General features: G+C 26.8%; 46 protein-coding genes and 2 riboswitches (1 of these 48 running past the window's edge). Of the genes, 35 read left to right on the top strand and 11 right to left on the bottom strand.

Annotated elements, in window-relative coordinates; all coding sequences use genetic code 11:
• The 7 genes from feoB to LPC13_RS07610 form a co-directional block, all read left to right on the top strand.
• Nucleotides 1–1,059, top strand: the 3' portion of a protein-coding gene (gene feoB, locus LPC13_RS07640) for a ferrous iron transport protein B (RefSeq protein ID WP_005211209.1). 1,089 nt of this gene lie to the left of the window's left edge; only the last 1,059 of its 2,148 coding nucleotides appear in the window; its start codon lies off the left edge, out of view; its stop codon occupies nt 1,057–1,059.
• Between the two features lie 37 nt (nt 1,060–1,096).
• A complete protein-coding gene (locus tag LPC13_RS07635; RefSeq protein ID WP_005211211.1) occupies nt 1,097–1,258 on the top strand; it encodes a FeoB-associated Cys-rich membrane protein in 162 nt (53 codons plus the stop codon).
• Between the two features lie 469 nt (nt 1,259–1,727).
• On the top strand, nt 1,728–6,296 hold the full coding sequence (gene gltB / locus LPC13_RS07630; protein WP_234088729.1) for a glutamate synthase large subunit: 4,569 nt from the start codon (nt 1,728–1,730) through the stop codon (nt 6,294–6,296).
• A 12-nt stretch (nt 6,297–6,308) separates the two neighbouring features.
• Nucleotides 6,309–7,778 carry a glutamate synthase subunit beta gene (locus LPC13_RS07625; RefSeq protein ID WP_005211218.1) on the top strand — a complete coding sequence of 490 codons (1,470 nt, stop codon included), beginning with the start codon at nt 6,309–6,311 and terminating at the stop codon, nt 7,776–7,778.
• 237 nt (nt 7,779–8,015) lie between these two features.
• Entirely contained in the window at nt 8,016–8,399 is a 384-nt protein-coding gene (locus LPC13_RS07620; protein WP_005211219.1) for a MerR family transcriptional regulator, read from the top strand.
• A 66-nt stretch (nt 8,400–8,465) separates the two neighbouring features.
• Entirely contained in the window at nt 8,466–9,323 is an 858-nt protein-coding gene (locus LPC13_RS07615; RefSeq protein WP_005211221.1) for a peptidoglycan recognition protein family protein, read from the top strand.
• Between the two features lie 495 nt (nt 9,324–9,818).
• Nucleotides 9,819–13,739: a beta-N-acetylglucosaminidase domain-containing protein gene (locus LPC13_RS07610; RefSeq protein WP_005211224.1), complete on the top strand. Its 3,921-nt coding sequence runs from the start codon at nt 9,819–9,821 to the stop codon at nt 13,737–13,739.
• 158 nt (nt 13,740–13,897) lie between these two features.
• Here the strand turns inward: LPC13_RS07610 and LPC13_RS07605 are convergent, their stop codons facing one another.
• A complete protein-coding gene (locus tag LPC13_RS07605; RefSeq protein WP_005211226.1) occupies nt 13,898–14,476 on the bottom strand; it encodes a hypothetical protein in 579 nt (192 codons plus the stop codon).
• 170 nt (nt 14,477–14,646) lie between these two features.
• A riboswitch (FMN riboswitch) is annotated at nt 14,647–14,763 on the top strand.
• Between the two features lie 305 nt (nt 14,764–15,068).
• On the opposite strand from LPC13_RS07605, the gene ribD reads away from it, so the two are divergent.
• The 6 genes from ribD (at nt 15,069) to LPC13_RS07575 (ending at nt 20,882) form a co-directional block, all read left to right on the top strand.
• Nucleotides 15,069–16,193, top strand: coding sequence for a bifunctional diaminohydroxyphosphoribosylaminopyrimidine deaminase/5-amino-6-(5-phosphoribosylamino)uracil reductase RibD (gene ribD / locus LPC13_RS07600; protein WP_040418751.1), 1,125 nt, complete (start codon nt 15,069–15,071; stop codon nt 16,191–16,193).
• Nucleotides 16,194–16,847, top strand: coding sequence for a riboflavin synthase (locus tag LPC13_RS07595; protein WP_005211230.1), 654 nt, complete (start codon nt 16,194–16,196; stop codon nt 16,845–16,847).
• Between the two features lie 82 nt (nt 16,848–16,929).
• A complete protein-coding gene (locus LPC13_RS07590; RefSeq protein ID WP_234088728.1) occupies nt 16,930–18,126 on the top strand; it encodes a bifunctional 3,4-dihydroxy-2-butanone-4-phosphate synthase/GTP cyclohydrolase II in 1,197 nt (398 codons plus the stop codon).
• A gap of 140 nt (nt 18,127–18,266) precedes the next feature.
• Nucleotides 18,267–18,728 (top strand): 6,7-dimethyl-8-ribityllumazine synthase, encoded by a 462-nt coding sequence (ribH, locus tag LPC13_RS07585; protein ID WP_005211239.1) that lies wholly within the window; start codon nt 18,267–18,269, stop codon nt 18,726–18,728.
• A gap of 23 nt (nt 18,729–18,751) precedes the next feature.
• Entirely contained in the window at nt 18,752–19,435 is a 684-nt protein-coding gene (locus LPC13_RS07580) for an HAD family hydrolase (RefSeq protein WP_005211241.1), read from the top strand.
• A gap of 223 nt (nt 19,436–19,658) precedes the next feature.
• On the top strand, nt 19,659–20,882 hold the full coding sequence (locus LPC13_RS07575; RefSeq protein WP_005211242.1) for a chloride channel protein: 1,224 nt from the start codon (nt 19,659–19,661) through the stop codon (nt 20,880–20,882).
• A gap of 88 nt (nt 20,883–20,970) precedes the next feature.
• Here LPC13_RS07575 and LPC13_RS07570 read toward each other — a convergent pair whose 3' ends face one another.
• A complete protein-coding gene (locus tag LPC13_RS07570) occupies nt 20,971–21,186 on the bottom strand; it encodes a hypothetical protein (protein ID WP_005211244.1) in 216 nt (71 codons plus the stop codon).
• A 282-nt stretch (nt 21,187–21,468) separates the two neighbouring features.
• On the opposite strand from LPC13_RS07570, the gene LPC13_RS07565 reads away from it, so the two are divergent.
• The 6 genes from LPC13_RS07565 to LPC13_RS07540 all read left to right on the top strand — a co-directional run bounded on the left by LPC13_RS07565 (nt 21,469) and on the right by LPC13_RS07540 (nt 30,528).
• The gene (locus LPC13_RS07565; protein ID WP_005211246.1) at nt 21,469–22,926 is read left to right on the top strand and encodes a hypothetical protein; all 1,458 of its coding nucleotides are present in this window, start codon (nt 21,469–21,471) and stop codon (nt 22,924–22,926) included.
• A gap of 280 nt (nt 22,927–23,206) precedes the next feature.
• Complete coding sequence (locus LPC13_RS07560) at nt 23,207–23,695, top strand: hypothetical protein (protein ID WP_005211248.1); 489 nt, start codon at nt 23,207–23,209, stop codon at nt 23,693–23,695.
• Nucleotides 23,696–23,829: 134 nt separating this feature from the next.
• Nucleotides 23,830–24,447: a hypothetical protein gene (locus tag LPC13_RS07555; RefSeq protein WP_005211258.1), complete on the top strand. Its 618-nt coding sequence runs from the start codon at nt 23,830–23,832 to the stop codon at nt 24,445–24,447.
• A gap of 286 nt (nt 24,448–24,733) precedes the next feature.
• A complete protein-coding gene (locus LPC13_RS07550) occupies nt 24,734–29,017 on the top strand; it encodes a DUF445 family protein (protein ID WP_005211261.1) in 4,284 nt (1,427 codons plus the stop codon).
• Between the two features lie 203 nt (nt 29,018–29,220).
• Nucleotides 29,221–29,739, top strand: coding sequence for a GNAT family N-acetyltransferase (locus tag LPC13_RS07545; RefSeq protein WP_005211263.1), 519 nt, complete (start codon nt 29,221–29,223; stop codon nt 29,737–29,739).
• A gap of 216 nt (nt 29,740–29,955) precedes the next feature.
• Nucleotides 29,956–30,528, top strand: a complete 573-nt coding sequence (locus tag LPC13_RS07540; protein ID WP_005211266.1) for a hypothetical protein — start codon at nt 29,956–29,958, stop codon at nt 30,526–30,528.
• A gap of 25 nt (nt 30,529–30,553) precedes the next feature.
• Here LPC13_RS07540 and LPC13_RS07535 read toward each other — a convergent pair whose 3' ends face one another.
• Nucleotides 30,554–31,909, bottom strand: a complete 1,356-nt coding sequence (locus LPC13_RS07535; protein ID WP_005211269.1) for an MATE family efflux transporter — start codon at nt 31,907–31,909, stop codon at nt 30,554–30,556.
• A gap of 192 nt (nt 31,910–32,101) precedes the next feature.
• Complete coding sequence (locus tag LPC13_RS16970) at nt 32,102–32,236, bottom strand: hypothetical protein (protein WP_005211271.1); 135 nt, start codon at nt 32,234–32,236, stop codon at nt 32,102–32,104.
• A 167-nt stretch (nt 32,237–32,403) separates the two neighbouring features.
• Here LPC13_RS16970 and LPC13_RS07530 point away from each other — a divergent pair, with 167 nt between their 5' ends.
• The 3 genes from LPC13_RS07530 (at nt 32,404) to LPC13_RS07520 (ending at nt 36,955) form a co-directional block, all read left to right on the top strand.
• A complete protein-coding gene (locus LPC13_RS07530; RefSeq protein WP_005211272.1) occupies nt 32,404–34,986 on the top strand; it encodes a 3'-5' exonuclease in 2,583 nt (860 codons plus the stop codon).
• An 80-nt stretch (nt 34,987–35,066) separates the two neighbouring features.
• A riboswitch (PreQ1 riboswitch) is annotated at nt 35,067–35,111 on the top strand.
• Between the two features lie 253 nt (nt 35,112–35,364).
• Nucleotides 35,365–36,348 (top strand): nucleoside hydrolase, encoded by a 984-nt coding sequence (locus LPC13_RS07525; protein WP_005211274.1) that lies wholly within the window; start codon nt 35,365–35,367, stop codon nt 36,346–36,348.
• A gap of 46 nt (nt 36,349–36,394) precedes the next feature.
• The gene (locus tag LPC13_RS07520) at nt 36,395–36,955 is read left to right on the top strand and encodes an ECF transporter S component (protein WP_195244351.1); all 561 of its coding nucleotides are present in this window, start codon (nt 36,395–36,397) and stop codon (nt 36,953–36,955) included.
• A gap of 98 nt (nt 36,956–37,053) precedes the next feature.
• Here the strand turns inward: LPC13_RS07520 and LPC13_RS07515 are convergent, their stop codons facing one another.
• Together LPC13_RS07515 and LPC13_RS07510 are read right to left on the bottom strand one after the other, a co-directional pair.
• Nucleotides 37,054–37,890, bottom strand: a complete 837-nt coding sequence (locus LPC13_RS07515) for a metallophosphoesterase family protein (RefSeq protein ID WP_195244350.1) — start codon at nt 37,888–37,890, stop codon at nt 37,054–37,056.
• Nucleotides 37,890–38,432 carry an RIO2 family protein gene (locus LPC13_RS07510; RefSeq protein WP_005211281.1) on the bottom strand — a complete coding sequence of 181 codons (543 nt, stop codon included), beginning with the start codon at nt 38,430–38,432 and terminating at the stop codon, nt 37,890–37,892. The genes LPC13_RS07515 and LPC13_RS07510 overlap by 1 nt, the downstream gene beginning before the upstream one ends.
• Before the next feature lie 165 nt (nt 38,433–38,597).
• On the opposite strand from LPC13_RS07510, the gene LPC13_RS07505 reads away from it, so the two are divergent.
• From LPC13_RS07505 to LPC13_RS07475, 7 genes are all read left to right on the top strand, one after another.
• Nucleotides 38,598–40,277, top strand: a complete 1,680-nt coding sequence (locus LPC13_RS07505) for a DUF2207 domain-containing protein (protein WP_234088727.1) — start codon at nt 38,598–38,600, stop codon at nt 40,275–40,277.
• Between the two features lie 49 nt (nt 40,278–40,326).
• Nucleotides 40,327–41,343 carry an alpha-hydroxy-acid oxidizing protein gene (locus tag LPC13_RS07500; protein WP_005211283.1) on the top strand — a complete coding sequence of 339 codons (1,017 nt, stop codon included), beginning with the start codon at nt 40,327–40,329 and terminating at the stop codon, nt 41,341–41,343.
• A 444-nt stretch (nt 41,344–41,787) separates the two neighbouring features.
• The gene (locus tag LPC13_RS07495; RefSeq protein ID WP_005211285.1) at nt 41,788–42,036 is read left to right on the top strand and encodes a TM1266 family iron-only hydrogenase system putative regulator; all 249 of its coding nucleotides are present in this window, start codon (nt 41,788–41,790) and stop codon (nt 42,034–42,036) included.
• A 10-nt stretch (nt 42,037–42,046) separates the two neighbouring features.
• Nucleotides 42,047–43,165 carry a [FeFe] hydrogenase H-cluster radical SAM maturase HydE gene (gene hydE, locus LPC13_RS07490; protein WP_040418756.1) on the top strand — a complete coding sequence of 373 codons (1,119 nt, stop codon included), beginning with the start codon at nt 42,047–42,049 and terminating at the stop codon, nt 43,163–43,165.
• Between the two features lie 74 nt (nt 43,166–43,239).
• On the top strand, nt 43,240–44,616 hold the full coding sequence (gene hydG, locus LPC13_RS07485; RefSeq protein WP_040418758.1) for a [FeFe] hydrogenase H-cluster radical SAM maturase HydG: 1,377 nt from the start codon (nt 43,240–43,242) through the stop codon (nt 44,614–44,616).
• A gap of 11 nt (nt 44,617–44,627) precedes the next feature.
• A complete protein-coding gene (gene hydF / locus LPC13_RS07480; RefSeq protein ID WP_005211291.1) occupies nt 44,628–45,815 on the top strand; it encodes a [FeFe] hydrogenase H-cluster maturation GTPase HydF in 1,188 nt (395 codons plus the stop codon).
• A 217-nt stretch (nt 45,816–46,032) separates the two neighbouring features.
• Nucleotides 46,033–48,105, top strand: a complete 2,073-nt coding sequence (locus LPC13_RS07475) for an SPFH domain-containing protein (protein WP_005211293.1) — start codon at nt 46,033–46,035, stop codon at nt 48,103–48,105.
• Between the two features lie 131 nt (nt 48,106–48,236).
• Here LPC13_RS07475 and LPC13_RS07470 read toward each other — a convergent pair whose 3' ends face one another.
• Entirely contained in the window at nt 48,237–49,001 is a 765-nt protein-coding gene (locus LPC13_RS07470; RefSeq protein WP_005211295.1) for a DeoR/GlpR family DNA-binding transcription regulator, read from the bottom strand.
• A 172-nt stretch (nt 49,002–49,173) separates the two neighbouring features.
• On the opposite strand from LPC13_RS07470, the gene LPC13_RS07465 reads away from it, so the two are divergent.
• Entirely contained in the window at nt 49,174–49,965 is a 792-nt protein-coding gene (locus LPC13_RS07465) for a Cof-type HAD-IIB family hydrolase (RefSeq protein WP_005211297.1), read from the top strand.
• A gap of 198 nt (nt 49,966–50,163) precedes the next feature.
• On the opposite strand, the gene dusA is transcribed toward LPC13_RS07465, so the two are convergent.
• From dusA to LPC13_RS07450, 3 genes are all read right to left on the bottom strand, one after another.
• Nucleotides 50,164–51,195 carry a tRNA dihydrouridine(20/20a) synthase DusA gene (gene dusA / locus LPC13_RS07460; protein WP_005211299.1) on the bottom strand — a complete coding sequence of 344 codons (1,032 nt, stop codon included), beginning with the start codon at nt 51,193–51,195 and terminating at the stop codon, nt 50,164–50,166.
• A 70-nt stretch (nt 51,196–51,265) separates the two neighbouring features.
• Nucleotides 51,266–51,835: a biotin transporter BioY gene (locus LPC13_RS07455; protein ID WP_005211301.1), complete on the bottom strand. Its 570-nt coding sequence runs from the start codon at nt 51,833–51,835 to the stop codon at nt 51,266–51,268.
• A 1-nt stretch (nt 51,836) separates the two neighbouring features.
• The gene (locus tag LPC13_RS07450; protein WP_195245529.1) at nt 51,837–52,817 is read right to left on the bottom strand and encodes a biotin--[acetyl-CoA-carboxylase] ligase; all 981 of its coding nucleotides are present in this window, start codon (nt 52,815–52,817) and stop codon (nt 51,837–51,839) included.
• A gap of 207 nt (nt 52,818–53,024) precedes the next feature.
• Here LPC13_RS07450 and LPC13_RS07445 point away from each other — a divergent pair, with 207 nt between their 5' ends.
• From LPC13_RS07445 to LPC13_RS07430, 4 genes are all read left to right on the top strand, one after another.
• Nucleotides 53,025–53,357: a hypothetical protein gene (locus LPC13_RS07445; RefSeq protein ID WP_005211304.1), complete on the top strand. Its 333-nt coding sequence runs from the start codon at nt 53,025–53,027 to the stop codon at nt 53,355–53,357.
• A 32-nt stretch (nt 53,358–53,389) separates the two neighbouring features.
• The gene (locus tag LPC13_RS07440; RefSeq protein WP_005211305.1) at nt 53,390–54,124 is read left to right on the top strand and encodes an arginase family protein; all 735 of its coding nucleotides are present in this window, start codon (nt 53,390–53,392) and stop codon (nt 54,122–54,124) included.
• 187 nt (nt 54,125–54,311) lie between these two features.
• A complete protein-coding gene (locus LPC13_RS07435; RefSeq protein WP_005211308.1) occupies nt 54,312–54,908 on the top strand; it encodes a Bax inhibitor-1 family protein in 597 nt (198 codons plus the stop codon).
• Between the two features lie 162 nt (nt 54,909–55,070).
• Complete coding sequence (locus LPC13_RS07430) at nt 55,071–55,568, top strand: CarD family transcriptional regulator (RefSeq protein ID WP_005211309.1); 498 nt, start codon at nt 55,071–55,073, stop codon at nt 55,566–55,568.
• Nucleotides 55,569–55,616: 48 nt separating this feature from the next.
• On the opposite strand, the gene LPC13_RS07425 is transcribed toward LPC13_RS07430, so the two are convergent.
• Complete coding sequence (locus LPC13_RS07425) at nt 55,617–56,051, bottom strand: MarR family winged helix-turn-helix transcriptional regulator (protein WP_005211313.1); 435 nt, start codon at nt 56,049–56,051, stop codon at nt 55,617–55,619.
• A 108-nt stretch (nt 56,052–56,159) separates the two neighbouring features.
• On the opposite strand from LPC13_RS07425, the gene LPC13_RS07420 reads away from it, so the two are divergent.
• Nucleotides 56,160–57,554: an MATE family efflux transporter gene (locus LPC13_RS07420; RefSeq protein WP_005211314.1), complete on the top strand. Its 1,395-nt coding sequence runs from the start codon at nt 56,160–56,162 to the stop codon at nt 57,552–57,554.
• The last annotated feature ends 117 nt before the right edge of the window (nt 57,555–57,671 follow it).

Here is a 57,671-nt window from a genome sequence, read left to right as displayed (position 1 = left end):
TTATTATTCTTTTTACTAGCTTTATTGGAAGATTGCGGATATATGGCTAGAATAGCATTTATCATGGATAGAATTTTACGTAAATTTGGTCTTTCAGGAAAATCATTTATACCAGTACTTATAAGTTCAGGTTGTGGTGTTCCAGGAATAATGGCAACACGTACAATGGAAAATGATAAAGATAGAAAACTTACAATTATGCTTACTACATTTATTCCTTGTGGAGCAAAATTACCTATTATTGCTTTATTTGCAGGAGCTATATTTGGTGGAGCATCATGGGTAGCACCAGCAGTATACTTCTTAGGAATTTTTATGATTATAATTTGTGGAATTATATTAAATAAAACTAAAGCATTTAAAGGAGAACCAGCTCCATTTGTTATGGAACTTCCTCAATATCATATACCAAGTCTTAAAGGTGTTTTAATCCATATGTGGGATAGAGGAAAGGCATTTATAATTAAGGCAGGTACAATTATATTTGTTGCTTGTGCAGTAATTTGGTTCACTAGTTCATTTAATTGGACTTTACAAATGGTAGATACTCCAGATAGTATATTAGCAAGCATTGGTAGAGTTATAGCTCCAATATTTGCACCACTTGGATTTGGAAATTGGCAATCAGCAGTGGCAACTTTAACTGGATTTGTAGCTAAGGAAAATGTTGTAGCAACATTTGGAGTAATATTTGGTATAGCAGAAGCAGCAGAAGATACACCAGAGCTATTAATGCAAATGAATACAATGTTTACAGCTGCAAGTGGATTTGCATTTATTATGTTTAATATGCTTAATGCACCTTGTTTTGCAGCAATTGGCGCAATAAGAAGAGAAATGGGTTCTTGGAAATGGATGTGGATAACAATAGGATTCCAAACAGTAACTGCATACATTGTAGCTCTTATAATTAACCAAGTAGGAAGCTTAATTTTAGGAACAGGAAGTGTAATTGGAGCTATAATATCAGTACTAATAGCAATACTTGCAATTTTCTTAGCAGTAAGGTCTGGAAATAGTATTAAAAATACAAAAAAAGTACAGCAAGTAAATGCATAATAAGTACTTATTAAATATGAAAGTGAAGTGATTAGGAATGGCAACATTTATAGTAGGAGCAATAGTTTTTATATTATTATTTTTAGCTGTATATAGCATGGTTAAGAAAAAAAGAGAGAATAAAGGTGGTTGCGGTTGTGGTTGTTCAGGCTGTCCTTCAAATAAGTCTTGTGAAAGTAATATAAAATTAAAAAAATGATTAAATAAAGTTAATTAGATTGAGATTATATCAAGTGTAAGTGTATAAAATATACTAAAAATTTGATATAGTCTCTTTTTGTTAAGTTTTATAATTAATAATATAAAAATGATTTAAGTGATAATTTAATAGGTTTCATACATATAAATTAAAATTAGCTTTTAAGAAAAATGACAGTATTAAAATTAATTCAGTCATAAATCTGTAATAACTATATAAAAGTTAGGTGACTTTAATAGAGTTGTCAAAATGATAAATTCTTAATAAAAATAAGGTTGTAGAATGCAATGATTAATTTTGTTTATAAATTTATATGAAAATGTTAATAAAAATTTGAAATTTAATGATAATTTGTATATAATGTTAATAATATGAAATTAATATAAAAATTGAAAATATGAAGTGATTTAATTTCATATTTAGATTTTTTTATCAAATATTAGACTAATTAAATAAAGGAGCGTTATAAATGAAAGAAAATTTGGGGTTATATCATAGTAGTTTTGAACATGACGCATGTGGAATAGGAGCAGTAGTAAGTATAAAGGGGGAAAAATCTAATAAAGTTATAAATGATGCTTTAGATATTTTAGAAAATTTAAAGCATAGAGGAGGAACAGGAGCTGATGAAAATACTGGTGACGGTGCTGGTATATTAATGCAAATACCTCATAGCTTTTTTAAGAAGGTATGTAAAAAAGAAAATATTGTTTTACCTGAAAGTGGACAATACGCAGTTGGGGTATTATTCCTTCCAATAGAAGAAGATAAAAGAAAATTAGCACTAGATATAATAAATAAAGTTTTAATTTATAAGGGCTATAAAACTTTATTATTAAGAGATGTACCTGTAGATTATAGTAATTTAGGAAAGGCTGCATTAGGGTCTATGCCTAAAATTATTCAAATTATATTAAATAAACCAGAAGATATAAAAGAAAATAAGGAATTTGAAAGAGATTTATATATATTAAGAAGAAATATTGAAAAAGCTTTTAATGATGAAGAAAAGTTAAATAATTGTACTACTTATATAGCTTCACTTTCTTCTAAAACAATAGTTTATAAGGGAATGCTATTATCTACACAAGTAAGAACTTTCTACAATGATTTATTGGATAAGGATTTTAAATCAGCTATAGCTTTAGTGCACTCAAGATATTCAACAAATACTTTTCCAAGTTGGGAAAGAGCACATCCAAATAGATTAATGGTTCATAATGGAGAAATAAATACTTTAAGAGGTAATGTTAATAAGATTTACTCAAGAGAAGGTTCTATTAAATCAGAAGTCTTTAAAGATAGGTTACAAGAAGTATTACCTATAATAAACAAGGAAGGTTCAGATTCGGCAACCTTTGATAATGTATTAGAATTTTTATATATGGGTGGAAGAGATATAGCAAGATCAATATTAATGTTAATTCCAGAACCATGGGAAAAGTCTAAAAATATAGATGAAGATAAAAAAGCATTTTACAAATATAATTCAACAATAATGGAACCATGGGATGGACCAGCATCTATAGTATTTACTGATGGGGATAAAGTAGGTGCAGTTTTAGATAGAAATGGTTTAAGACCTTCTAGATACTATGTAACAGATGATGGATATCTATATCTTTCATCAGAAACTGGCGCAGTATACATAGATGAAGAAAGAGTCGTAAGAAAAGAAAGATTAGAGCCAGGAAAGATTTTATTAGTAGATACTGTTAAAGGAGAATTAATTGAAGACTCTGAGCTTAAAAAGCAATATAGCTTAGAGCATCCATATAAAGAGTGGCTAGATGAAAGATTAACAACACTTAAAAGTATAAATATAGATAATTATCAGCAGAAATTTATGGATAAGGATGAAAGAACAACTTATCAAAAGGCTTTTGGGTATGGATATGAAGATTTAAAGACTAATATATATGAAATGGCTCAAAATATGCACGAACCAATGGCAGCCATGGGAATTGATACACCACTTGCAGTATTATCTTTAAAAGATCAACCACTATTTAATTATTTTAAACAGTTATTTGCTCAAGTAACTAATCCTCCAATAGATGCAATAAGAGAAGAAATCGTAACATCTACTAATGTTTATTTAGGTTCTAAAGGAAATATGTTAGATGATTGTCCTGAAAGTTGTAGACAAATAGAAATAGTAAATCCAATTATTAATAATAAAGATTTAGTTAAAATAAAATCATTAGATGGACAAGGCTATAAAATAAAGACATTAGATATTACTTTTGATAGAACTAAAAAAAATAGTTTAGAAATATCACTAAAATATTTATGTAGAGAAGCACTTCAACTTATTAATGAAGGAGCAAATGTATTAGTATTATCAGATAGATTTGTTGATGAAGCTAATGTTCCAATACCATCATTATTAGCTGTTGCAGCAGTAAATAATTATTTAATAAAAAAAGGTGTTAGAAGCTTAGCAGACATTATTATAGAAACTGGAGAACCAAGAGAAGTTCATCACTTTGCAACACTTTTAGGTTATGGTGCTACAGCTGTTAATCCATATTTAGCCTATGAATGTATTCATGAAATGGTTGAAGACGGAATTATAACAATTCCATATGAAGAAGCAACAAATAATTATGATAAAGCTATTGTTAAAGGTATAACTAAGATTCTTTCTAAAATGGGTATTTCAACTATTAGATCATACCAAGGAGCTCAAATATTTGAAGCTTTAGGTATAGATAAGAGTTTAATAGATAAATATTTTACAAATACAATTAGTAGAATTGGCGGATTAAACTTACAGGATATAGAAAAAGAAGCATTATCTAAGCATGATAAGGCTTATAATAAGAGATATAAACAACTAAACTTCCAATTAGATAATTTCGGTAGAGATAAATTAAGAAGTGCAGGTGAAAAACATCTTTACAATCCTGTAACTATTTATATGTTACAACAAGCAACAAGAACAGGTGACTATAAAAAGTTTAAGGAATATACTTCATTGATAAATAAAGAAGAGGAAGGCTTAACTTTAAGAGGATTACTTGATTTTGAATTTACGGAAAATCCTATTCCATTAGAAGAAGTAGAACCAGTATCTTCAATTGTAAAAAGATTTAAGACAGGTGCAATGTCTTATGGTTCAATTTCAAAGGAAGCTCATGAAACTCTTGCTATAGCAATGAATAGATTAGGTGGTAAATCTAATACAGGAGAAGGTGGAGAAGATAGAGAAAGATGGATTCCACTTGAAAATGGAGATTCTAAGAGATCTAAAATAAAGCAAATAGCATCAGGTAGATTTGGTGTTACTTCAGAGTATCTAGTTAATGCAGATGAATTACAAATAAAAATGGCTCAAGGGGCAAAACCAGGAGAAGGTGGACAACTTCCAGCAAATAAGGTATATCCATGGATTGCAAAAACAAGGCATTCAACAACTGCTGTTGGTCTTATTTCTCCACCACCTCATCATGATATTTACTCAATAGAGGACTTAGCTCAGCTTATATATGATTTAAAAAATTCTAATATATATGCAGATGTTTCTGTAAAGCTAGCTTCAGAGGCAGGAGTTGGAACTGTTGCAGCTGGTGTTGCTAAGGCTGGTGCTGATGTAATTTTAGTAGCTGGTTATGATGGTGGTACTGGAGCATCTCCTAAAACTTCTATTCAACATGCAGGATTACCATGGGAATTAGGTCTTGCAGAAACTCATCAGACTCTTGTTATGAATAACTTAAGAGATAGAGTTAGAGTTGAAACTGATGGTAAGCTTATGACAGGTAGAGATGTTGCAATAGCAGCATTACTTGGAGCAGAAGAGTTTGGATTTGCAACTGCCCCACTTGTAACGTTAGGTTGTGTAATGATGAGAGTGTGTAATTTGGATACATGTCCAGTTGGTATTGCAACTCAAAATGAAGAACTTAGAAAGAGATTTACAGGAAAACCAGAGTATGTAGTAAACTTTATGGAGTTTATTTCTAGAGAATTAAGAGAGTATATGGCTAAGCTTGGATTTAGAAGTTTAGATGAAATGGTTGGTAGAGTAGATAAATTAAAGAAGAAAGAAACGCTTAATAATTGGAAGGCTGAAAGAATCGATTTATCATTAGTATTAGATAAAACTCAAGTTAATTCAGAAAATGGAGTTAAATTTAATACTAATAATAAGTATAATCATAAGCTTAATGAAGTTAAAGATTCAATAATGCTTTTAGATCTGGCAAAACCAGCCTTAGATAATAAGGAAAAAGTAAAAATAGAGCTTGAAATCCATAATACAGATAGAACTTTTGGAACCATCTTAGGTTCTGAAATTACTAGAAGATATAAAGAAGAAGGATTAGAAGAAGATACTATTTGGATTAAAGGCATAGGAGCTGCAGGACAAAGTTTTGGAGCATTTATACCTAGTGGTTTAACTTTAGAAGTTGAAGGTGATGGTAATGATTACGTTGGTAAAGGATTATCAGGTGGTAAGATAGTTGTATATCCGCCTAAAAATAGTAAAATAATTGCATCAGAAAATATAATTGTTGGTAATGTTGCATTATATGGAGCTACATCAGGTAAAGCATTCTTTAATGGCATTGTAGGAGAAAGATTCTGTGTAAGAAATTCAGGAGCAATTGCTGTAAATGAAGGATGTGGAGCTCATGGTTGTGAATATATGACAGGGGGAAAAGCTGTTATATTAGGAGAAACAGGAGTAAATTTTGCCGCAGGTATGAGTGGTGGAATTGCTTATGTATTAGATGAAAATGAGAAGTTCAATTCTAGAGTAAACAAAGAAATGGTGATTATAGAAAAGCCAAATAATGAAGATATTGAGTTTTTAAAAGATATAATTACAGAACATTATACTCTTACAAATTCATTAAAAGCTAAAACTATTTTAGATGATTTTGATTTATATATAACTAAATTTAAGAAGGTAATACCTAAAGACTATAAGGAAGTTTTAGAACTTGTTAAAATAAATGAAGAAAAAGGTTTTACTAGAGATGAAGCTTTAGTTAATGCCTTTTATGAAAAGACAAGAAAGGTAATGTAAGGAGGTATTATCATGGGAAAAGCAACAGGTTTTATGGAATTTAGTAGAAAAAATTGTAGTAGAGAGGATGCACTAAATAGAATAAATCATTGGAATGAATTTGATACACCTCTTAGCGAAGAAGAAAGAAGAAATCAAGGGGCAAGATGTATGGACTGTGGAGTCCCATTTTGCCAATCTGGAATTATGTTAAATGGAATGGCAACAGGTTGTCCACTTCACAACCTTATTCCAGAATGGAACAATTTTATATACTTAGGAAAATGGGAACTTGGATTGGAAAGACTTTTAAAAACTAGTAACTTCCCAGAATTTACTTCAAGAGTATGTCCGGCATTATGTGAAAATGCTTGCACCTGTGGACTGCATGGACAATCAGTTACTGTGAAAGCTAATGAAAAATATTTAATAGAAAAAGGATTTAGTGAAGGTCTAATTAAAGCAAATCCACCTGAAGTAAGAACAGGAAAAAAAGTTGCAATAATTGGATCAGGCCCTTCAGGACTTGCAGCTGCTGACTTTTTAAATAAATTAGGTCATAGTGTTACTGTATATGAAAGAGAAGACCATGTGGGTGGACTAATGATGTATGGTATACCAAATATGAAGCTTGAAAAGAGTGTTATAGAAAGAAGAGTTAATATACTTAAAGAGGAAGGAATAACATTTAAAACTTGTGTTAATGTTGGTATTGATGTTACTTTTAATGAACTAGACATAGAGTATGATGCAATTGTAGTTACTATAGGTGCATCTAAACCTAGAGATCTAAAGGTGCCAGGTAGAGAATTAAATGGTATTCATTTTGCAGTAAAATATCTAACTAACAATACAAAGAGAGTTATTGGTTCAAATTTTAATAAAGGTGAAGATATTTTAGCAACTAATAAAGATGTAATAGTAATTGGTGGTGGAGATACAGGAACTGATTGTGTTGGTACAGCTCTTAGACAAGGATGTAAGTCTGTAAATCAATTTGAAATAATGGGAGAACCTTCAAAAAAAAGAAGTGAAAATAACCCTTGGCCAGAATATGCAAAGATATTAAAGGTTGATTATGGTCAAGAAGAATATATTGCAAAATTTGGCCATGATCCAAGAAGATATTTAACAAGTGTTAAAGAATTTTTTGGTGATGAACATGGAAATATTAAATCTCTTAAAACTGTTGATGTACAATGGGTTAAAGATGAAAATGGAAGAATGAATCTTAAGGAAATTGAAGGTTCAGAAAAAGTTTGGAATGCAGATTTAGTCTTAATAGCTATGGGGTTTACTGGAGTTGAAGATTATATAGCTAAAGATTTAGGAGTTGAGTTAACTGCTAGGGGAAGTATTAATGCAAATGATATAGATTATAAAACATCTAAATCTAAGGTATTTACTGCAGGAGATGCAAGAAGAGGTCCTTCGCTAGTTGTTTGGGGAATTACTGAGGGAAGAAATGTTGCATTAGCTGTTGATAAGTATTTAATGGGTTAAAATATATTTTAGTATAAATATAAGCATTAAATTTATTTTTTAGTAAAATAAGCATAATACAGATAATAACGAAGTTATTCCTAATAAATTAAGTGATAACTTCGTTATTTTTTATCCTAATAAAAATTTTAAATAAACAAAAGAAATTCTTGAATTGGAGTTAACTCTAAGTGTTATTGTATATGTAAGGAAATATATAATAAAATTAAAGTTAAAGTATATTAAGGAGTGTTGTAAATGACAATAACAGAAGTAAGTAAAAAGTATGAATTATCTACAGATACATTACGTTATTATGAAAGAATTGGATTAATTCCACCAGTTAATCGTAATAAAAGTGGAAATAGAGATTATACAGAAACTGATTGTAAATGGGTAAATTTTATAAAATGCATGAGAAACGCAGGACTTTCTATTGAAATTCTTATTGAATATGTAACTTTGTTCCAACAAGGAAATGATACTATAGCTTCAAGAAAGCAATTATTATTTGAACAAAGAAAACAAATTGTTGAAAAATTTGAAGAATTACAGAGTACGCTTAATTATTTAGATAAAAAGATAGATAGATATGATGAACTTATGCTAAAGTGTGAGGACGAATTAAAAAATAATAAATAACTATGCTTTTTATTAGTAACAACATATTATAGCTTTTCATAATATAAATCAAAGGAGATGAATATTATGTTATCTATACAAAAGAAGATTAGCTCTTATAACTTTTCAAGTAGAAATAGTAATAGCATTAAATATATAGTTCTTCATTATACTGCCAATAAAGGAGATACAGCTAAAAATAATGTTGACTATTTCTATAATGGAGATAGACAAGCTAGTGCACATTATTTTGTAGATGATACGTCTATATGGCAATCAGTAGAAGATTCAAATGCTGCATGGTCTGTTGGTGATGGTAATGAAGTATATGGGATCACTAATCAAAACTCAATTTCTATTGAAATGTGTTGTAATTTAAGTGGTATAGTTTCAAGTACAACAGAAAGTAATGCCATTGAATTAGTTAAATATTTACAAGGTAAATATAATATTTCTAATAGTAATGTAGTAAGACATTACGATGCAAGTAGAAAAATATGTCCAAATTGGTCAGAGAATAATTGGAGTAGATGGATAAACTTTAAAAATAAATTAACAATTACAGAAAATGTAGAAAAGGAGCTGAACTATAGTATGTATATTTTCTCTGCAAATTGGTATTTGAAAAAATACTCTGATGTAGCTAATAGTGCTACCTATAAGAGTAATCCATATAAACACTATGTAGACTATGGTAAGAAAGAAGGCAGAAAACCACTTCCACCTATTCCAGTAGAATATAATGAAGGAGCTTATCTTGAACTAAATAAAGATGTAGCAAAAGCAGTAGAAAAGGGGAGCTTTGTATCAGGAATAGATCATTATATGCAATATGGTTTTTGTGAAAATAGGAAAGTGTGCAATGAAGATAGTTATGAATCAATAAAAAAAAGAGTAGAGGAGCTTAAATTAAAATTAGAAGAAATAAAAAAAATAGTCGAATAAGTTATAGTGAATTTTATCTAAATCTATATTTGTAAAAATATGATGGATATTTTATAAAAATAAATTATATAAGTTAATATAATAAAAGTTCATGGCAAGAGTATTTAGTCTTACTATGGGCTTCTTATTTTATAATCTATACTATGAAAAAAGTTTAAAAAGAAAGTAACTTGTATAAAACTAATATTATATTAAAAAATAAAAAGTATAATAACACTTTATTAAAAAATATAATGTAGAAATGATAAAATTTTCACTAAACTAGAAAAATATATAATGAATTTATAAAAATTGGAGAAATTGTTTACAAAGCAACGTTTACATAGTAGAATGATTTTGTAATATTTGAAAAGGCATGTAACCAAAGAAAATTTTGGGCATTAGCCATAACAAAATTATGCGTAATAGCATATTTTTGTTATGGCTTTTTTTATACAAAAAGCCGGATTAAGTATTAAAATCATAAAAGCTAATTATTAGAAAGAGGGATAAGAAATGAAAAGAACAAAATTAAATTCTATTTTAGCCAAAGTAGTTACAACATCATTCATATTTACTATTTTACCAACTAATGCATTTGCAGATGTTGTTAATACTGAAAAAGAGATAGTAAAGCTACAAGTATCTATGCCAACTATAAGTCCTACACCTCATAATGTTGAAGCTTCAGGAGAAGGATTTGTTATTACAGAAAAGGTAAATATAATTGGACAAGATCAAGCTGATGAAGATGCTATAAGAGAATTAGTTCAAGCATTGAAAGAGTTAGGTATAGAAATTAATAATGATTTCGATGAAAATTCAGCTACAATAATAATTGGAGAAGATGATGATAATATTGAGGAAATGGATACTTTCCTTACAAGTATTGGCAAGGAAGGTGCAGAATCAATAGATGTTAATGAAGGTTATGTACTTGCATCTAAACAAGATGAAGATGGAAAAATAACAATTGCTATAGAAGGAACAGATGAAGTTGGTACTTACTATGGAGTAAAAACTTTAAAACAATTATTAATAGAAGAAAATGATAAAAATGTTGTGCCAGAGGTTTATGTAAATGATTATCCAAGTCAACATATTAGAGCTATAGTTGAAGGATTCTACGGAAATCCATGGACTCATGAAGATAGATTAGATCAATTTAAATTTTATGGTGAAAATAAATTAAACATGTATATATATGCTCCAAAAGATGATCCATATCACAGAGATCAATGGAGAGAACCATATCCAGCAGAAGAAATGGAGAGAATGCAAGAGCTTATAAATACAGCAGCTGAAAATAAAGTTGATTTTGTATTTGCAATTTCACCAGGTAAGGACATAGATATAAATTCAGAAGAAGATTATCAAGCACTTGTAAATAAATGTGAATCACTATATGACATGGGTGTTAGAAGCTTTGCTATTCTTTGGGATGATATATTCACAGATGATGGAGAAGGACAAGCTGCTATAATGAATAGATTTAATGCAGAATTTGTTAAAACTAAAGAAGGGGTTAAGCCACTAATAACAGTTCCAACTCAATATTGGGGAGCATCAATGTATAATGATGGTGAGGTTAAACCATATACTAAGGGATTTGCTGAAAACTTAGATAAAGATATCGAAGTTATGTGGACTGGTGAATGGGTTATGTCAGAATCAGTAACAGCAGAGGAAGCACAAAAGGTAAATAATCTTTACGGAAGAGATATGCTTTTATGGTGGAACTATCCGGTAAATGACTATAATGTTAATAAGTTAGCTTTAGGACCAATATATAATTTAGGAAATGATTTAGCTGATTATATGGGTGGAGTTGTAATGAACCCAATGGAATTTGCTGAAGCATCAAAAATAACACTTCATACAGGTGCAGATTATTCTTGGAATACAGAAGCATATGACTATAATAAAGCATGGGATAATGCAATTGCTGATATAGTTGGAGAAGAATTAAAAGAAAGCTTTAAAGTATTTGCTGATCATACTACAAGACTTGATACAGGTAGAGCAGATGCACCAGAAATGAGAGCTACAATGGATTCATTCTGGCAAAAGGTTGATAATAAACAAATTCCAGCAGAAGAATTAGAAATTTTAAAAGGTAACTTTGAAACAATAAAATCAGCTGTAGCAGATACACAATCAAAGTTACATCAAGCAATGTTAGATGAAGTTGCACCACAACTACAAAAGCTTACTGATTATGCAGAAGCAGCAACTACTGCAGCTGATATGGTTATAGCAATGTTAAATGGTGATAGTAAATTATGGTGGGATTTAAAAACAGAACTTTCAGGACAAATAGATGTTTTAAATGCATCAAAGGCAGTTATTTCAGATACTGTATTAGATGATTTTGTTAAGCAAGCAAATTCAAAAACAGACGTTATGTACTTTGAAGGTGTATTAAAAGATGAGGTTAAAACTTATACGTATTCAGGAACTGTATCTGATAATATTTCACCATTAAAGTATGAAGAATGGTATAATGGAAAATCTCCATATGAAGTTGCTAATATGTTTGATGGTGATTTAACTACAGCATATAGATCTGCTGCAAATGTTACAGCTGGAGATGAAATAGTTGTAGACTTAGGACAAGTTGAAAACTTGAATAATATTTATATGTTAATGGGAAGAACATCTCATGATACTGAAATTATGAATGGAAATATTCAAATTTCAGTAGATGGAGTTCAATGGAAAACAGTATTAGAAAATAATTCATTTAGAGAAGTATTTATTGGAGATTTAAATGAAAGTGTTAGATATATTAAGTATGTAGCAACAGAAGATCAAGAAAATAGAGTATATGTTAGAGAGTTTATGGTAAATAAAAATACTATAAGTGGAATTAGAACTAACGTAGAAGGTAACTTTGAATATAATAAAATCTTAGATGAAAGAAATGAAGTTAATTCAGTAGTTAATACAGAAAAAGTAGCTTTAAAAGTGGGAGATACTATAGGATTAGAACTTCCAGAATATAAATATATAACTGAAGTAAATATTAACAGTGCTGTTACAGGAAAAGTTGAATATACAATCAACGGAATGGATTGGTTTGTATTAGGAGAAGTAGCTGGAGAAACTACTTTATCTTTAGAAAAACCACAAGTTGTTAAGCAAGTAAGATTTGTTTCTACTGAAGAAAAATCTACTAAAAACTTTGCAATAGATGTAGTGATAGAAGGAAGAGCAGAACAATCAGTTACAACAAATAGAAATGGTAGTGGAAATTACAAGGATTTAAATGCAATTGTTGATGGAGATCTTGACTCAAGCTTTATTTCAGCAAGTGCTTTAAAGGCGGGAGATTATTTTACATTAGATCTTGGAGAAATAACTAATGTAAGAAATATTCAATTCATTGGAGATAGAAGCTACGGTGCAGATAGAATAAGAGAAGGTAAGCTTGAATACTCTTTAGATGGTGAAAACTGGACAGAACTTTATAATGGAAAAGTATCTGAAGAGTTTAGAATGTTTGATTTAGATTTTAATGCAAAATATATAAGAATGACTGCAACTGCAGGAACTGATGCATGGCTTAGAGTATCTGATTTCTCAGTAAACTCTCCAGAAGCTGAAGTTGTATTTGAATCAACTGTTAAACCAGTAGATGATAATCATAGATTAAACAATTTAATGGATGAAAATATTCAAACTTCATATATTCCAAGTACTGAAGTTAATAGTGGGGATAAGGTAGTTTACAATATATTTGATGGAGCATTAGTTAATAAAGTTGAAATATTCCAAAATGAAAGTACAATTTCTAATGCAAAAGTTATTGCAAGAACTTCTGATGATAGAAGAATCGAGCTTGGTATTTTAGATAAAGGTTACAATATGTTTGCTATGGAAAAGCCAGAAGATATTATTTCTATAACTTTAGAATTCCAAGATGGTTCTGGTACACCAGAAATATATGAAATAGTAACTGAAAACTTTACATTAGAAGCTATTAGAGAAATTGCAAAAAATACTTTAGAAGAAGCAAAAGAGTTATTAGCAAATACTGAAGGTAAATCAGAAGAAGTTATAAATGTATTAAAATCAGCTACTACTGAGGTTGAAAATGCTTTAATAGATGGTGCTTCTAGAGAAGAACTATTTAAGCTAAATAAACAATTAGAAAATGCTATTAAGGTATATGTAGATTATACTGAAGGGGAAAACCCTGAAGAAACTCCAGGAGAGAATCCAGATGTTAAACCAGAAGAAAAACCTGAAGTGAAGCCAGAAGAAAAACCTGAAGCAAAACCTGAAGTTAAACCAGAGGTTAAGCCAGAAGCAAAACCAGAAAATAAACCAGGAAAGCTTCCTCAAACAGGAAATCCAGCAGGCGTTGTAGGATTACTTGTAGGTATGACATCTTTAATTGGTGGAGCATTCTCATTAAAGAAGAAGAGAAAATAATAAATAGATACTTATAGTATAAATATAATTTAGTATATAAGAAAAGTGGATTTTATTAGAATCCACTTTTTTTATAATCTCAAATTATTAATTTAGAGATTATTTTAAGAAATTATTTTAGAGACTATTATAGAGATGGTTTTATTTTTAATAAAATATTATTGACAAATTCCACCTTTAAGAGCATTTAATGCATCTTCAATTGGATCTGCTTGGAAATATAACCCGCATGTCCTAGCTGGATAAGAAGCATTTACATGTGATTTACGTTGTAATGCACAATAAAGTTTTGCTAATTCTAATGATGATCTATCTCTTGAAGTTACTTTTATAATTGCATCTTCTAAATATTGGATAGAAAGGTCACATAGTATAGATCTTGCAAGTTGAATATCAGTAATTGATTGACAATCAGAGTCACCTACAACAAATCTAAAAACTGAGCATCCATCACATATTGATTGTATTGAATAACCGTCAATTCTAACTTCTTGACCACATAATTCTTGTAAAACATTGCATATTGTTTGAGGACTTGCCTTTATAATAAATTCTGTTCTTATAGTAGTTCTAAAATTTGAACGATTACAGTTATCGTGGTTAGGGCAATCATCATCCATATCAGAATGTCTACAGCACATGTCATCCATTGTATCATCGAAGTTGCAGCACATATCCTCTATTCTATCATCGAAATTGCAGCACATATTGTTCATCATATTATCAAAATTTGTCATATTAAATTTCCTCCTAAGTTTAATTATATAGATTACTAAATAGTCTATATTACTTTATAATTCATAATATGAAGAAATAGAAAAAAAGTTTAATGTAAAATATATAAAAGTTTTTAGTAAACTATAGACAAAACTTGTTAAAAAATGTATTATATAAAATATAAAATTTAATAAATCTTCAGGGCAGGGTGAAATTCCCTACCGGCGGTAAAGCCCGCGAGCTAATTTAAGCACGATTCGGTGAAATTCCGAGGCCGACAGTAAAGTCTGGATGAAAGAAGATAAATAAAAAGTATAGTAATCTTATTTAGCTATATTATCTTAGTGTTATTCATGCTCTGAAATATTATATATTTCAGAGCATTTTTATTTTTAAGTTAGCTTACTTTACAAGTTACATATATTTATTAATAAGCTTATTATTATAACTTTTTTAAACATAGTATTTAAGAGTTATTTTTTTAGAAACTTATAGTAAATATGTGTATAATATGTATATAATGCCCTGAGTGTTTTCTCAGGGCTTATTTTTTTACTTAAAGATTTATTTAAATTTTAAATTATAAATAATTGTTAAATGGAGGTGAAAAAATTGGATAAGTTTTATATGAATATTGCTTTACAGTTAGCTAAAAAAGGAAAGGGGAAGGTAAATCCTAATCCATTAGTTGGAGCTATTATTGTAAGGGATGGTGTGATACTTGGACGAGGGTATCATAAGGAATATGGGAAAGCTCATGCAGAAGTAAATGCTTTTTTAGATGCTAAAGAAGATATAACAGGGGCAACTATGTATGTAATTTTAGAACCCTGTTCTCATTATGGAAAGACCCCCCCTTGTGTAGAAAGAATAATAGAAAATAAAATTTCTAGAGTTGTTATTGGAATGATTGATCCTAATCCATTAGTAGCAGGAAAAGGAATAGAAAAGCTAAAAAAATCAGGAATTACAGTTACTGTTGGAGTTTTAGAAGAAGAATGTAGAAAATTAAATGAGGTTTTTATTAAGTACATTACTAAGAATGAACCTTTTGTAGTACTAAAAACAGCAATGTCACTAGATGGTAAAATAGCAACTTCAAGAGGTGAATCAAAATGGATTACAGGAGAAAAAGCTAGAAATGAGGTTCATAACTTAAGAAATGAATTAGAGGCTATTATGGTTGGAGTAGATACTGTAATAATTGATAATCCAGAGTTAACTTGCAGATTAGAAAATGGTAGAAATCCAATAAGAATAATAGTAGATAGTACTCTTAAAATACCATTAAATTCAAAGGTATTAAAAAATCAAGATGAAGCAAAGACCATTGTGGCTACTAAAAAAGAAGCTATTGAAGAAAAAGTGAAAAAATTAGAAGCCTTAGGTGTAACTGTTTTAAAGATTAGTGATGATAAAGAGTATGAAAATAATAACATTAGAAATAAAAAAGTGAACTTAAACAATCTCATGAAGGAATTAGGAAAGTTAAATATTGATGGTGTACTTTTAGAAGGAGGAGCAACTTTAAATTATTCAGCTTTACAAGAAGGTATAGTTGATAAAATACAAGTTTATATAGCACCTAAAATAATTGGAGGTTTAAATTCTAAAGGGCCTGTTGGAGGTACTGGAATAGACTTCTTGAAAGATGCCTTTAAAATAAATGATTTAACCTCAAAGTTTATTGGTGAAGATATATTGATTGAGGGATATATAGAAAGAGAGGAATCTTAGATGTTTACTGGTATAGTTGAAGAAATTGGGGTAATTGATGGAATTAAAAGGGGAGAAAAATCTTCAAAGCTATTAATTAGAGGTAGTAAGGTTTTAGATAAAACTAAACTAGGTGACAGTATTGCAACTAATGGAGTATGTCTTACGGTAACAAGTATAAGTGGAAATATTTTTGAAGTTGATGTTATGGCAGAAACTTTAAGGAAGAGTAATCTTGGTAAGCTCAATATAGGTAGTAAAGTAAATTTAGAAAGAGCTTTAAATCTTGAAACTAGGCTAGGTGGTCATATTGTTAGTGGGCATATAGATGGAATTGGAATTATTACATCATTTATACAAGAAGATAATGCAGTTTGGATTACAGTTAAAGCATCTTTAGATATTTTAAAATATGTAGTTTATAAAGGTTCAATAACTATAGATGGAGTAAGCTTAACTATAGCCTATATAGATGATAATTGTTTTAAAGTTTCAATAATCCCACATACAGCAAAAGAAACAACATTGCTAAATAAAAAAGTTGGAGATAGTGTAAATCTTGAATGTGATTTAATAGGTAAATATGTGGAGAAGCTTTTAGGTTTTGATATTAAAAAAAATAACGAAAATAAAAGTTCAATTACTGAAGAATTTCTAAAAAACAATGGATTTTAGTAAAGAAAATAATTTAGAGTAGGTTTAAATTAAAGTTAAGAGTTATATGTAATATTTTATTAAAAAATAAGGAGTGATTTTTATGTATAAGTTTAATAGCATTGAAGAAGCAATAGAAGATATTAAAAAAGGAAAATTAGTTGTAGTAATAGATGATGAAGATAGGGAAAATGAAGGCGATTTATTAATGGCTGCTGAAATGGTTACTGCAGAAAGTATTAATTTTATGGCCACTTTTGGAAGAGGGCTTATTTGTATGCCTATTGAAGAAAATAGAGCAAGAGCTTTAAATTTACATCCAATGGTAGAGCATAACACAGATAATCATGAAACTGCATTTACAGCATCTATTGATCATATTAACACTACTACAGGTATTTCAACTTTTGAAAGAGCATTAACTATTAAAAGTGTATTAGAAAGTAATGATGAATTAGAATTTAGAAGACCAGGACATATTTTCCCATTAATAGCTAAAGAAGGCGGAGTTTTAAAAAGAGTTGGACATACAGAAGCTGCTGTAGATTTAGCAAGACTTGCAGGCTTTGAGCCAGCAGGTGTTATATGTGAAATTATGAGTAAAGATGGAACTATGGCAAGAACACCTGAACTTATGGATTTTGCAAAGAAACATAATTTAAAAATAATTACTATAGCAGATTTAGTATCATATAGAAGAAGTAATGAAAAGCTAATAGAAAGAGTTGTAGAGATAAAAATGCCTACTAAATATGGTGATTTTAAAATGTATGGTTTTGTAAATAAGTTAAATGGAGAACATCATGTAGCATTAGTAAAAGGTGAGATAAGTGAAGATGAACCAGTATTAACGCGAGTTCATTCAGAATGTTTAACTGGAGATGCCTTAGGTTCAAAAAGATGTGATTGTGGTGAGCAATATGATGCTGCCATGAGAAGAATTGCAGAGGAAGGAAAAGGAATTCTTTTATATATGAGACAGGAAGGAAGAGGTATAGGTCTTATTAATAAGTTAAAGGCTTATGCACTTCAAGATAAGGGATATGATACTGTAGAAGCTAATATTAAGTTAGGTTTCCCAGCAGATATGAGAGATTATGGTATAGGTGCACAAATTCTTAAAGACTTAGGTGTAAGAAAATTAAAATTAATGACTAATAATCCAAGAAAGATTACAGGTTTAAGTAGTTATGATATTGAAATAGTTGAAAGAATAGCAATTCAAATGAATCATAATGAAAATAATGAGTTTTATTTAAAAACTAAGCAACAAAAACTAGATCATATGCTTAAGTTTTAATAACTTTTATAAATATAAAGCAAAATTTAACGTTAAATAAAGCATTGTAATAAAAGTTTAAAGATTTACTTTAATGTTAATATAAAAGTTCAATTAAATATATTAAAAATAAATAATCATAATAAGTGGAGGAATGAAAGATGAAATTTATAGAAGGAAATTTAGTAGCACAAGGAATTAAAGTTGGAATAGTAGTAGGTAGATTTAATGAATTCATAGTTTCAAAATTATTAGGTGGAGCTTTAGATGGGTTAAAAAGACATGGGGTAGAAGAAGATAATATAGAAGTGGCTTGGGTACCAGGTGCTTTTGAAATTCCATTAGTAGCTAAAAAGATGGCAAAGAGTGAAAAGTATGATGCAGTAATATGTTTAGGAGCAGTTATAAAAGGTTCAACACCTCATTTTGATTATGTTTGTGCAGAAGCTTCAAAGGGAATTGCTTCAGTTTCATTAGCTACTGAAAAGCCAGTTATTTTTGGAGTTTTAACTACAGACACAATTGAACAAGCTATAGAAAGAGCTGGTACTAAGGCAGGTAATAAAGGTTATGATGCTGCAGTAACTGCTATTGAAATGGCGAACTTATTAAAGCAATTTTAGAGATAAAAAGAATTTTTAATATTATGGATAAAGTTAAAAATACTAATTCAAAAGAATTTAAAAATATAAAAAATATAGTCTTTGATTATGATGGAACTCTTCATAATAGTATAAAAATATATGCACCTGCTTTTAGAGAAGCTTATAATTATCTTATAGAATCAGGACAAGCTCCAGCTAAAGAGTTTACTGATAAAGAAATTAGTAAATGGCTAGGATTTAGTAGCATTGATATGTGGAATTCTTTTATGCCTAATTTAAAAGAAGATGAAAAACTTAAATGTAGCAATATTATCGGTTCGAATATGATTAAGCATATTAATGAAAATGAGGCTGAATTATATGAAGGTACAGTAGATGTTCTTAATTATTTAAAGAATAAAGGATATAATTTAATATTTCTAAGTAATTGTAAATTAGAATACATGAATAGACATAAGGAAATATTTAGTTTAGATAAGTATTTTACAGAATTTTATTGTACAGAAGAGTTTGATTTTATTCCTAAATATGAGATATTTAAAATTATAAAAGAGAAATATAATGGGGATTTTTTAATAATTGGAGATAGGTTTGTAGATATAGAAATTTCAATTATTCATAATGAATTGTCTATAGGATGTAATTATGGATTTGGAGAAACTAATGAACTTAAAAATGCAAATTTAATTATTAATTATATAAGCGAATTAACGACATTATTATAATTATAATATGAAAATTTAAACAATAAAAATGATGATATAAATAGAAAAGTGTAATACCTTCTATAAAATATATCATCATTTTTTATAAATTTATATTATTAAAGGATTACGGTTAGTTAAATAATTAGTTGGGCAATATAAAATTATTAGGTTATTTAGTAAATATGTTTTATTAGTATTTCAGTATATTTACTTAGAATAGATCACAAAGGATGAGAAATATATGAAAAATAATAATGAGAAAATACTTAATAATAAAATCGAAAATTTTACTATTATAAAATTAACTTTAATTGCTTTAATTATAGGTTTATCTTCTGGTTTGATGATTGGCTTATTTTTGATTTTACTCAAAAAAGCTATAGATTTAAACTTAAAGTATTATTGCCTTATTTTTATATTACCTATATCAGGTATGTTTATGACATTTTTATATAGTAAATTTGGTGGTAATGCACAGAAAGGAAATAATTTGCTAATTGAAAACATTAATGATAGTGATGAAAAAATTAATTTTATTATGGCTCCTTTAGTTTTTCTCGGAACAATACTTACACATTTATTTGGTGGATCTGTTGGAAGAGAGGGGAGTGGAGTTCAAATTGGGGGCTCTTTTGGTAGCTCATTATCTTATATGTTTAAATGTAATAAAGAAGAAAAGAAAATATTAGTTATTAGTGGAATCTCAGCTGGATTTTCTTCTGTATTTGGAACCCCACTTGCTGGAACAGTTTTTGCATTAGAAGTATCTAACATTGGTTATTTAAAATATAGTGCCATGTTGCCAGCCATAGCTGCGGCTATAGTTGGTGATTATGTAGTTAGAATTTTAAAGGTTAAGCATACTACATTTGATATGATAAAAATAGATACGATATCAATTACAAGTATCTTTAAGATAATAATAATTGCAATTTGTTTTGGACTTGCAAGTAAATTATTTGTTTTTATGACTGGAGTTTTTAAGAAGTATTTAAACAAATATTTTAAAAATAAGTATTTAAAAATATTTGTTGGTGGTTCATTGATGGTTATTGCTACTTTAATTATAGGCAATAGAGTATATAACAATTTAAGTTTAAGTTTATTAACAGGAACATTTACAAAAAATTATAGTAATTTTGCGTTTATAATAAAACTTTTATTAACAACTTTATGTCTAGGAGCTGGATATCAAGGTGGGGAGGTAACTCCACTTTTTGTAATAGGGGCCACTTTAGGATCAACACTTGCAGGCTTTATAGGATTACCACTTGCAGTTTGTTCTGCACTTGGATTAGTAGGGGTGTTTTCAGGAGCAACAAAGACACCACTTGCATCATTTCTAATGTATTTAGAACTTTTTGGTTCAACAAATATAATATTTGCACTATTAGTTTGTATTATAAGTGTATTTGTTTCTGGAAAGAAAGGTATTTATTCATCACAAATTTGGCTTAATGAATAAATAGATAGAAGTATTTATTAAGATAAAATAGCCTTAAATAAAAAACCTGAATATAATTAAGAGATGCAGCATCATTAGGTGCTGTATTTTATTTAACTTTTTCTTCTAAATTAGTTATAGCTTCAGCATTTTGTTTATAACCATCAAATAAAGCTTCAATTCGAGGTTTTATTTCATTTTCTATAACCATATTAGTTTTACTTACTTCACATTCCATTTTATCTAGTCTAGAATTTACTGCTAAAAATCCATTTTGCATTTCATTATACATTTTAGTCATTAAATCAAATATTTCCCTATCCATAATAAAGCTCCTTTTAAAATATATTTTAATTTATATGGTAATATTTGATTATATGTATTACCATTAGCAAAATAAATTAAATTAAATAGTAGAATTTAATTATAAATCAACAATTGTTATATTAAAACAAGTAAATTATAGGAATTACACTTTAAGTATTCAAACTTTGAAATAAATATATTCAAATTAATCACTAAAATACTATTTATATAGTTTAAATGCTATTATCACTTTTAAACTTGGAGAATAAGATATAATGAAACTAATTTTTAAGGAAGTATTATGAGAAAAGAAGTAATAATTGATATAAAAAATGCTAATATTACAGGAAATAGTTGTGATGAAACTATAATATTAAAGGGTGATTACTTACATGAAGATAACAATTATGTAGATAGTGCTAAACTGATAATAAAGAATGAAGAAAATGGAGAAATAAAGGAATGTCCTATTAGTGTAGGTGGATATAACCTTAAAATTTTTACTTGTCATATTACTAGTACAAAAAAAGAAGATATTCTTCTTTATGGAGAAACAGGTGGAACAGGAGGATATGCTATTGCAATAGTATATAAATATGAGGATGGAGAGCTTAAAGAAATTTTTAATGGCGAACATTTCTCAGAGAAATATTGCTGTGTAGGAAAATATTTAGAAAACAAAAAGATAGAAATTGTATGTAAGTATTACGAAAAGAAATATATACTAGATATTTGTAATATTAACAAAAGATATTTAAATGAAATTTATAATAGGGATGGAAAGGTAATAACTAATGAAGATCCAACAGTATCTTATATAAATAAGATTAATCTAATAAAAACTTTAGATAGTGATTTAATGAAGTTAGAGCTCTATTCAAGGATAATAGGAGTAAATAATAGCAACACATTAGGCGTTATTAAAACACTTATATCTCTTGAAGATGAAAAAGTAGAAATTTTAGAGCAATGTGCAGTAACTTATGGAGAAAGTATTTCAGTACTTCATAGGGGCATAGATAGAAAAGAAGAAATATTAAATCAATTACCTGAAGATGCAACTCTTATTAATTTAAATAAGTTTGGTGGAAATAATGGTTTAATAGAAATTGATATTGATGGAGATGGAAACAATGAGATTCTTTGTGGTTATAAATCAAAGGGAAATCAATATTTATCAGCTTTTAGAGAAATAAACGGTATATTAAAACAATTAGATTCAATTGGTGGAGAAGGTTATGATATTTCAGATTTAGTAATAACTCCACTTAAAGTTAAGAGTACTAATAATATACTAGTTGGATGGAGAATAGGATCAATTTGGTCAGTACTTGATATATTAGATTTTAAAAATGACAAATTTAATAAACTACTTAAGGGAGAAAAAATAAATTATTCAAAAATTGAAGTTATAGAATCAGACTCTAGAAAGGGAGGGGAAAAGACCTTAGCTTTATGGAGTCATGAAGTGGGTGAGGCATATAATATTCAATTGTATGCTTTCAGAGGAGAAAATTTCCAAAAGACTTTTAGGAGTGATAGAGGATATTTTGAAAAAGTTGAAGATTATTATAAAGATCTTATTAGTAGGACAAGGGAAACTCCACAGTATTTGTATTATTTAATAGATGCACAATATAGGGCAGGAAATAAAAGAGAAGCTATGGAAAATGTAAATAAAGCAATTAAATCTAATAAACCTTATCCTTCTTTAGAAGAGTTAAAGAGATTAAGAAAAAGAATTGCAAGTATGAGGTAAAAGTTAATTGTATAACTAATAACTTAAAATTGCTAATTACTCTTATGTTTTTATAAATGCATCTAATAAAATTTACTATGTTTATTAGATGCATTTATTACATTTTTAAAATTAAATATAGTAAACAATATTTATCATTTTAATAATTATTTTATAAGGGGTAAGTGGTACCTTAAAATCTTCTAGAAGTCAAAATATACTGTAATTTAAATATCAAGAATATAGTTATATTTTTAATATTTATGCATATACATAATCATCAATATATAGAGGTGATATTATGTATATTTATAGAATTATCTTAGATGGTCTAATTTTATCATTTTTAATGGCAGTAACCATTATAAGTATTTTAAGGCTTAATCCAAGATATGAAATGAAAAGTTATCCTAAGGAAATATTAAATGAAGTAGAACCTCAAACAGAAGAAGAAAAGCAAGGCTTTTTAAGAATAGCGCTACCTATGATGATTTTGATATTTATATTTTTAGTAGATAGAGTAAGAAGTGCTTATCTTAATTCATATGTTACATATGCACTATTATTTTTGCATACTTTTTTTATTTTAATGATTTGGAATACAATTGATCTTTTATTTATGGATTGGCTATTGTTTTGTACAATAACCCCTAATTTTATTATATTGCCAGGTACAAAAGGGAATAAAGAATATAAAAATTATAAGTATCATTTTATTAGCTTTTTAAAAGGAATAGTAATTTCAGCTTTTTGTTCGTTAGCTATAGCAGCAATTGTAATGATAATATAGAAAAATATGATAATTTTAAAGGCAGCCTTATTTAAAAAATTAATTTCATAAAATATTTTGTCGCAATAAAAAAGAATAAAAAGTATTTCTTATATGTAATATAGTATTAATAATACTATATTGGGGGGATTAATTTGTCTTCAGATCTTAAGGAAGTAAAAAGATTGAAAGAAGTATTATGTAGAAAAAAAGTATCTCAAATAAAAAAGAAATATCATAAAGCTGAAAAGAAAGTATGTAAAAAGATATTTGAAGATTATAATTATAAAGATTATGATTTTTTGCTTAAAAGTAGATTTATAGAGTTTAGAAAGAGATACTTTAGTAAACTTTATAAGAATGTTAATGATTTAGTTAATAATTACATTGGAAGTTTAGAAGGTGAAATGCAAGAATATATTGATGAAATAGAGAGAAATAGAAGTTTTGAAGTTATAGCTTTAGTAAAGAGTATTTTAGATAGAAATTGTATACTATGGGCATTGTTTGATGATTATATTGAATGTAAGAAAAAATGTATTTGTCCAGAAGTTATTAGTCTTATTGTATGTGAAGAACATAAAAGTGCAGCTTTAAATATTTTTAATGTTTTAGGAGTCAGAGATAATGAAGGCATATATGATATTAATAGTGTAAAAATTAGGCTTTGTTTTGCTTTTACTATTGATGATAATATGTATAACTTAACTAATGATAATATAAGATATTGTCCTGTTGAAGATGAAGAATTACCAATATTAAAAGTCTATTAATACATTGATTATAAATGATAAATTTCAAGGTAAAGGATATTTGATTCAATTTATCTGTAAGAAAATAAAACATATTAAGAAATTAACTAAAAATATTTAGTGAATGAAAAAACTGCGATTAATTTTTATATCGCAGTTTTTACTTTAGAAAAAGTAAATTTATTTATATATTTAAAGAATAATATTATATAGTATAAAAATTAGAATAAATACTTAATATATACAAAATATGAAAATGTGTTAAAATAATAAAGTTATACTAAAACTTTTAATAGGAGACATAACTATGATTAATATATCAAGGATACTAATATATATATTACAAGGATGTTCAGGTGCAGTTGCAGGGTATATTACAAATAAATATGCAGTAAGCATGCTATTTAAGGAATACATACCCTTTAAGATAGGAAATAAAGTAATACTTAATTATAAAGTTGGAGGAGTTATAAAAAATAGAAAAAAAGAATTTGTTGAGGAAATAAGTTCTCTAGTTGAAAGAGATATAATAAATGGTAAATCTTTAAAGGAAAGCTTAGCGAGCGATAAGGTAAGAAAAGAGATAACAAATATCTTTAATACTTTCTTAAATAAAGCATTAAGTGAAGCCTTTAATGATAAGACTTTAAGTAAATTAAAAGGATTTAATAATAGTATAGAAAATATAAGAGTATTTACTAATGAAAATTCTGAAGAAATATTAACTGGACTTTTACAAAAGTGTGCTGAAAATATTGATTTAAATAAACTGTTATCACAAAAACAAATTGAATCTGTAAGTGAAAATTTATATAAATTAATATCTGAAGGAATAAATGAAAATAGTAGTATTTTAAATACTATAGATAACATATATAATGAGAGTTCTAATATTAAGGTTAATGATTTAATTAGTGATAATACTATTAGAATTATTAAGGAAAATATAAATTACATAATTACAGATATTATCGAAGAGTATTTTAGTAATGATGAAAATATAATAGACTTAACAAAGAAGTTAATTGATTTAAGTGAAATAGTAGAAGTAATAGATAGCCTTCAAGTTAAATTAAAAGAGAAAGTTTTAGAAGATTTTATTGATGATAAAGAAATTGAAGCTTTTGGAATAGAAATTAGCAATTATTTATGTAAGTACTTAAAGTCTAATGAAGGAATTAAGCTTACAAGTGATATTATTAAAGAGTTTATTGAAATAATTAAAGAAATAGATCTTTCACTTTATGATATTATGCCAAATGAAATAGGGGAAAGGCTAACAAACTTTATCAATGAAAAGCTTCCTATATTTTTACCTTATATAAGTGAATGGATATTAGCTAATAAAGATGAATTTGATAATATAATTGAGCAATCCATAGATGAAGGTATTGAAAATATGGATGCTAGCATTAAAAGACTTATAGTATCATTAGTTAGAGAACATTTCTTAGATGATATTAGTACTAAAAATGAAGTTATAAACAAAATAGTTAATTTTATTGAAGCTTATAAATTAGATAATAGTGAAGCTAAAAAATTAAGTACTGGTATAGTTAAGTATTTAAAGAATACAAAAATTAAAGATATTGTTATAGCATTAGAAAATAATAATATTTTAAATGATAATATTATTAATAAAGTAAGTGAATTTGTTATTAATGAACTTTCTAATAATGGTACTAACTTAGTAAATCAATTATTAGTAATGCAAAAAAATAAAAAGATTGGTGATTTTGTAACTGTTGATTTTAAAGAACTTTTCAATAAAAAAGGATTAGAAATTATAAGTGGCTTTGTACTAAATAAAAAAGAAAGCTTTAAAGATATTATTTTAAAATTTACTTCAAGCAAAATTAATTCAAAAATAGATAGTATTAAGGATAAGTCTATTAAAGATATTATTCCAGATAAACTTATTAAAAATATAAAAGATAGTAGTAATGAAAAAATAAAAGGATTGTTAATAAGCAATGAATTAGCTTTAAAGGAGTATTTAAGTAATGAAATACAAAGAGAAATAAATAAAATTGATTTAAGTAATGTTATTGAAAAGAATAATTCTAATATAATCGAAAGTATAAAAAGTAAACTTTTAGATTTTGAAGACTTTATCTTTGATAAATGTAATGATATTAAAATAGCAGATATTATTTCTAAATTTAATAAGGATGATAAGAGAATTGCCAGTATTAGCAATGAAGCAGCTATATATCTTGAGAATAATTTAGAAGATTTATTAAAAGGGAAAATTAAAACTATAGTTTACGATAATTTAATTAAACTTAATGAAGATGAAATTTGTGATTTAGCTCAAAAGTTTATGGGAACTGAATTACAGCCACTTTCAATATTTGGAGGAGTACTTGGATTAATTGGTGGTCTTATATTTGGATTGTTTTCAAACAATATAAGCTTATTTGGAACTTATAATAATATATATCAGTTATTAGGTTCAATACTTCTTATGGGATTAATAGGTGTATTTACAAATGTAATTGCAATTGCAATGTTATTTAGACCATATAAAAAGAATAAATTCCTTGCCAAAATACCATTTTTAAAGCAATTTTCTTTAGGATATATTCCAGCTCATAAATCTGATTTAGCAAATGGAATTGGTAGTGTAATTGATAACGAAATATTAAATGGTATAAAAATACAAGAGTTATTTAAAAGTAAAAAGGAAACGATGAATAGCTCACTTGTTAATTTAATTTCAAATAGCAATTATAAATATTTACATGATTCACTTGTAAAAAATAAGAAGTTTGTTTGTAGGTATTTTTATAATAAACTAATTAAAGCTTCAAAGGATAATAATGAAAATATTAGCCAGATTTTAAGTGATGAAATATTAAATATAAAAACAGATAGGATAATTAATATCATAGGAAAAGATTATATAGATTCTACTAATATAAATAGAAAGGATACTTTATATAATAAAATCGGATGTGTAGTTAAAAAGCAAAGAGATTTATTAAATAAATATTTATTAACATACTTAGAAAAAAATATAAATTCTGATAAAAGGATAGTTAACTTATTACCAGAATCATTACTAAATGGAATTGAAGATATATTAGATAACTTAATAAAAAATAAGACACAAGAATTATTAAAGGAGAGTGTTATTAAAGATATTATAATAAGTAGTGATGCTGCTTATAGTACTTTAACAAATAAAAGCTTACAAAATGTATTTGATAATAGCAAAATTGAAGCTTTAAAACAAGTATCTTTTAATAAAATAGAAGGCTTTATTTATATAGATTTAAGATATATTTTAAGTTGTAAAATCAAAGAAATCTTAACAGAAGAGTTAAGTGATGAAAAAACTATTGAATCTATGTTTAATGGTAACATTAAAAAGTTAATTGATAATAATTTAAGTAAGATAAGTGATTTCATAATTATTAAGTTAACAGATATTATAGCAGAAAAGGAAAACTATATTGGAGATTTTGTTAAGCAAAACATAAATTCAAGATTAAATTTCCTTCAAAAAATGGGTTATGCTATGGCTGGTGGAGATAGAATAGTTGATAATTGTGTAAATGTTGCTGTTAATAAAAATTTACCATTATTTATTAGCAAAAAGGTAAATGAAATAGAAGCTATTGTAGGTAATAGTCTAAATACTATTATTTATCCAGTAAAATTAAGTGATTTAAATATTGGAATTAATGAAATAAATAGTAGTGATTTAATTTATAATATATTTGAAGGATTAGCAAATGATAAAAAATTAAATAAAGCTATTAATATAATCAATGATGAATTAGTTGATAAAATTAAAGAGCTAAAAATAGCTTCCCTATTACTACCTTTAAATTTAGATAATCCTGAAAAACTATACTTAAAGTTTAAGAATGAAATAAAATTTGGTAGGAATGAAGTAATAGATAATATTAATAAAAATAGCAAATCTTTAGTGAAGTATAGTAAAGAATTATTTAAAGATAATTTAAAACCTACTATAGAAAATATAACTTTACAGCAGGTATTTAATAATTTAACGGAAAATGATATTAAATATATTTCAGAAAAAGCTATTAACTTACTTTTAAACAGTGAAGCTTTAAATGATGGAGTTGTTAATACACTTAAAGAAATATATTGCAAATCATTTAAAAATAAAGATATATCTATTATTTTAAATGATGAATTGTTAACAAAAGATATTAAAGAAGTTATGTATAATGTTTTAATAAATACAGAAATTCAAAATGAATTATTATTAGCAATTGAAAATATATTTGATAAGTTATCTAAAGAAAACTTTAATATTTTAGATATAGAGCTTAAAGATGATATTAATAAAATAGTTTCTGAAGCAATATTAAATGTTCTTATTATTCATACAAAAGCAATACTAGAAAGCTTAGAGCTTAAAGATATAACCTATAAGCAAATTGAAAAAATGGATTCTAAAGAAATAAATGATTTATTTGACTCCTTTGCTGGTGAATATTTTAAAAAACTATATGGCTATGGTATGGTTGGAGCAGTATTTGGAATAAATTTATGGATTCCTATTATATGGGCTATTATTGAATATATTAGAGGGAAAAAGAATCTTAATTAAACTAAGTTATCCTAAAAATCAAGTTATAAATAAATTAAAAATTTATAACTTGATTTTTATAAATATATTGTTAATAGCTTTATAATTTTTATAGCTAAATAAACTTATTATCTGGTTGTTAAATTAATATAAAGTATTGATTATTTTAAAGGAGTATTAAATTAAAAAAATAATTAATAGTTAAACAAAAGGTGGAATGAAAAATGGAGTTTAGAAAAACAATTAAAACAGATATAGATAGTGTAATGAATATTATTAGACAAGCCCAGGAGTATTTTAAGATACAGGGAATTAACCAATGGCAAGACAATTATCCTAATCCGGATGTAATTAATAGTGATATTGCTAAGGGAGAAAGCTACGTATTATTAAAAGATGATAATATTGTAGCTACTGCCGCCATTTCTTTTGATGGGGAAAAGACATACGAATCTATTTATGAAGGTAAATGGATTACTAACAATAAATTTGCAGTTATTCATAGAATAGCTGTTGACAATAATTATAAAGGATTAGGATTATCATCAAAAATTATTAAATACGTTGAAGAGCTTTGCTTAAATAAAGATGTTTATAGTATAAAGATAGATACACATGAAGAAAATATTTCTATGCAAAAATTACTTGAGAAAAATGACTTTAAATATTGTGGAATAATCTATTTAGCAGATAAAAGTAAAAGAGTTGCTTTTGAGAAGGTGTTAAATAAAAATAGCAAATAATAGATTAATTGTTTTAGTATAATACAAATTAATCAAGGAGCTTGTTTAAAAATAACCTATAAGTTAATACTTATAAAAGAGTATTAACTTATAGGTTATTTTTATAATATTACCTTTTTATATAAAGCCATATTTAAATTTAATATAAATAATGAATATTATGTATAGTTGATAAATATATTTATAATAATTTACTAGTTAGGGGGAGTATAATAATTGAAAATTAGTGATGAAATAAAAGAGCATAGCATTTCTGAACATATAGGGCAAAAAGAAGATTACTATGAATATATAAAAGAATCTAAAGAAGAGCTTGTTGAAGAAATTACAAAAAGAATTATAAGTGAAATTAAAAGAGAAAAAAATAATGTAATAAATAATATATATGTTAAGGAAATAGAAGAAGAGGAGGAAGAAGAAGAAGTCATTGATAATAAAATACAATGGGCTCCAATTATAGTTGTTATATTAATAGGAATGTTTTTTTTATTTATATTAGTTTATTTTACTTCTAATAGTGAAATTTCAGATAATAGTAAAGTATTAACTGAAAGTGCAGAAGAAAAAGTAGTTTTAGTAACTCCTATTACTGACTCAATAGAAGAAAATGAAGAATTAAGAGAAAGTATGGAAAAAAATGAAGTTAAACATTCTAATGTAATAGAAAGTTTATTTTCATTTACTAATAATTCTACTGATATTCAGTCAATAGATTTTAAAGCTTTTGAAAAGTCAGTTAAAAAAAGTATAATTGATATACTTGATAAAGTAAAAGAATCATTAGAATAAAAAGAGCTGAAATCAGCTCTTTTTACTATGAGGCAATTATATTTTCATTAGTAGATAATTTCTCTTTTCTATTTTGCCAATAAAAATATCCGAAACAAATTATAATTGAAACAAAGGTAGAGATTGGTGCTGCTAACCCCAACTCATAAAGGGTAGCTCCATCAATTCTGCTTATAAAATAGGTTAACGGAATTCTAAACCCAAAAGTAGCAATTAAACTATGAATAAGAGAAATTGTTGATTTTCCTTGTCCACTAAAATATCCATTCATACAAAATACGAAGCTTACCATAATACAATCAATAGAAAAAGATTTTAAATATTCTCCTGCAACTTTTACAACATTGATATCATTTGAGAAAATTGAAGTTAGTGTTTCGGGATATAGTTGAGAATATATCATTGCTAAAACCCCAAATATCAAAGAATAAATTATTCCATAACGAAGAACCGTCTTAGCTCTCTTAATTTCTCCAGCGCCAATATTTTGTGCCGTCATTGCAGAAACAGTAGAACCAAAAGCTGTAGGAGGAAGCATTGCAAATATAATAATCTTTTCAACTACCCCAACAGCAGCTGAAGCAACTAATCCCATTGTATTTATTACAGCTGTAATAATTAAAAATGATATATTAACTAAAGCATCCTGTAGAGCTAGTGGAAATCCTACTATTAATATATATTTAACAGACTCCTTGTCCAATTTAAAATGTTTTTTGTTTATTTCAAAAGAAAATCCTTTCTTAATCATATAAATTAAAGAAATTATAAAGCTTATTGCTTGTGATGAAATAGTAGCTATTGCTGCTCCAATTGCTCCAAATTTTAATACACCAACTAAAACAACGTCAACAATTATATTTACTATACAAGCTATTAATACAAAGTATACTGGGGTCTTTGAATCGCCTAATCCTCTAAATATACCACTTACAGCATTGTAACCAATAATAAAAGGAATGCCTAATGAACAAATTATAATATATTGTCTTGTAAAGCTAATAGCTTCTAGTGGTGTATGCATTAGAGAAATAGCAGAATTTGTTGCTAAAAACATTAATGGCGTTAATATTATTGCAAATAGTATAAATAGAATACTTAATGATCCGATAGCTTTTGCTGTTCCTTCAGCATTCTTTTCTCCTATACGTCTACCAATTAATACTGTTCCACCCATTGAAATACCTAAAATTATACCAGTTATAGTTTGCATTACCTGACTACCAATAGCTACAGCTGAAACTGCAGCCGAATCTGAGAATTGACCAACAACAAATAAGTCGGCAGCTCCATATAATGCTTGTAATAAGCTTGCAAATAAAACTGGGATTGCAAATTTTAATAGTGTTGTACTGATTTTACCTTTCGTTAAATTACTCATAGTTAATATCCTCCTATAAATATTTAATTTTGTGTATATAATATTTTTTTCTTTAAAACAAAAAAGCTGGATAAGCTAGTAAGCTTTCGCTTACCATCTTATCCAGCGCAAATTTCTTAAAGAAAATTATTACACCCTCCGATGAACGATTATATTGTACAGATATAGGTAAATTTAGTCAAGAATTATTTTTTAATACCAAACAATATTAGCTACTTTTTCTAGTTCTTCTTTTGAAAAAATATCAGTTAAACATCGGTATTCTTTTGCTGAAACACCTGCTGTTTTATAATACATATCACATCCTAAAAGATTTGAGATTTTCATTTAGTAGATAATTCGTCTGAAATAAATATATATCAAAAAACTTTTAGTAAGAAATTGCTAGAAGGCTTTTGTTATAAAAAATAGTTTTATATTTAAATATAGAATATATGTTCAAAATGTAGTATAAAATTAGTATAAGGTAAAACTCATATGAATGGAGTGAAAATATGATATTAAATGCTAAGCAAAAGGAAGTCGTTAATGAGCTTGATAAGAATATTCTTTTATTAGCTTCTGCAGGAACAGGTAAAACTGATGTATTATCAAAAAGGATAGCTAATATTATTAATCAAGGAAAAGCTAAATCTTCAGAAATACTTTGTATAACCTTTACTAATAAGGCCTGTAGAGAAATGCAAGATAGAATTGAAACCGTAGTAGGGGCTAATGCTAAGGATATTAGTATTAAAACCTTTCATAGCTTTTGCTTTGATGTAATTAAAGAACAAGCAAAAAAAAGAACTGATATATTTACAGACTTTTTAATTTTTGATGAAGAAGATTGTAAGGAGCTTATAGCTACTTGTAATTATTTTGATTACCCAGTAAAGGGATTAAAGTCATTTATAGATATGGTTAAAAGCGAAAGAGCAAGACTTAATATTTATACTGATGATTATAATGAAGATATAAAAAAAGTTATAGATGATATTTTCCACCACAAAGAAGAAGCTATAGATCAAATGTGTAAGGAAAATAGAATTATTAACTTTGATATGAAAGATTATCTTAAAGATAGAGGACATGAATTAATAAAAACATATAATGCATTACTTCACAATAATCATGGCTTAGATTTTAATGATTTAATAGAAAATGCTCAAGTTATTTTTAGTGATGAAGCTGTAGTAAAGTCACTTTCTGAAAAATATAAGTATATAAATATAGATGAGGTTCAAGATACTAGTACACTTGAATATTCAATAATAGAAAAAATCTTTAATAAAAATAATATATTATTATGTGGAGATATGTTCCAAACTATATATGAATGGAGAGGTTCTAATCCAGATACTATATTTAATCTGTATACCTCTAAGTATTCACCTAATAAAATAGTATTTAACAAAAATTATAGAGCTACAAAAAATTTAACTAATGCATCTTTAGCTTTTTTAAACAATGCATTTAAAGAAAAAGCTAGCACAATATATGAAGAAGGTATAATTTCAGAGTCACCTATAGATGGAGATAAAATAGCTTTTGCTGTAAGAGACGGGATTTTTCCAGAGAGTAAGTTTATTGTTGATGAAATAAATAAGTTAATTCAAGGTGGAAATGATATTTCTAAGACATGTATATTAACTAGAGACAATAGTTATAATATTGCATTAAGTAAAGCATTAAGTAATTTAGGCAATTCTACCTATCAATTTATATTGGTAGATCAATATAAATTTTTTAGAAGACAAGAAATTAAAGATATTATAGCTTTTCTTAAATTAATAGCTAATAGAAATGATTCTTTAAGTCTTAGTAGAATTATAGAGAGATTACCAACTGGTATAGGTGAAGTTACATTAAGTGATATAGCATCTAATAAATATAAAGAAATAGGAATTAGATTATCTGATTATATTGATCCAAATGTTATAAAGTATGGTGAAAGATATGCATTACTTATAAATGAACTTGAAAATAATAATGTTGTTATATTTGATGTTGAAAGCACAGGAGTAGATGTAACTGAAGATGAAATAATCCAAATAGCAGCTATAAAGATTGATAATAAAGGAAAAGTTATAGAAAAGTTTGAAAGATTTTTAAAAAATAATAAATCTGTTAAGTCTTCTGAATTTGTTCATGGATTTTCAGACGAATTTTTAAGAATTAATGGAGAGGATAAAATCTCTGTTTTTAATGACTTTTTAGAATTTAGTAAAGATACTATAATAGTAGGTCATAATGTTCAGTATGATATAAGCATTTTAACAAGTGAACTTGAAAGACTTAAAATGGCTAAACCTATGTTTAAAGGTGTATTTGATACATTAGATATATATAGACGATTTTATCCTAATGCTATAAATCATAAGCTTGAAACTTTAAGTAGAATATTTGACACAAGTCATAAGCCATCACATAATGCAATGGATGATATACTTGCAACAGGAGAGTTATTAGTTTATGCAGTTAATAAATATTTAAAACCAACTTCAATGGAAAGAATGGCTTTTATGAGTAAATATTTAAAGAGCTTTAATGATATAACTAATAAGCTAAATTCTTTATTTGAATCATCAGAAAATATGAGGGCTTATGAAATTATACCTTATATTATAAATGATTTAGGAGTTAAAAACTTATATAAAGGTGAAGGCGGAGTAGAAAAGCTAGAAAGATTAAGAGATTTCTATTCATTACTAAAAGATTTAGATATTCCTGAAAAGAGCAATAGAAATTCTTTATTAGATGTGATAAAAATGACAGGACTATCTAATGGCGAATTAGAAGAATTAATAATTAAACGAAGTAAAAAACCTAGAATCCCTATAATTACAGTTCATCAATCAAAAGGATTAGAATTTGAAAATGTATTTTTAGCAGGAATGCAGGAGGAAACATTCCCTTCATATGGAGCTGTTAAAAGTGGAAGAATGGACGAAGATAAAAGGACTTTTTATGTTGCTATGACAAGAGCAAAGAAGAGGCTCTATATAACATCAAATACTAAAGGTTTATATGGGTATAGAAAAGATGTTAGTAGATTTGTAAAACTTATACCAAGTAAGTATATTGAAATTAAATAATTTTTATTTAAAATATTTATTGATAAAATACCAATATAGGGTTATACTGTAAAAGTAAAATTTATATACTCAGAATAATTCTGAGAGAGGTTCGTAACCATCCCTCTATAAAAAACTAGGACCCTAATAACTTTTTAATATTTTAAAAGTTTATTAGATTAATTTTATTGCATAAATTACAATGAAATATAAACTAGATTTTAATATATGAGGGAGCCATGTCATTTGATAAGGCTCCCTTTATTTTGTGATGGAATGAACTTTTAAGTTTATTCCATTTTTTTATTTTCTGAATGTAAATTTTATCTTCGTTATACTGTGTTAGATAGTAATATTCAGTCTAATACATACACCTATTAATTAAAGGAGAGAGTAAAAATGAAAAAGAAAGTAATAATTGATTGTGATCCTGGAATTGATGATTCATTAGCTTTAATTTTAGCATTAAATTCACCAGAAATAGAAGTTATAGGTATTACTACAGTTTCAGGAAATGTTAAATCAGATCAAGGTGCAAAAAATGCACTAAAGGTCTTAAAGCTTATGAACAGAGAAGCTATTCCAGTATACATAGGTGAGGAATTCCCACTAATAAGAGAACTTATTACAGCACAAGATACTCATGGTGAAGATGGTCTTGGTGAAACTAATTATGCTGAAGCCAATGTTAAAATACATTATGGTGGTGTGGACTTTATTTTAGAAAATGCTAAAAAAGGTGATTTAAGCATAATTGCTTTAGGTCCATTAACGAACTTAGCAAAAGCTATAGAGAAAGATGAACTTAGTTTTAATATGATAAATGAAATAGTTTCTATGGGTGGGGCTTTTAAATCACATGGTAACTGTTCACAAGTTGCTGAATTTAATTATTGGGTTGATCCTCATGGGGTAAAAGAAATATTTTATAAAAGCAAAGTACCTTTTTCAATGGTTTGCTTAGATGTAACTAGAGAAATAGTACTAACACCTAATCTTATAGAACTTATAAAACAAATAGGTGGGGATGTAGCTAATTTTATTGTAGATGTAACTAGATTTTATGTTGATTTCCATTGGAAACAAGAAAAAACTTTAGGATGTGTAATAAATGATCCATTAGCTGTAGCTTATTTCATAGATAGGAGCATTTGTGAAGGCTTTACTTCTTACTTAGATATAGTTACAGATGGTATTGCTATAGGCCAAACTTTAGTTGATATAGGTGAATTTTATAAAAAAGAGCATAATGGGCTTGTATTAACAAAAGTAAATTCAGATAAATTTATGAAAATGTTCTTAGAAAGAATATTTCCAGATAATAAAGAGGATATTGAAATAGTACTTAACAATCCTAGGTACGGAGTAAATAACTTTCGATAAATCTTATATATTAATAATCAATTGTAAATAATTAGGGGGATTTTATATGAATAGAAATAATACTTTTAAAATTACATTTATGTCAATAGCCGTAGTAATAAATATTGTTGGAGCTTTTGTTGCAACATCATTAAAATTACCAATATTTATTGATACCATAGGAACTTTTTTATCAGCATTTTTATTTGGTCCTATAGGGGGTGTATTAACTGGGCTTGTAACATCATTAATTAATGGGCTTACTTTTGACCCGTATTCACTATATTTTATGCCAGTTCAAATAATAATTGGTTTTATGGCAGGTCTTTGTTATAGAAAAAATTTATTTAAAGGTAAAGCAATAGTTTTAGGAATTGTAATTGTAACTGTAATAGGATCATTTGTAGCATCTTTAATTTCTGCTTTTGTTTTTGGAGGAATAACATCTTCAGGTACTTCTTTTATAATAATGTATTTAAAAGAAGCAGGAATAAATATAGTAGCAAGTATATTTTCTACACAAATTTTATTTGATTTACTAGATAAATCTATTACAGTTTGCCTTGTATTAACATTAATAAAAGCTTTTCCATCTAAAATTATAGGAGCTGTAAAGAATGTAGAATAAGCTTTAATAAAAATAACCAGTAGAAGCTTAATATGCTTATTTTATAGCAAATAGTTAAATGTAGCTATAAATTTAGAAGTTTAGCTTACTGGTTATTTTTATATTATAAATTCATCAAGAACTTTTCCTTTAAGGTTAATTGCGGATATTTTAATAAATGTAGAATTTAAATCTACAACAACAAAATGATATACAGCAATAGGAGGTATAATGACGCCACTTTTACTACTATATTTATTTTTAAGCTTTTCACCACCCCCGCCTGAAATAATTTGATAAATACTATTTTTATTATTTATAATACGTCTTGAATAATTATGCTCATGTGAGGAAAAGACTACTTTTATATTGTATTCATCAACTATTGACCAAAACTCATCTCTGTATTTAGGATATAAATCTAAACAATGTCCAAGATGAGCTCCAGTAGGAAAAGCTGGCGAATGAACAAAAACTAACTTTCTTTTATTGTTTTCTGCACAAGATTCTTTAAACCATTTTAGTTGATTATTAGTAATTCTATGAATTTCACCGTAATGAAAGGAATTAAGAACTATTAGTCTGCATTCGGGAAAGTCCATATAATAGACAGTTTTATTATATCCTTCTAAATAATTAGTGACTTTAAGATCAGCATAGCATTTGCTAAATAACTGTTCTAAAGTTTCATCAGATGGGTTAATATTAACTTCATGATTGCCTACTATTGGAATTAGGGGCTTATTGGGATAATAACTAGCAACTATGTTTCTAAAGTCATTAATTTGAGTTAATAGAATATTGGGGTTATCACCTCCCGCTATGGAATCTCCTAAAACAATAACAAAATCGGGCTTAGGATTAAGTCTACTGCTTTCGTTTAAAATGGAATTTAATATTTTTTTGTTTATACCATTTTCTTTACCTTTTGAATCTCCAAAAACAATAAATCTCATTATTTCTCCTTATTTAAAGTATTAATCCACTTGTTAAAAATATCAGGTCGTACAATTTTAACAAAACTTAAAAATTGATTTTTATAACCAAAAGAATTTAACCCATTAATGATTAAGGATGGATATACGACAGTCTTTTTCATAGCTCTAGCTGTATCTATAAGTCTTAATTCTTCATCATCAGTTATAAAAATGTGAAATAATGCAGTATCTAATCTTGAAAAACCTACTTTTGACATAGCTTCATATAACTCTAATATTTTATTAGCAAGTGCTGGTGTAAGTGAATTATTTAATAAATATTTATCAAATTCAATGCCTGTTATTAATTCTCTTATAATATAATTTTCACCGTAGCTATAAAGCTTAGGAAAGTGGTTGTTATTTTGTGACATAAGTAATGTATCTATTTCATTTTCACAATAAGTTCTTTTTTTAAAAACTTTAATACACTTTTTTTCATCAATTTTATAAACTTTTCCTTGTGTACCTGTTCCTAATAATTGTAATTCATTTATATTTATACCTTCATATAATTTCATTTATCACCATAAAAAATTAATAATAATACTATATGTTTTTAGATATTACGAAGTACCATTTTATTAATAAATATGAATTAAAAAGCCTTTCTATTTTTTATAGTAAAATTTGATGTATTTGGATATTTATATTACTATTATTAGTAAAGGAGGGGTAATATAGACATGAAAAAGCTAATAACTACTTTACTATTTTTATTTATATTGATTATTCCACAAAATATCTTTGCAACAAGTAGGGAATATTACATCGATAATTTAGATATTGAAGCCAAAATACTTCAAAATGGGGATGTAGAAGTTAATGAAATATTACAGTACAGGTTTTCAGGACAGTTTAATGGTATATTTAGAAATTTGATTTCTTATGGTTCAGATGGATATATAATAAATGACGTTTCTATTATTGATGAATCTGGCAATACAATAAAAGCTACTGAAGGCTATAATGAAGAAAATAACACATATGAAATTAACGATTTAGGTGGAGAGACACAAATTAAACTTTTTACTAAAAGTAGTGATGAAACAAAAAGTATTAATATTAAATATACCATAAAAGAAGCTGCTAAAAAATATGAAAATTTTTCAGAGTTTTATTGGAACTTTTATACTGTTGAAAATATAGATTCAGTAAAAAGTGGCACTTTGAAAATTTCATTAAAAAACGATAACTTTAATAAAGATAGCTTTTACTATGAACTTTTTGGTGATGGTAAAATTGATTCGAATTATACAGAAGATCTAGTAGAAGTTAATTTTAAAGATTTAACTTCATTAATAGGTATTAAGTTACAATTTCAAAAGGATTATTTAAACATGGTTGATGAAATACCTATAGATATAGATGAAAATAATAATGGGGATTATAGCTCTTATGAAAAGTGTGATATATCTGAGAATAATAATTCTAGTATATTTATAATATTAGGTATCTTAATTTGTGGGGGAGTTGGTGCTTGGTTTATTAATAAATCAAAGTTTGAAAATGAATTAGCAAAATATAGAGAAGAGTATATATTTACAAATAATGAATTTTTAATAGATCCACCATCAGACTTACCTCCTGCTTTAGTTAATTTACTTATAAACGAAAAGTATGTAAATGAAAGCATGTTAAATCCAACATTATTTTATTTAGCTAATAAGGGATATTACAAGTTAGAGGAGAAAACTATTATACTAGATAAAAAAGGCAAAAAAACTAATAAAGAAGATTTAGTATTTACTAGAGTTAATTTGAATACTAATTTAGAATTTGAACACTTAGACTATGTACTGAAATGGTTTGAAAAATACGAGTCAGAAGGAAGTTTTACCTTACAAGAAATAAAAAAAGTAGTTAAATCTGAAAATAAAGCTAAAGAATTTGTTGAAAAATTATCAAAATGGCAAAAAATCGTTATACAAGATGCTGAGAATAGAGGTTTTTATACTGAAATTAGAAATAAAAAAGTGTTAGAAAATAGCTGGTATAATGAAAAGCTTAAATGGCTTAATTATAAAGAATATCTAAAGAAAATAGGTAACACCCATATAGTAAAAATAGATGATAGAATAGGGGATAATTTAATTTATGCTTATGCTTTAGAAATTACTAATAAAGAATTTAAAAATTTAATTGATGCTATAAAAATAGATACTAAAATGAATAATTATGATTTATATTCAAATAATCATTGGTTATATGATAATTATTTCTATTATACAACATTATTTAACGATATTAATGGAACCGCTCATAATGCAGCAAATCCACCTAATAATTCATCAAGTGATTTTGGTGGAATATCAAGTGGTGGAGGCTTTACGGGTGGAGGTGGAGGAGACTCTGGAGCTTTTTAGAAAAATATATAGAATTTTAAATTAATATATAAGGAAGAAGGATTAAATTATGAATTATAACGAACTATTAGAAAATGCAAGGGTTTGTATTGGTGATTATTGTAAAGCATGTATAGAATGTAATGGAAAAGTCTGTAGAAATCAAATTCCTGGACCTGGAGCTAAAGGTGTTGGTGATACAGCAATTCGTAATTATGATAAGTGGAAAGAAATTCGTATAAATATGGATACATTAACTGAAAATAAAAAAGTTGATATGAGTGTAGATTTCTTTGGAAAAAAATTTAAATATCCTTTTTTTGCAGGACCTGTAGGCGCTGTTAATTTACATTATGGTGATAAATATAATGATATGACATATAATAATATTTTAGTATCTACATGTGCAAAAGAAGGAATATTAGCATTTACTGGAGACGGTACAAATCCTGAGGTAATGAAAGCTGCTACAAGTGCTATAAAAAGTGTAGATGGAATTGGTATTCCAACAGTAAAACCTTGGAATATTGATACTATTAAAGAAAAAATACAGTTAGTAAAAGAAAGTAATGCTATTGCAGTAGCCATGGATGTTGATGCAGCTGGACTTCCTTTTTTAAAGAATATGAATCCACCTGCAGGCGCAAAGTCAGTGCAAGAATTAAAAGAAATTATTGAATTTTCAAATCTTCCATTTATAGTAAAAGGTATTATGACTGTAAGCGGTGCATTAAAAGCAAAAGAAGCCGGAGCAGCTGCAATTGTTGTATCTAATCATGGTGGAAGAGTACTAGATCAATGTCCTGCTACAGCAGAGGTATTAGCTGATATTGTAGATGCAGTAAATGGATCTATGAAAGTATTTGTTGATGGTGGAATACGTTCTGGAGTAGATGTATTTAAAGCACTTGCAATTGGAGCTGATGGAGTACTTATTTGTAGAACTTTTGTAACTGCACTTTATGGTGGAGAAGAAGATGGAATAAAAGTATACATTGATAAATTAGCAAATGAATTAGAAGATACAATGGCAATGTGTGGCGCTTATTCTATAGATGAAATTACTAGAGATATGATACGAATATAATTGTAAAAAAAGGTTTTAGCTAAAGATAAGTTAAATTAGTATTTTAATTAATAATAAGTATATAAAAATTAGCAATAGATTTACTAAAGATTGATATACTGAAAAATATTCTTATGCAATAATTGACAGTGTAAGAATAAAGGATTACTATTAAATAGTAATAGTTATTTATTCACATTAATAAATGTTTTTGTAATTAAATTTCATTATTAAATTTAATAGGATATCTAATAGAAAAGATTTAATAATAGTCTAATCTAAAAGAGAGTATATTAGTTTTTATAAATATATTTTTATATTATATATATTTAAATGTAATTCATTAATATAAAGTAATGATATTATATATATACTAATTTTATAAAGTACTAGCTCTCATTTTAGATTATGAGTGCTAGTTTTTTATTTTAAAAAATTAAGTGAAAGATAAAGAGGTTGAGATTTATGAAGAGAATAGCTGTAATAAGTGCAATTTTAGAAAATCCTAAAAAAAATCAAGAAGAATTTAATGGAATTATTTCTGAATTTAGAGGAAGTATACGTGGGAGAATGGGTATTCCATTTGAAGAAGGTATTTCAGTTATAAGTATTACTGTAACTGGTGAACTTGATGAAATTAATAAACTTACAGGAAAACTTGGGAATATTCCAGGAGTACTAGTTAAAACTGCAATTGCTAAAAAAGAACTATAAGGAGAAAAATATGACAGTTAGATATATTATAGACAAACTGTATAATACAAGCTTTGCATCTAGAGAAGAATTAGTATTTTTATTAAATCATTTAACAAAAAAGGATAAGGAATATTTGACTGCAAAAGCTCATGAAGTAAGTTTAAAGAATTATGGAGATAAGGTTTATATTAGAGGGCTTATAGAATTTACAAATTATTGCAAAAGAGACTGCGTATATTGTGGAATAAGAGCTTCAAATAAGTTAGCAGATAGATATCGATTAACTTTAGAAGATATATTGGATTGTGCTGATATTGGTAATAATCTTGGATATAAAACTTATGTACTTCAAGGAGGGGAAGATCCTTATTTTACAGATGAAAGAATGGTAGAGATAATTACTGCTATTAAGAAAAGACATCCTAATAATGCAATTACATTATCTTTAGGTGAACGTTCTTATGAATCTTATAAAATAATGTTTGAAGCAGGAGCTGATAGATATTTATTACGTCATGAAACTGCAAGTAAAAATTTATATGAAAGCCTTCATCCAAAAGCTAGTTTTGAAGAAAGAAGGCAATGTCTTTATAATTTACGAGAAATAGGTTATCAAGTTGGTTCAGGTTTTATGGTTGGTCTTCCAAAACAAAGCAATGAGGATTTAGTAGAAGATCTTATGTTTATAAAAGAGTTAAAACCACATATGTGTGGAATAGGGCCTTTTATCCCACATAAAGATACTCCATTATCAATGGAAATTGGAGGGTCAGTAGAAAAAACTACTACCATGATGTCTTTAATTAGACTTATGAACCCTAAGATTTTACTACCTTCAACTACAGCTTTAGGAAGTATTGATCCACTTGGTAGAGAAAAAGGTCTTAAAGCTGGTGGTAATGTAGTTATGCCAAATCTTTCTCCAACAACTGTAAGAGAAAAGTATTCTTTGTATAATGGTAAGATATGTACCGGTGATGAAGCAGCTGAATGTAGAATGTGTATTGAAAATAGAATTAATAAAGCAGGCTTTACATTAGAGATTTCTAGAGGTGATAGCTTAGTTTTGAAAGATGATAATAGAACTGAAGAATTAGAAAAATATAAAAATATAAGTAAGGTAGATAATTTAACTTTTAAATTTTAAATGTTACCGGATTTTATGATAGATTTAAATTTTTATATTAATATTATTTAAATGAATTTATGGGAGGAAAGAATATGTTTATTAATCATGAAGAGATATATAAATTATTAGAAGAAGGTAAAAATTCCTCTAAAGAAGAAGTAGTTGATATATTAAAGAAAGCAAGAGAAAAAAGAGGTATTTCTCATAAAGATATTGCTACGTTATTACAGTTAGATGATAAAGAATTATTAGATGAAATGTTTAAAGTTGCTGGAGAGATTAAAGAGTCTATTTATGGTAAAAGAGTAGTTTTATTTGCTCCACTTTATATAAGTGATTATTGTGTAAATAATTGTGTTTATTGTGGTTATAAAAAATGTAATAGCTTTAAGAGAAGAAAGTTAACCCAGAATGAAATAAGAGAAGAAGTTAAAATACTAGAAAAAATGGGGCACAAGAGATTAGCATTAGAACTGGGAGAGGATCCAGTTAACGCACCTATAGATTATGTATTAGAAAGCTTAGATACAATATATAAAACTCAAGGAAAAGATGGTGAGATTAGAAGGGTTAATGTTAATATTGCCGCTACAACAGTTGAAAATTATAGAAAGCTTAAAGCTGCTAATATAGGAACTTATATATTATTTCAAGAAACTTATCATAAACCAACTTATGAATTAATGCATCCAAACTCTTTAAAGTCTAGTTATGAATATCACTTAACTGCTTTTGATAGAGCAATGGAAGCTAAAATTGATGATGTTGGTGGTGGAGTCCTTTTTGGACTTGCTGATCCAAAATTTGAAGTGCTTGCTCTTATGATGCATAATGAGCATTTAGAAAAAGAATTTGGTGTAGGATTCCATACTATTTCAGTTCCAAGATTAAAACCAGCAGAAGGGGTAACATTAGAAAAATTCCCTAATTTATTAAGTGATGAGATGTTTAAAAAGGTTGTTGCAATAATTAGAATTGCAGTTCCTTTTACAGGAATAATAATGTCTACAAGAGAAACTGCAGATATTAGAAGACAAGCTTTAAAGTTTGGGGTAACTCAAGTAAGCTCAGGTTCTTCTACAGGAGTTGGAGGTTACAAATCAAGAGAGCAGGGAGAAAGTGTTGAACAGTTTAAAACATCAGATGAAAGAACTCCAATTGAAGTTTTAAATTGGTTATTAGATGAAGGATATATTCCCAGTTATTGTACTGCATGCTATAGAAAAGGAAGAACTGGAGAAACATTTATGGGACTTGCTAAAACTGGAGAAATACAAACAATGTGTGAACCAAATGCTTTAATGACATTAATGGAATATGTTTTAGATTATGGAGATGAGGATACTTGTAAAAAAGCTGAAAATATAATCTATAAAGAGGCTGAAAAAATTAATAATCCTAATATTAAAAAATTTATAACTGAAGGTATTGTAAAATTAAAAGAAGGGCAAAGAGATTTATATATTTAGAGGTAACAATTATGAATAATACGCCAAATTCTAATAGAAAACATATAGCAGTCTTCGGAAAAACAAATGCAGGAAAATCCTCATTAGTTAATAGTATTTTAGGTCAAAATGTATCTTTAGTTTCTGATATTGCTGGAACTACAACAGATCCTGTACTTAAAGCAATGGAACTTATTCCATTAGGACCAGTTTTATTTATAGATACAGCAGGACTTGATGATAAAAGTGAACTCGGTGAATTAAGAGTAAAAAAATCAAAGGAAATGTTAAAACGAGCTGATTTTGCTTTATATGTAATGGATGCTAATGATTTAGATTTTAATGCGTTTAAAAAAATGAAGCTTGAGTTTAAAAAATATAATATTCCTTATTTGTTAGTTATAAATAAAATAGATAATATATCTAAGGAAAATTTAAGATTAATAGAGAGTGATTGTAAAGATGCTTTATTTGTGTCAACTTACAATAGAGAAGGTATAGATAAATTAAAAAATGAAATTATCTCTAAAATAAAGGAAGATGAAGATGAATTACCTATAATAGGTGATTTAGTTCCCTATAATGGTAAAGTTGTATTAGTAGTTCCTATAGATTCAGAAGCACCTAAAGGAAGAATAATTTTGCCACAAGTTCAATGTATTAGAGATTGTTTAGATAATGGAATAAAATGTTATACCGTTAGAGATACAGAGCTTGCTTCAGCTTTAGAAGATATAAAAGATATAGACCTAGTGGTTACAGACTCTCAAGCTTTTAAAAAGGTTAGTGAAATAGTTCCAAAGGATATTAAACTTACTGGTTTCTCTATTCTTTTTGCAAGGCATAAAGGGGATTTAGAATCTTTTGTTGATGGTGCTAAAAGTATTGATAAATTAACTAAAGATTCGAAAATATTAATTTCTGAAAGTTGTACCCATAATGTGTCACATGAAGATATAGGCCGAGTTAAAATACCAAAATTACTAAATAAATATGTAGGTCATCAATTGACTTATGAGTATAGAGTAGGACATGATTTTCCAGAAGATATTAGTAAGTATGATTTAATAATTCACTGTGGAGCTTGTATGATAAATAGAAAGACTGTAGTTAATAGAGTGAATTTTTGTAAAGAAAAAGGTGTACCTATAACTAATTATGGAATAACTTTGGCATTTTTAACTGGAATATTAGATAGAAGTTTAGAATGTTTTAAATAATTAATCATGTTCAAGATCTAATTTTATTAGATAAATATACTTATTCTATTTTAAGTAGAAATTTATAAGTTAATAGGCTATTACTAAATTAATTTTATTAGTTTAGTAATAGCCTTTTATTAATTGTATTCTAATAGCCATTATATGAACATAATGAAGAATATAGTTAATATTAGGATAATATACTTAATATAAAAATATACTATTTGGAGGTAATATGGAGGTATATATTAGAGTTGCTATAATAGCAGTGGCAGTTATTATTGGTCTATTATTCTTATTTTGGTTAATAGGTTTAAGAATTATAGACAATGATAAGGTTGGTATAGTAGAAAAATGGTGGAGTACTAAAGGATCATTAAATGAGCAAATTATTGCTTTAAATGGAGAAGCAGGCTATCAACCTGAATTATTAAGAGGTGGTATGCATTTTAGAACCCCATTAATTTATAAAATACATGTTGTGCCATTAGTTACTATACCACAAGGTAAAATAGCCTATGTATTTGCTAGAGATGGTAAGCCACTTAACCCAACACAAACCTTAGGTAAAGTTGTTCAAGAAAGTAATAACTTTCAAGATGTTAGAGGATTTTTAAATAATGGTGGTCAAAAAGGACCTCAAAGGGGAATTATACGGGAAGGTACTTATGCTTTTAATCTAGCACAGTTTGTAATTATTACAGATACAGTTACTTATTGTTTAAAAACTGGTACTAAAGCAGAGCAAGAAACATTAAAAGCAATGGCAAAGCTTATTCATGAAAGAAAAGGTTTTGAGCCAGTTATTATTAAAGGTAATGAGGACTTAGTTGGAATAGTTACTGTGCATGATGGACCATCCTTAGGAGGAGAAAATATAATTTCTCCTACAGTTGCTGATGATGCACAAGATCCTAATTATCATAATAACTTTCAAGATATTGATGCATTTTTAAGGGCAGGCGGATTTAGAGGAAGGCAATATCAAGTATTAGCAGATGGTACTTATTTTATAAATAGATTATTTGCAACTATTGAATATATACCTAAAGTAATAATTCCAGTAGGTTTTGTTGGAGTTGTTGTTTCATATACAGGTTCTAAAGGAGAGGATTTTTCAGGAGTCGATTACAAACATGGAGAGCTTGTAAAAAAAGGTTATAGAGGTGTTTGGAATGAACCTTTAATGCCAGGAAAATATGCTTTTAATACTTATGCTGGTAATATTATTAAGGTTCCAACTACCAATGTAATATTAAAATGGATTTCTAATCAAATTGGAAATCATAAATATGATGAAAATCTTAAAGAAGTAAGCTTAATTACAAAAGATGCTTTTGAACCTAATTTACCTTTATCTGTAGTATTCCATATAGATTATAGAAAGGCACCACTTGTTATTCAAAGATTTGGTGATATTAAAATGCTTGTTGATCAAACTTTGGATCCTATGATATCAGCATACTTTAAAAATGTTGGACAAACTAAGACTTTAATACAATTAATTCAAGAAAGAAATGAAATTCAAGCTCAAAGTTCATTAGAAATGAAAGAAAAATTTGAACATTATAATTTAGAACTTGAAGAAGTATTAATAGGTACTCCAGCAAGCCCAAAATCAGGTAATGAAATAGAAACTATCTTAACTCAATTAAGAAGTAGACAAATTGCAAGAGAAAAGCTTCAAACTTATGAAACACAACAAAAAGCTGCTGAAAAGGAAAAAGAATTAAGAGAAGCAGAAGCTGTTGCAAAACAACAAACTACTTTAACTGAATCAGATATTAATATAAAAATTCAAGAGAATCAAGGTAAAGCAGAACTTATGAAAGCTAGACAAGATGCAGAAAAAATTCAAAAACTATCTGAAGCTGATGCTTATAAAGTAAAAAAAGAATCTGAAGCTGAAGCTTTTAAAATTAAAATTACAGCAGAAGCTGAGGCGGATAAAGAAGCTAGAGTTGGTATTTCAAAAGCTATTGCTGCAAAGGAACAAGTTAATGCTTATGGTGGACCACAATATAAAGTTATAAGTGATGTTATGTCATCTTTTGCAAATGCAGTTAAAGAAGGTAAAATTGATATAGTGCCTAAGACTTTAGTTAATGCTAATAGCGATAAAGAAGGTTTAGGGGTAAATGCTTTTGAATCTATGTTAATGCTTTTATTAAGTGAAAAACTATCAACAGAAGAAGTAAATGAAAATATAGATACACCAGAAGAAATTAGAAAGTTAAGAGATGAAATTTTAAAAGAAATATCTAAAGTAAAAGATTCTAGTAATGAAGTTGAACCTACAAACAAATAACAAAAATAATACTATTCAAACTTATATTTAAATAAAGTTATTTAATTTAAGATATAAGAATTACACTTAATATTAGGTAATTTTTATATCTTAAATAATCACTACTATAAATATTATTTTAATAACTATATTTAAATAATATTTATATAATATTCTTTAAGTGAAGAAATAATAGACTCATCAGGTAATTTATCTGTAATTATTCCATAGAAATCTAGTAAATTAGAAAATTTAAAAGCACCATTTCTTTCAAATTTTTCATTAAGCATAACTAAAAACAACTTATCAGATATATTAGTTATAGCTTTTTTGGTAGCAGCATCTTCTGATTTAGCAGTACTTATAGTACCATCTCTAAGATCTACTCCAGTACATCCTATAAATGCTTTATTACATCTATAGTTTTTTATTTGCTCAATAGCATGAGATCCTATAGTCCCACCAACATATGGATCATAATCTCCACCAATAAATATAAACTTTGTTGCTAATTCTGTAGTAATTAATGAAGAAATTTCAAACATATTTGTTATTACATTTAAATTCATATTATTTTGAACTATTAATTTAGCAATCATGAAAGAAGTTGTTGATGAATCTAAAAAAATAGTGTCATTATCAGATAATTGCTCAAATGCTTTTTTAGCAACTGTTTCTTTTAAATCAATATTTTCAATTATACGATTACTAAAACTTTTTATTTTAATACCACTATCATTTATACTTATAGCTCCACCATAAGTTCTACGTAATAAGTTTTTCCTTTCTAAAACCTTTAAGTCTTTTCTTATCATACTTTCACTTACATTAAATTCTTTACTTAAATCTTTAACAAGTATTTTACCATTTTCATTAAGTAAATCTAAAATATATTTATGACGTTCTTCAGTAAACATTTTAAAACTCCTTTATATATGTTATATTATATTATTTTATTCTTTTATTCTTTGTATAAATGTAGCAATTAATTCCTATTTATTCTCATTCTATTATAAAATTATAATATAGTCAATTGACAGCAGGTAGTAAGTGGGATAAAATAGGAATGAAAAGGAATGGAGGGATTTCATGAAAAAAGCTATATTTTTTGATATTGATGGAACATTAATTGAGTGCTTCGGTGGAATAGTTGATATGTCTGAAAAAGTTAAAAATGCAATTTACTCATTGCAAAAAAAAGGTCATTATGTTTTTATTGCAACAGGAAGACCTTATGCATTTTTAAGCCAAGCTATATTAGATTTTGGTTTTGATGGATTTATACTAGCAAATGGCGCTCAAGTAATGTTAAATAATGAAATTATTCATAGTGAATATATTGATAAAGGTTTTCTAAATGACTTAGTAGAAGAGTTTGAAGAGCTAAATATTCAATATATTTTACAAGATAAGAAGTATTCTTATCTAAAGGAAGAATTTAAAGAGTTTTATAATTTCTTTGAAAGTGTAAATGTTTCTACAAACTTATTTATAAGAGATTATGTATTTGAAGATATAAATGCTTATAAAATAGAAATGTTATGTCCTAATGAAGAAGTTGCAAACACATGCCTTGAAATAGTAAAGAGAAATGAAGATTATGATTACGTTAGTAGTATAGATGCAAAATCATTTGAACTTTACTCAAAGAAAAATACTAAAGCAACTGCAATATTAAAGGTTTTAGAACATTTGGATATTGATATAAAAAATAGTTATGCTTTTGGTGATGGAAAAAATGACATAGAAATGCTTTCAACAGTTGGTTGTGGTATAGCTATGGGAAATGCTTCTGATGAAGTTAAAAAATATGCTAAAGAAATTACTGATACAGTATTTAATGATGGTGTAGCTGTAGGAATTGAGAAGTTTATACTTTAAGTAAAAGTATTTTTGTTTGATATTTTAGTAGTAACTTTTTATTAGTTTTAAATATATTATAAACTAAAGAACCTGTACATAGGAGAGAGTTAAGTAAGGTAAGCAGTTATGTTTATAATTATAATATAATTAGCGAAGAAGGATTAAGTGAATTTTTCATATAAAGGATGGCTATTAAGCTCATCCTTTATATTTTATTTAAAGAATGTCTTGAGGCATAACAATAAGCGTTTCATTCAATATTTCCACTAAAGTTTCTTTCTTTACATTAGAGGATGATAAAAGTTGTTTAAATTTTCTACTTCCTTTTTGCCCTTGAAATAAACTTTGAAGTGGAGCAGCTAAGGAATGAACATTACTTCCTTTTTCAAGTTCTTCTTTAACATAAGGAATATATGATTTTATTATTTCACCTCTTGAAATAATTTTAGCATTTTTATCATTAATCCTATTTAAATTAGCTAAAAGATAACAATCTTCATAAGAAGCTCTACCTATCATGACTCCATCAACTTTAGTAAGAGCATCACTAATTGATTCTAGTGTTTTAAATCCACCATTAATTTCTATATTTAAATACTCAAAATCTTTTTTTAATCTATAAACCATATCATAATCAAGTGGAGGAATTTCCCTATTATCTTTTGGACTTAAACCTTTTAAAATTGCAGAACGAGCATGGACTGTGTATCTATCTGGTCTTGCTTTAGAAACAGTATCTAAAAACTCTAATAAATCTTCGTAACCTTCCATTATAATTTTATTATTTTTACCTTCAATTACATCAGTTCCATCAATACCTATTCTATGTTTTATAGTTACTGGCTTATTAGTTGCTTCCTTCATAGCTGAAAGAATTTCATAAACTAAGTTTTTATCTGCCATTAATGCTGCACCCATTAAATTTCCTGATACTCTATCTGATGGACAGCCACAGTTTAAATTTATTTCAGAATAATTATAACTTTCAGCAAGTTTAACAGCTTTATATGCATCTTCAGAACTAGACGCTGCTATTTGTAGAGCAACAGGACCTTCTTCTTCTCTAAAGTAAAGAATTCTATCTAAATCCCCATTAATTATTGCTTGAGCTGTAACCATTTCTGTATAAAGGAGAGCACCTTTATTCATAAGCCTACAAAAATATCTAAAATGTCTATGTGATTTATCTACCATTGGAGCAATGCTTATTTTAGGTGTTTGTATATTTGAAATATATTTTTCCATCATTTGTTTCCTTTCAATATATAATTAATTAGTTTTAATTATAACACATAAACATTTAATGGTCTGTATCTTATTAATTAAACTCACTAGTAAACGTATGTCCTTTTGTTATTGATATTATTCTTTTAGCTATAATTGAACTTACAATACATGATGCAGCATCTCCTGGAATAAATACAAGACAACAATAGAATACTACTGCACTTACTGTAATAGGTGAATTTAAATAATAATTAGCTATAACATAGTAATATGTCATTCCTATAAGATAAACTATTGTAAGACCAATAAAACTTGCTATTAATAAAGTTTTTAATGAAGAATTTTTCTTTCTATGTGCAATATACCCAGTAATATATGTTCCAATTAAAAATCCTATAAGATAACCAAAGGTTGGTTGAAAAATATAGCTTGGGCCACCACCTTGAGTAAAAACTGGAAGACCAACTAAACCTATAAGTATATATATTCCAACGGAAATAGCACCAAGTCTTGGACCAAGTAATAATCCTGCTAATGTAGTAAATAGAACTTGTAGTGTAAAAGGAACTACAGGAATTGGAATTTTAATAAAAGCACCAACTGCAATTAACGCAGCAAAAAGTGAACATAATATAAGTGATTTTGTATTTAATTTATTCATATTAATTTATCCCCCTAATAGTTACTTCACCAGAATTTAAAATTTTAATAGATCCATCATCATGTTCTACAATTAAAGAACCATCATTGTTTATATCAATAGCTTTTCCATTTAAAGATATTCCAGCTGAAGTATATTGAATATTCTTATTTAAAGTAATACTTCTCTTTTTATACTCAGTTATAAAATCATAGCTTTTTATTTTAGGAATCATAGTTAAAATATTGTTTATTATTTCAGCACAAAGCATATTTCTAGTAACACCATTGCTATTTCCTTTGAAAATTGATCCAGCAATTTCTTGAAGTTCTTTTGGAAAATTATTTTTAGGAATATCAAAATTAATTCCTATTCCTAAAATTAAATAATCAATAGTTCCACTTTCAAAGTTAGTTGAAGCTTCTGTTAATATACCTCCAACCTTTTTATTATCTATAAAAATATCATTTATCCATTTAATTTGACTTTGTACATTAGTAACTTTATAAATTGCGTTACATATAGCAACACATGAAGAAGTTGTAATTAATACAGAATCCATTGCAGTTAAGTTAGGTCGTAAAATCATACTCATATAAATACCAGTATTAGCAGGAGAGTAGAAGCTTCTTCCTAATCTACCTTTACCTGAAGTTTGTTCTTCTGAAATTATAGTAGTTCCATGTTTTGCACCAGTCAATGCAAGATTTTTAGCTAATTCATTAGTAGAAGTTATTGTTTTATGGCTATATATTTCTATATCTGATAATTCTTTATTTAAATATAGAGCTATACCTTCTTTAGAAATAATATCAGTATCAGTTGCTAATGAATATCCTTTATTTGTAACGGCATTAATAACATATCCCTCATTTCTAAGTGCATTGATAGCTTTCCAAATTGAAGTTCTTGATAAATTAAGAGTGTTTGCTATATAAGCACCTGAAATAGTTTTTCCTTTGTTCTCTTCTAAAACTTTTAAAACACTATTTTTTAATAACATAAATTACCTCCTTAAAGATAGTATATTGATTGTAAAATATTTTGTCAATCAAAATATTTTTAAAGGTTGACAATCCTTTTAATCCTTCTAAAAAGATAATTATTATATGGAATAATACAATAAAACTACTAGTAAAAATAGAATATAAAATATTTAAATTACTATTATTTTAGAGATTATGAATGAAAGGATTTTTTATATTAAGGTATGATAAAGAAAAGATTTGTAATTAAAATTGATAATAGCACTAGAAAATTGCCATTTGAAGGTGAGCCCAACAGTATAATTGATTTGGTTGCCGATAATAAAGTAAAACAAAGAAGAATATATGGAGAAAATGGTAAAGTATTAAAAGATATAGATACTTCTAATCATAATAAACCTAAATTTCATCCAATGGGTGCTCATAAACATATTTATAATCATGATAATGATTGTAAACCTCATGGAAGTATTGAAGATTTAACAGAAGAGGAAATCAATCAAAATAAAGATATTATAGTTGAAGGAGTAAATCATTATTATGTTAAACAATTATAAATTTTATATTTTTATGTTTTAGAGGTGAGCTTATGAAAGACCTTGTAATAATGAACTTTTCTCGTATATATGAACATGAAAGTTTTTTTAAAAATAAAGAGTATCAATGGATTGATTGTACAAAAATTAATGGTACAACTGGATATTGTGATAAAGTAGCTTTTAATACTTTAAAAGAAAAGATAAATAATATTAGTCCAGAAGGAATTCATTTTATAGATTCAGGGAGCTATCATTATATTACTACTTTATGGACAAGCAAGATAAAAAAAGAATTTGTGCTTGTGGTTTTTGATCATCATTGTGATATGCTAAAACCAATGTTTGGAGATATTTTATCATGTGGATCTTGGATAATGAATACTTTAGATTATAACAATTACTTAAAAAAAGTAGTATTAGTTGGTTTAAGTAAAGAACAAAAAGAGATGATTCCAAGTGAATATTTAAATAAAATATTTTGTATATGTGATTATGATTTATTAAATATGACTGAATTAGATATTTTAAATATTATTGGCAAAAAATATCCAGTTTATATTTCAATCGATAAAGATGTATTAAACAAAAGCATTATAAATACATCATGGGAACAAGGAAGTATGGACTTAGATAACCTAATGAATATTATTAGTATTATTATTAAAAATCAAATAGTAATTGGTTTAGATATTTGCGGTGAAAGTGATTTTATTAAAGTTAAGGATATTAAAACAAGTGATTATATTAATAAAAAACTTCTGAATTTATTATTTAAGGAGCTTTAAAAGATTTTCTTATAGTATAAACAGAGTTTTATCTTAAGTTAAAATTGATGAAAAGTTAACATTTTATATGATGTTATGTAAAAATTTATGGTTATAATTAAAAGTATATTATATTTTAGGAGGCATTATTAATGGAAAGCATGGTAAAGCGTAATTACTTAGAAATATTAAAAACTTTTTTATAGCTTTGGTATTTTTAGGAATAGGGTCATTCATTGGTATTAATTTCATTCCACTAACGTTAAGATATTATTTAAATATAGCATTTTTTATATTAGTACTTATTTCTGCTTTTACAAGAAGAGGGGGATTTGTTAGAAATAAAGTAAGTATGAACATATATGCATTTATTCTAGGAATACTAACTGGATCAACTTATATTTATTATTTTTATAATTTAGGAGCAACACTCTTTATTTCTGTAATTATTGGCGTAGTTTTAATATTTGGATTATCATATATAATAGCCGCAAATCAAAAGGATGAAAATATCTTCAAATTAGGTCCAATTGTGACTGTAGGAATTTTAGTATTATTAGTTTTAGAGTTTATAAATATATTTTTCTTTAAGTTTGGTACATTTGATTTAATAATTTCTGCTATTGGAATTTCAATTTATTCTATTTATGCTTTAATAATTATGAAGTCAGTTCAAAATAGCTGTAAATATGGACTACTTTCAGAAACTGAAATAGTTAATTTTGCATTTTCAATTTTTATTAGCTTCTTAAATTTATTAGTTGATTTATTGAGATTTGTTTCAATTTTAAAAAATGATAATTAAATTAATTTTGACTTTTCTTTAGAAAATTTTGTATAATATAATTATAGAAAATATTTTAATTGAATTTAATTATTTAAAGATTAACACAACGCGTAGTTTATTGATTAGGAACGTAAGTCCAGTTGTCAGTAACTATGCGTTTTTATTTTAAGGAGGTATTTTATGTTTTCTACTAATGATTATATTATTTATGGTAATACAGGTATATGCAAAATTGAATCTATAAAAGAAATGAAATTTGGAAATAATCCTACAAGAAAATACTATATAATAAAACCTGTTTATGGGGAGAAAGAAACTATCTATTCACCTATTGATAATACTGCTATAAATATTAGAAAAATTATGAACTTAGATGAAGTTAAAGAATTGATTAATGAAATTCCAAAACAGGATACTATTTGGATAGAAGATATTTCTGATAGAAAAGAGAAGTACAGTGAAATAATAAAAGGTGGAAATAGGCATGATCTTGTTAAATTAATTAAAACATTATACTTAAAAAAACAAGAAAAAGCCAAGGAAGGTAAAAAGCTAATGATTGGTGATGAAAAGCTAATGCAAGAAGCAGAAAAAATTTTACATCAAGAATTAGCATTAATTTTAGATATTAAACCTGAAGAAGTTGCACCATTTATAACAAGTGAATTGAAAGAGTAAAATAAAAAAGTGATTGTATTTATTTAATACAGTCACTTTTTTATTTTATTACTTTAAAGCATTATTTGCAAAACCAACCATAACTTCTAAATATTTTTCAATATCCTCTTTAGGTATACCATCAGTAATTTTATTAATAAATTCAATCTGCATTTTTTGTAACTTAATTACTAAAGGTTTTGATTTTTCTGTTAACTTCAAATGTTGACATCGTCTATCATTTTTATCTATATATATTTTTATTAGCTCTTTATCTAATAATGGTTCAACAGCTTTTGATACATATGCTTTAGAAAAGCCTTTTAATTTTGCAATATCCTTTGCAGTATCGCAAGCAGGATTATTATATAAAAAGGCTAAAATATCAGCTTCTGGTTTTGTTATTCCACATTCATCAGCCGCTTTTGTAGATAAATTATAATATAAATCATTTATATGTTTTATAGAATATAGTATTTTTGTTATATCAAAATTAGTTTTCATTATACCCTCCAAATAGTTGACATCTAAACAGTTTCTATGTAAACTATTTTATAGTTAATACAATCTATTGTCAATTTTATTTATTATTTTTCAAAGGAGAATGAGATTATGCAACAAAATCAAACAGAAGAATTAGGAACATGTAGCGTCGGTAAATTATTATTTAAATTAGCACTTCCTGCAATTGCCGCACAAATTATTAATTTGCTTTATAATTTAGTGGATCGTATGTATATTGGTCATATTGCTGAAGTTGGTAAATTAGCTCTTACTGGTGTTGGAGTATGTTTACCTTTAATTATGATTATATCTGCCTTTGCTGCATTAGTTAGTATGGGAGGAGCACCAAGAGCATCTATTTTTCTTGGAAAAGGAGATGTTGATAACGCTGAAAAAACTCTTGGAAATTCATTTACTTTACTTATAATAGTTTCCATTATCCTAACTATTATATTTCAATTTTTTGCAAAAGATATGCTTTTAATATTTGGAGCTAGTGAAAATACAATAAGTTATGCAATAAGTTATATGAAAATATATAGTTTAGGAACAATATTTGTTCAATTAACATTAGGACTTAATGCATTTATAAGTGCTCAAGGCTTTGCTAAAATAAGTATGTTTACTGTTTTAATTGGAGCAATAAGTAATATTATTCTTGATCCAATTTTTATTTTTGGATTTAATATGGGTGTGTCTGGTGCTGCATTAGCTACTATAATTTCTCAATCATTATCTATGATATGGATACTTGTATTTTTAACTGGTAAGAAAACTACATTAAAGATTAGAAAGAAAAACTTACGTTTATCAAAAAATATTATACTTCCATCAATAGCACTTGGATTAGCTCCATTTATTATGCAAGCTACTGAAAGCCTAATTGCCGTTTGCTTTAACTCATCACTTTTAAAGTATGGTGGAGATATAGCAGTTGGAGCAATGACAATACTTACAAGTGTAATGCAATTTTCTATGTTACCACTTACAGGTTTAACTCAAGGTGGACAACCAATCATAAGTTATAATTATGGTGCTAAAAATGCAGAGAGAGTAAAAAAAGCATTTAAATTACTGCTTATTGCATGTGTCGTATATTCAACTATATTATGGGCTGGAGCAATGTTTGTACCAAAAGCTTTTGTATTAATATTCAATAATGATCCAGAGCTTATAGAGTTTACTATTCCAGCACTTAGAATTTATATGGCTGTATCTTGTATTTTTGGTGTACAAATTGCATGTCAACAAACATTTATTGCATTAGGAAATGCTAAAACATCATTATTTTTAGCATTACTTAGAAAAGTAATATTATTAATACCTCTAATTTATATAATGCCGATTTTTATGGAAAATAAAACAACTGCGGTATTTACAGCTGAACCAGTAGCTGATATGTTAGCAGTTACAACTACTGCTATATTATTTATAATACAATTTAAGAAATCGATGAAAGAAATTTCTATTCCTGAAGAAAATATCAATAAGGCTAATGCATAGAAAAAAACACTTATAGCTATAAAGCTATAAGTGTTTTTTCCAGTTTGTTGAAAAACCCCCTGTTTAAAAACAGAGGGTTTTTCTATTATTAGTTGTGGATAAAATTTAATATTAAAA

The sequence above is a fragment of the Clostridium celatum genome (assembly GCF_021412605.1).
Lineage (GTDB): Bacteria > Bacillota > Clostridia > Clostridiales > Clostridiaceae > Clostridium > Clostridium celatum.
Note: the sequence above shows the minus strand (reverse complement) of the source record. Positions and strands in the feature narration are given on the sequence as shown.

Bases quoted from the DNA above. Each gene is read 5' to 3' on its own strand.
- LPC13_RS07635 (WP_005211211.1), top strand. From the start codon at position 1,097: ATGGCAACATTTATAGTAGGAGCAATAGTTTTTATATTATTATTTTTA.
- gltB (WP_234088729.1), top strand. From the start codon at position 1,728: ATGAAAGAAAATTTGGGGTTATATCATAGTAGTTTTGAACATGACGCA.
- LPC13_RS07625 (WP_005211218.1), top strand. From the start codon at position 6,309: ATGGGAAAAGCAACAGGTTTTATGGAATTTAGTAGAAAAAATTGTAGT.
- LPC13_RS07620 (WP_005211219.1), top strand. From the start codon at position 8,016: ATGACAATAACAGAAGTAAGTAAAAAGTATGAATTATCTACAGATACA.
- LPC13_RS07615 (WP_005211221.1), top strand. From the start codon at position 8,466: ATGTTATCTATACAAAAGAAGATTAGCTCTTATAACTTTTCAAGTAGA.
- LPC13_RS07610 (WP_005211224.1), top strand. From the start codon at position 9,819: ATGAAAAGAACAAAATTAAATTCTATTTTAGCCAAAGTAGTTACAACA.
- LPC13_RS07605 (WP_005211226.1), bottom strand. From the start codon at position 14,476: ATGACAAATTTTGATAATATGATGAACAATATGTGCTGCAATTTCGAT.
- LPC13_RS07595 (WP_005211230.1), top strand. From the start codon at position 16,194: ATGTTTACTGGTATAGTTGAAGAAATTGGGGTAATTGATGGAATTAAA.
- LPC13_RS07590 (WP_234088728.1), top strand. From the start codon at position 16,930: ATGTATAAGTTTAATAGCATTGAAGAAGCAATAGAAGATATTAAAAAA.
- ribH (WP_005211239.1), top strand. From the start codon at position 18,267: ATGAAATTTATAGAAGGAAATTTAGTAGCACAAGGAATTAAAGTTGGA.
- LPC13_RS07580 (WP_005211241.1), top strand. From the start codon at position 18,752: ATGGATAAAGTTAAAAATACTAATTCAAAAGAATTTAAAAATATAAAA.
- LPC13_RS07575 (WP_005211242.1), top strand. From the start codon at position 19,659: ATGAAAAATAATAATGAGAAAATACTTAATAATAAAATCGAAAATTTT.
- LPC13_RS07570 (WP_005211244.1), bottom strand. From the start codon at position 21,186: ATGGATAGGGAAATATTTGATTTAATGACTAAAATGTATAATGAAATG.
- LPC13_RS07565 (WP_005211246.1), top strand. From the start codon at position 21,469: ATGAGAAAAGAAGTAATAATTGATATAAAAAATGCTAATATTACAGGA.
- LPC13_RS07560 (WP_005211248.1), top strand. From the start codon at position 23,207: ATGTATATTTATAGAATTATCTTAGATGGTCTAATTTTATCATTTTTA.
- LPC13_RS07550 (WP_005211261.1), top strand. From the start codon at position 24,734: ATGATTAATATATCAAGGATACTAATATATATATTACAAGGATGTTCA.
- LPC13_RS07545 (WP_005211263.1), top strand. From the start codon at position 29,221: ATGGAGTTTAGAAAAACAATTAAAACAGATATAGATAGTGTAATGAAT.
- LPC13_RS07535 (WP_005211269.1), bottom strand. From the start codon at position 31,909: ATGAGTAATTTAACGAAAGGTAAAATCAGTACAACACTATTAAAATTT.
- LPC13_RS16970 (WP_005211271.1), bottom strand. From the start codon at position 32,236: ATGAAAATCTCAAATCTTTTAGGATGTGATATGTATTATAAAACAGCA.
- LPC13_RS07530 (WP_005211272.1), top strand. From the start codon at position 32,404: ATGATATTAAATGCTAAGCAAAAGGAAGTCGTTAATGAGCTTGATAAG.
- LPC13_RS07525 (WP_005211274.1), top strand. From the start codon at position 35,365: ATGAAAAAGAAAGTAATAATTGATTGTGATCCTGGAATTGATGATTCA.
- LPC13_RS07520 (WP_195244351.1), top strand. From the start codon at position 36,395: ATGAATAGAAATAATACTTTTAAAATTACATTTATGTCAATAGCCGTA.
- LPC13_RS07515 (WP_195244350.1), bottom strand. From the start codon at position 37,890: ATGAGATTTATTGTTTTTGGAGATTCAAAAGGTAAAGAAAATGGTATA.
- LPC13_RS07510 (WP_005211281.1), bottom strand. From the start codon at position 38,432: ATGAAATTATATGAAGGTATAAATATAAATGAATTACAATTATTAGGA.
- LPC13_RS07505 (WP_234088727.1), top strand. From the start codon at position 38,598: ATGAAAAAGCTAATAACTACTTTACTATTTTTATTTATATTGATTATT.
- LPC13_RS07500 (WP_005211283.1), top strand. From the start codon at position 40,327: ATGAATTATAACGAACTATTAGAAAATGCAAGGGTTTGTATTGGTGAT.
- LPC13_RS07495 (WP_005211285.1), top strand. From the start codon at position 41,788: ATGAAGAGAATAGCTGTAATAAGTGCAATTTTAGAAAATCCTAAAAAA.
- hydE (WP_040418756.1), top strand. From the start codon at position 42,047: ATGACAGTTAGATATATTATAGACAAACTGTATAATACAAGCTTTGCA.
- hydG (WP_040418758.1), top strand. From the start codon at position 43,240: ATGTTTATTAATCATGAAGAGATATATAAATTATTAGAAGAAGGTAAA.
- hydF (WP_005211291.1), top strand. From the start codon at position 44,628: ATGAATAATACGCCAAATTCTAATAGAAAACATATAGCAGTCTTCGGA.
- LPC13_RS07475 (WP_005211293.1), top strand. From the start codon at position 46,033: ATGGAGGTATATATTAGAGTTGCTATAATAGCAGTGGCAGTTATTATT.
- LPC13_RS07470 (WP_005211295.1), bottom strand. From the start codon at position 49,001: ATGTTTACTGAAGAACGTCATAAATATATTTTAGATTTACTTAATGAA.
- LPC13_RS07465 (WP_005211297.1), top strand. From the start codon at position 49,174: ATGAAAAAAGCTATATTTTTTGATATTGATGGAACATTAATTGAGTGC.
- dusA (WP_005211299.1), bottom strand. From the start codon at position 51,195: ATGATGGAAAAATATATTTCAAATATACAAACACCTAAAATAAGCATT.
- LPC13_RS07455 (WP_005211301.1), bottom strand. From the start codon at position 51,835: ATGAATAAATTAAATACAAAATCACTTATATTATGTTCACTTTTTGCT.
- LPC13_RS07450 (WP_195245529.1), bottom strand. From the start codon at position 52,817: ATGTTATTAAAAAATAGTGTTTTAAAAGTTTTAGAAGAGAACAAAGGA.
- LPC13_RS07445 (WP_005211304.1), top strand. From the start codon at position 53,025: ATGATAAAGAAAAGATTTGTAATTAAAATTGATAATAGCACTAGAAAA.
- LPC13_RS07440 (WP_005211305.1), top strand. From the start codon at position 53,390: ATGAAAGACCTTGTAATAATGAACTTTTCTCGTATATATGAACATGAA.
- LPC13_RS07430 (WP_005211309.1), top strand. From the start codon at position 55,071: ATGTTTTCTACTAATGATTATATTATTTATGGTAATACAGGTATATGC.
- LPC13_RS07425 (WP_005211313.1), bottom strand. From the start codon at position 56,051: ATGAAAACTAATTTTGATATAACAAAAATACTATATTCTATAAAACAT.
- LPC13_RS07420 (WP_005211314.1), top strand. From the start codon at position 56,160: ATGCAACAAAATCAAACAGAAGAATTAGGAACATGTAGCGTCGGTAAA.